The organism is Streptomyces arenae, from assembly GCF_022343545.1.
Lineage (GTDB): Bacteria > Actinomycetota > Actinomycetes > Streptomycetales > Streptomycetaceae > Streptomyces > Streptomyces humi.
This window is the reverse complement of the sequence record NZ_JAKQYH010000072.1, coordinates 1-56,982: the sequence shown is the minus strand read 5'-3', so window position 1 is coordinate 56,982 and position 56,982 is coordinate 1. Positions and strand designations below refer to the sequence as shown.

General features: G+C 71.6%; 48 protein-coding genes and 4 pseudogenes (1 of these 52 only partly in view). 30 read left to right on the top strand and 22 right to left on the bottom strand.

The window, feature by feature from the left end:
• Positions 1–596, top strand: partial view of a hypothetical protein gene (locus tag MB828_RS34480; protein WP_133023166.1) — the 3' portion only. 316 nt of this gene lie to the left of the window's left edge; the window shows 596 of its 912 coding nt (coding positions 317–912); the start codon falls outside the window, past its left edge; it ends in the stop codon at positions 594–596.
• An 87-nt stretch (positions 597–683) separates the two neighbouring features.
• On the opposite strand, the gene MB828_RS34475 is transcribed toward MB828_RS34480, so the two are convergent.
• The 3 genes from MB828_RS34475 to MB828_RS34465 all read right to left on the bottom strand — a co-directional run bounded on the left by MB828_RS34475 (position 684) and on the right by MB828_RS34465 (position 2,579).
• A complete protein-coding gene (locus MB828_RS34475) occupies positions 684–1,436 on the bottom strand; it encodes a hypothetical protein (RefSeq protein WP_301651790.1) in 753 nt (250 codons plus the stop codon).
• Positions 1,437–1,655: 219 nt separating this feature from the next.
• Positions 1,656–2,420 carry a DUF4239 domain-containing protein gene (locus MB828_RS34470; protein ID WP_301651607.1) on the bottom strand — a complete coding sequence of 255 codons (765 nt, stop codon included), beginning with the start codon at positions 2,418–2,420 and terminating at the stop codon, positions 1,656–1,658.
• A 30-nt stretch (positions 2,421–2,450) separates the two neighbouring features.
• The gene (locus MB828_RS34465; protein ID WP_301651606.1) at positions 2,451–2,579 is read right to left on the bottom strand and encodes a hypothetical protein; all 129 of its coding nucleotides are present in this window, start codon (positions 2,577–2,579) and stop codon (positions 2,451–2,453) included.
• A 40-nt stretch (positions 2,580–2,619) separates the two neighbouring features.
• Here MB828_RS34465 and MB828_RS34460 point away from each other — a divergent pair, with 40 nt between their 5' ends.
• The 4 genes from MB828_RS34460 (at position 2,620) to MB828_RS34445 (ending at position 7,610) form a co-directional block, all read left to right on the top strand.
• Positions 2,620–2,970: a hypothetical protein gene (locus tag MB828_RS34460; protein WP_301651605.1), complete on the top strand. Its 351-nt coding sequence runs from the start codon at positions 2,620–2,622 to the stop codon at positions 2,968–2,970.
• A 384-nt stretch (positions 2,971–3,354) separates the two neighbouring features.
• On the top strand, positions 3,355–4,323 hold the full coding sequence (locus MB828_RS34455; RefSeq protein ID WP_301651604.1) for an SCO0930 family lipoprotein: 969 nt from the start codon (positions 3,355–3,357) through the stop codon (positions 4,321–4,323).
• A 333-nt stretch (positions 4,324–4,656) separates the two neighbouring features.
• Positions 4,657–5,469 carry an SAM-dependent methyltransferase gene (locus MB828_RS34450; RefSeq protein WP_301651603.1) on the top strand — a complete coding sequence of 271 codons (813 nt, stop codon included), beginning with the start codon at positions 4,657–4,659 and terminating at the stop codon, positions 5,467–5,469.
• Positions 5,466–7,610, top strand: coding sequence for a putative bifunctional diguanylate cyclase/phosphodiesterase (locus tag MB828_RS34445; protein ID WP_301651602.1), 2,145 nt, complete (start codon positions 5,466–5,468; stop codon positions 7,608–7,610). The genes MB828_RS34450 and MB828_RS34445 overlap by 4 nt, the downstream gene beginning before the upstream one ends.
• A gap of 180 nt (positions 7,611–7,790) precedes the next feature.
• Here MB828_RS34445 and MB828_RS34440 read toward each other — a convergent pair whose 3' ends face one another.
• Entirely contained in the window at positions 7,791–8,675 is an 885-nt protein-coding gene (locus MB828_RS34440) for a LysR family transcriptional regulator (RefSeq protein WP_133022602.1), read from the bottom strand.
• Positions 8,676–8,794: 119 nt separating this feature from the next.
• On the opposite strand from MB828_RS34440, the gene MB828_RS34435 reads away from it, so the two are divergent.
• The 5 genes from MB828_RS34435 to MB828_RS34415 all read left to right on the top strand — a co-directional run bounded on the left by MB828_RS34435 (position 8,795) and on the right by MB828_RS34415 (position 14,143).
• Positions 8,795–9,466: a succinate dehydrogenase gene (locus tag MB828_RS34435; protein WP_301651780.1), complete on the top strand. Its 672-nt coding sequence runs from the start codon at positions 8,795–8,797 to the stop codon at positions 9,464–9,466.
• Between the two features lie 2 nt (positions 9,467–9,468).
• Entirely contained in the window at positions 9,469–11,418 is a 1,950-nt protein-coding gene (locus tag MB828_RS34430) for a fumarate reductase/succinate dehydrogenase flavoprotein subunit (RefSeq protein ID WP_301651601.1), read from the top strand.
• Entirely contained in the window at positions 11,415–12,164 is a 750-nt protein-coding gene (locus MB828_RS34425; RefSeq protein WP_301651600.1) for a succinate dehydrogenase/fumarate reductase iron-sulfur subunit, read from the top strand. Before MB828_RS34430 ends, MB828_RS34425 begins: the two co-directional genes overlap by 4 nt.
• Before the next feature lie 342 nt (positions 12,165–12,506).
• On the top strand, positions 12,507–13,280 hold the full coding sequence (locus MB828_RS34420) for a GNAT family N-acetyltransferase (protein ID WP_430381473.1): 774 nt from the start codon (positions 12,507–12,509) through the stop codon (positions 13,278–13,280).
• Complete coding sequence (locus tag MB828_RS34415) at positions 13,280–14,143, top strand: lysophospholipid acyltransferase family protein (RefSeq protein WP_301651599.1); 864 nt, start codon at positions 13,280–13,282, stop codon at positions 14,141–14,143. Before MB828_RS34420 ends, MB828_RS34415 begins: the two co-directional genes overlap by 1 nt.
• A 55-nt stretch (positions 14,144–14,198) precedes the next feature.
• Here MB828_RS34415 and MB828_RS34410 read toward each other — a convergent pair whose 3' ends face one another.
• Complete coding sequence (locus MB828_RS34410; RefSeq protein WP_301651598.1) at positions 14,199–16,538, bottom strand: excinuclease ABC subunit UvrA; 2,340 nt, start codon at positions 16,536–16,538, stop codon at positions 14,199–14,201.
• 59 nt (positions 16,539–16,597) lie between these two features.
• Positions 16,598–16,792, bottom strand: a complete 195-nt coding sequence (locus MB828_RS34405) for an antitoxin (RefSeq protein WP_046734254.1) — start codon at positions 16,790–16,792, stop codon at positions 16,598–16,600.
• A 197-nt stretch (positions 16,793–16,989) separates the two neighbouring features.
• On the opposite strand from MB828_RS34405, the gene MB828_RS34400 reads away from it, so the two are divergent.
• Complete coding sequence (locus MB828_RS34400) at positions 16,990–19,461, top strand: ATP-dependent Clp protease ATP-binding subunit (protein ID WP_301651597.1); 2,472 nt, start codon at positions 16,990–16,992, stop codon at positions 19,459–19,461.
• Here MB828_RS34400 and MB828_RS34395 read toward each other — a convergent pair.
• A pseudogene (locus MB828_RS34395) lies at positions 19,458–19,673 on the bottom strand (LLM class flavin-dependent oxidoreductase); the annotation flags it as partial. The gene MB828_RS34400 and the pseudogene MB828_RS34395 sit on opposite strands and share 4 nt — an antisense overlap.
• A 164-nt stretch (positions 19,674–19,837) precedes the next feature.
• Here MB828_RS34395 and MB828_RS34390 point away from each other — a divergent pair.
• The 4 genes from MB828_RS34390 (at position 19,838) to fumC (ending at position 24,731) form a co-directional block, all read left to right on the top strand.
• The gene (locus tag MB828_RS34390; protein ID WP_301651596.1) at positions 19,838–20,236 is read left to right on the top strand and encodes a nuclear transport factor 2 family protein; all 399 of its coding nucleotides are present in this window, start codon (positions 19,838–19,840) and stop codon (positions 20,234–20,236) included.
• 152 nt (positions 20,237–20,388) lie between these two features.
• A complete protein-coding gene (locus MB828_RS34385; protein ID WP_301651595.1) occupies positions 20,389–21,255 on the top strand; it encodes an alpha/beta fold hydrolase in 867 nt (288 codons plus the stop codon).
• Positions 21,256–21,585: 330 nt separating this feature from the next.
• Positions 21,586–23,256: an NAD-dependent malic enzyme gene (locus MB828_RS34380; RefSeq protein ID WP_301651594.1), complete on the top strand. Its 1,671-nt coding sequence runs from the start codon at positions 21,586–21,588 to the stop codon at positions 23,254–23,256.
• Positions 23,253–24,731, top strand: coding sequence for a class II fumarate hydratase (fumC, locus tag MB828_RS34375; RefSeq protein WP_301651593.1), 1,479 nt, complete (start codon positions 23,253–23,255; stop codon positions 24,729–24,731). The genes MB828_RS34380 and fumC overlap by 4 nt, the downstream gene beginning before the upstream one ends.
• 104 nt (positions 24,732–24,835) lie before the next feature.
• Here fumC and MB828_RS34370 read toward each other — a convergent pair whose 3' ends face one another.
• Positions 24,836–25,528, bottom strand: coding sequence for a TetR/AcrR family transcriptional regulator (locus tag MB828_RS34370; protein ID WP_301651592.1), 693 nt, complete (start codon positions 25,526–25,528; stop codon positions 24,836–24,838).
• 129 nt (positions 25,529–25,657) lie between these two features.
• On the opposite strand from MB828_RS34370, the gene MB828_RS34365 reads away from it, so the two are divergent.
• The 7 genes and pseudogenes from MB828_RS34365 (at position 25,658) to MB828_RS34335 (ending at position 34,731) form a co-directional block, all read left to right on the top strand.
• Positions 25,658–26,278 (top strand): NAD(P)-dependent oxidoreductase, encoded by a 621-nt coding sequence (locus MB828_RS34365; protein ID WP_301651591.1) that lies wholly within the window; start codon positions 25,658–25,660, stop codon positions 26,276–26,278.
• A 184-nt stretch (positions 26,279–26,462) separates the two neighbouring features.
• A pseudogene (locus tag MB828_RS34360) lies at positions 26,463–27,052 on the top strand (SDR family NAD(P)-dependent oxidoreductase); the annotation flags it as partial.
• A 299-nt stretch (positions 27,053–27,351) separates the two neighbouring features.
• Complete coding sequence (locus tag MB828_RS34355; RefSeq protein WP_301651590.1) at positions 27,352–29,547, top strand: MMPL family transporter; 2,196 nt, start codon at positions 27,352–27,354, stop codon at positions 29,545–29,547.
• A gap of 56 nt (positions 29,548–29,603) precedes the next feature.
• A complete protein-coding gene (locus tag MB828_RS34350) occupies positions 29,604–30,335 on the top strand; it encodes a response regulator transcription factor (protein ID WP_301651589.1) in 732 nt (243 codons plus the stop codon).
• Positions 30,332–31,777, top strand: a complete 1,446-nt coding sequence (locus MB828_RS34345; RefSeq protein WP_301651588.1) for a sensor histidine kinase — start codon at positions 30,332–30,334, stop codon at positions 31,775–31,777. The genes MB828_RS34350 and MB828_RS34345 overlap by 4 nt, the downstream gene beginning before the upstream one ends.
• A gap of 316 nt (positions 31,778–32,093) precedes the next feature.
• Complete coding sequence (locus MB828_RS34340; protein ID WP_301651587.1) at positions 32,094–32,924, top strand: COG4705 family protein; 831 nt, start codon at positions 32,094–32,096, stop codon at positions 32,922–32,924.
• A gap of 466 nt (positions 32,925–33,390) precedes the next feature.
• Complete coding sequence (locus MB828_RS34335; protein WP_430381472.1) at positions 33,391–34,731, top strand: FG-GAP repeat domain-containing protein; 1,341 nt, start codon at positions 33,391–33,393, stop codon at positions 34,729–34,731.
• Between the two features lie 320 nt (positions 34,732–35,051).
• Here the strand turns inward: MB828_RS34335 and MB828_RS34330 are convergent, their stop codons facing one another.
• A complete protein-coding gene (locus MB828_RS34330) occupies positions 35,052–35,978 on the bottom strand; it encodes an MBL fold metallo-hydrolase (protein ID WP_301651585.1) in 927 nt (308 codons plus the stop codon).
• A gap of 24 nt (positions 35,979–36,002) precedes the next feature.
• The gene (locus MB828_RS34325; protein ID WP_301651789.1) at positions 36,003–36,386 is read right to left on the bottom strand and encodes a hypothetical protein; all 384 of its coding nucleotides are present in this window, start codon (positions 36,384–36,386) and stop codon (positions 36,003–36,005) included.
• On the opposite strand from MB828_RS34325, the pseudogene MB828_RS34320 reads away from it, so the two are divergent.
• Both MB828_RS34320 and MB828_RS34315 read left to right on the top strand, forming a co-directional pair.
• Positions 36,361–36,465 (top strand): annotated as a pseudogene (locus MB828_RS34320) (TetR family transcriptional regulator); the annotation flags it as partial. The gene MB828_RS34325 and the pseudogene MB828_RS34320 sit on opposite strands and share 26 nt — an antisense overlap.
• Before the next feature lie 219 nt (positions 36,466–36,684).
• A complete protein-coding gene (locus tag MB828_RS34315) occupies positions 36,685–37,176 on the top strand; it encodes an LNS2 domain-containing protein (protein ID WP_301651584.1) in 492 nt (163 codons plus the stop codon).
• A gap of 10 nt (positions 37,177–37,186) precedes the next feature.
• On the opposite strand, the gene MB828_RS34310 is transcribed toward MB828_RS34315, so the two are convergent.
• Positions 37,187–37,402, bottom strand: coding sequence for a dodecin (locus MB828_RS34310; RefSeq protein ID WP_046734258.1), 216 nt, complete (start codon positions 37,400–37,402; stop codon positions 37,187–37,189).
• Between the two features lie 195 nt (positions 37,403–37,597).
• Here MB828_RS34310 and MB828_RS34305 point away from each other — a divergent pair, with 195 nt between their 5' ends.
• Complete coding sequence (locus MB828_RS34305) at positions 37,598–38,860, top strand: extracellular solute-binding protein (protein WP_301651583.1); 1,263 nt, start codon at positions 37,598–37,600, stop codon at positions 38,858–38,860.
• Positions 38,861–38,993: 133 nt separating this feature from the next.
• Here MB828_RS34305 and egtD read toward each other — a convergent pair whose 3' ends face one another.
• From egtD to egtA, 4 genes are read right to left on the bottom strand one after another with little or no spacing between them, the layout of a single operon-like run.
• A complete protein-coding gene (gene egtD / locus MB828_RS34300; RefSeq protein WP_301651582.1) occupies positions 38,994–39,956 on the bottom strand; it encodes an L-histidine N(alpha)-methyltransferase in 963 nt (320 codons plus the stop codon).
• Positions 39,953–40,747, bottom strand: coding sequence for an ergothioneine biosynthesis protein EgtC (egtC, locus tag MB828_RS34295; protein WP_301651581.1), 795 nt, complete (start codon positions 40,745–40,747; stop codon positions 39,953–39,955). Before egtC ends, egtD begins: the two co-directional genes overlap by 4 nt.
• Complete coding sequence (egtB, locus tag MB828_RS34290; protein WP_301651580.1) at positions 40,747–42,078, bottom strand: ergothioneine biosynthesis protein EgtB; 1,332 nt, start codon at positions 42,076–42,078, stop codon at positions 40,747–40,749. The genes egtC and egtB overlap by 1 nt, the downstream gene beginning before the upstream one ends.
• On the bottom strand, positions 42,075–43,403 hold the full coding sequence (gene egtA / locus MB828_RS34285) for an ergothioneine biosynthesis glutamate--cysteine ligase EgtA (protein ID WP_133022615.1): 1,329 nt from the start codon (positions 43,401–43,403) through the stop codon (positions 42,075–42,077). The genes egtB and egtA overlap by 4 nt, the downstream gene beginning before the upstream one ends.
• A 287-nt stretch (positions 43,404–43,690) precedes the next feature.
• Between egtA and MB828_RS34280 the strand changes: the two genes are divergently transcribed.
• Complete coding sequence (locus MB828_RS34280) at positions 43,691–44,512, top strand: TIGR02452 family protein (RefSeq protein ID WP_301651579.1); 822 nt, start codon at positions 43,691–43,693, stop codon at positions 44,510–44,512.
• 104 nt (positions 44,513–44,616) lie between these two features.
• Here MB828_RS34280 and MB828_RS34275 read toward each other — a convergent pair whose 3' ends face one another.
• Entirely contained in the window at positions 44,617–45,066 is a 450-nt protein-coding gene (locus tag MB828_RS34275; protein ID WP_301651578.1) for a type II toxin-antitoxin system PemK/MazF family toxin, read from the bottom strand.
• Positions 45,067–45,085: 19 nt separating this feature from the next.
• Positions 45,086–45,886 carry an alpha/beta fold hydrolase gene (locus MB828_RS34270; RefSeq protein ID WP_301651577.1) on the bottom strand — a complete coding sequence of 267 codons (801 nt, stop codon included), beginning with the start codon at positions 45,884–45,886 and terminating at the stop codon, positions 45,086–45,088.
• 61 nt (positions 45,887–45,947) lie between these two features.
• Between MB828_RS34270 and MB828_RS34265 the strand changes: the two genes are divergently transcribed.
• Entirely contained in the window at positions 45,948–46,361 is a 414-nt protein-coding gene (locus tag MB828_RS34265) for a MarR family winged helix-turn-helix transcriptional regulator (RefSeq protein WP_133022619.1), read from the top strand.
• Positions 46,362–46,675: 314 nt separating this feature from the next.
• Here MB828_RS34265 and MB828_RS34260 read toward each other — a convergent pair whose 3' ends face one another.
• From MB828_RS34260 to MB828_RS34250, 3 genes are all read right to left on the bottom strand, one after another.
• Complete coding sequence (locus tag MB828_RS34260; RefSeq protein ID WP_301651576.1) at positions 46,676–48,169, bottom strand: flotillin family protein; 1,494 nt, start codon at positions 48,167–48,169, stop codon at positions 46,676–46,678.
• A 133-nt stretch (positions 48,170–48,302) separates the two neighbouring features.
• Positions 48,303–48,521 carry a hypothetical protein gene (locus tag MB828_RS34255; protein WP_206306337.1) on the bottom strand — a complete coding sequence of 73 codons (219 nt, stop codon included), beginning with the start codon at positions 48,519–48,521 and terminating at the stop codon, positions 48,303–48,305.
• A gap of 46 nt (positions 48,522–48,567) precedes the next feature.
• The gene (locus tag MB828_RS34250; protein WP_301651575.1) at positions 48,568–49,992 is read right to left on the bottom strand and encodes an amidase; all 1,425 of its coding nucleotides are present in this window, start codon (positions 49,990–49,992) and stop codon (positions 48,568–48,570) included.
• Positions 49,993–50,221: 229 nt separating this feature from the next.
• Here MB828_RS34250 and MB828_RS34245 point away from each other — a divergent pair, with 229 nt between their 5' ends.
• On the top strand, positions 50,222–51,601 hold the full coding sequence (locus MB828_RS34245) for a glycoside hydrolase family 43 protein (protein WP_301651574.1): 1,380 nt from the start codon (positions 50,222–50,224) through the stop codon (positions 51,599–51,601).
• Positions 51,602–51,626: 25 nt separating this feature from the next.
• Here MB828_RS34245 and MB828_RS34240 read toward each other — a convergent pair whose 3' ends face one another.
• Both MB828_RS34240 and MB828_RS34235 read right to left on the bottom strand, forming a co-directional pair.
• The gene (locus MB828_RS34240) at positions 51,627–52,985 is read right to left on the bottom strand and encodes a phosphatase PAP2 family protein (protein ID WP_301651573.1); all 1,359 of its coding nucleotides are present in this window, start codon (positions 52,983–52,985) and stop codon (positions 51,627–51,629) included.
• Between the two features lie 249 nt (positions 52,986–53,234).
• Positions 53,235–54,380, bottom strand: coding sequence for a PP2C family protein-serine/threonine phosphatase (locus MB828_RS34235; protein WP_301651572.1), 1,146 nt, complete (start codon positions 54,378–54,380; stop codon positions 53,235–53,237).
• Positions 54,381–54,713: 333 nt separating this feature from the next.
• On the opposite strand from MB828_RS34235, the gene MB828_RS34230 reads away from it, so the two are divergent.
• Complete coding sequence (locus tag MB828_RS34230; protein WP_301651571.1) at positions 54,714–55,646, top strand: cyclase family protein; 933 nt, start codon at positions 54,714–54,716, stop codon at positions 55,644–55,646.
• Positions 55,647–55,832: 186 nt separating this feature from the next.
• A pseudogene (locus tag MB828_RS34225) lies at positions 55,833–56,982 on the top strand (SpoIIE family protein phosphatase); the annotation flags it as partial.

Below are 56,982 nucleotides of genomic sequence, written 5' to 3'. Positions count from 1 at the left end.
GTCGGGACGACTTCAACGGACGGGGTCGGGACGACTTCAACGGGCGAGGCCGGGACGACTTCAACGGGCGGGGCCGGGACCGCTTCGACTGCCGGGACGAGGAGCGATTCGAGGGCGGGCGCGGCGACGACGGACTCGGCGACGACTTCGGCGGCCCGGGCGACGACGGGCTGGAGAACGACTTCCGGTGCCGGGGCGGCGAGGGCGCCCGCGACATCGTCGCCCAGCCCAGGGCGATCGCGAGCGGCGCCCAGCTCACCGTCACCGTCAACGGCTGCCGCGAGGGCGTCATGAGTTCGCGGGCCTTCCGGACGACCCGGTTGTTCCCGTTCGGCGGGAACATGGCGCGCGGTGTCGCCACCATCGAACGGGGCACCCGCCCCGGCCCGTACAACCTCACGGTCCGCTGCGACAACCGGACCCTGACCAGGCCGAACGCGTTCACCGTGCTGGGCGGGGTGCGCGGCGGTCTCGGCGGCAGCGTCTCCAGCGGCGCCACCCAGGCCGACATGGCGATCGGCGGCGGGCTGGTGGGCGCGTCCGTGCTGGCCGGTTGCGGGTTCTGGCTGCGCCGCAAGCACGAGAAGCGGTTCTGACGCTCGCGGGCGGGCCCCTGCTCCGGTCTCCCAGGAGGCCGGGGCGCGGGTCCGCGCGGCCGCGGTGCGCCGGGCGCCGGGGGCGGGTCAGGCGCCGTCCTCGCCGGTGCGTGCGCGGGCGCGGCGGTACGCGGTGCCGACCGAGCCCGCCACGAGCGCCGCGCCGAGCCCGATCTGCTTCAGGTCGAACCCTTCGAGGCTGCCGCCCTCGCCGGCCCGCACACCCCGTGAGGGCGGCAGCGGCTGCGGGTTCAGCTCCTCGTCCCGGCCGGTGCCGCCGCCGTCGTCGGAGCGTCCGTCGGCACGACCGCCGGTGTCCTCGTCGGGACGACCGTCCGGCGTACGGCCGCCGGTCTCGCCGGCGGCGTGGCTGTCCGCGTGTCCGTCGGTCTGTCCGTCGGTTCGTCCGTCGGCGCGGCCGCCGGTCTGGTCGTCGGCTTGTCCGTCGCCGTGGCCGTCCGGGGCGCCGCCCGTGACGGCCAGTTCGGCCGACCCGCTGGTCCCGTCGCAGTCGAACGTCACCCGGTACGAGGACTGCGACCGCGCGTCCCGGCCCACGGTGGCCGTCCCCGAGTCCTGACCCGCCGGGATCCGGATCGTGTCGAACACGCTGGAGGCGACGGTCGCGATGCCGCGGCAACCGTCGTCGCGGTCGAGATGGAAGTTCACCCGCCCGCCCGCCGCCACGGTGGTCGGTGTGACCCGGAACCCGAAGGGCGCGGCGTCCCGGCCGCCGTCCCCGGACCCGTCGCCGCTGTCGTTCGCGAGGATGGCCGGAGCGGACAGGGCGAGGGCGCCGACGCCCAGCAGGGCGACGGAAGCGACGCGTATCGCGCGCATGATGGTTCCTCCGGTCCCCGGGGAGCGGCATGCGGACCTGTTCCGCCGGCGCCGGAAACGCGCCCCGGTGATCGGAACGCTAGGAACGTCCGCACACGCGCGCGAACGCAGTAGCGCGAACGGGGGAGGCCGGTCGGCCGTCCGGAGGACGTCGCTACGGCGACCGGGGGACACCGGCGGCGCGCCGCCGCTGCCCCCCGTGATCCGGCCTCGCGGGCCCTACCCCTTGATCCCCGGGAAGAGGTTCAGGAAGGGCTGTACCGACGCGGTGATGCCCCGGCTGTACGGTTCGTCGAAGTCCCAGATCAGGAACAGCATGAAGGCGATGGTCGCGGAGAACAGGCCGGCCAGGAGCAGCTCCCGCCTGGTACGCCGGATCTGCAGCGCGAAGACCATGCCGACGGTGATCACCGCCCCGGTCAGCAGTCCGCCCCAGACCACGTTCGGCATCGTCGCCCCGGTCGCGTCGGCCCGGGCGCTGCGGGCCTGGTCGAGCGCGGCCACCTGGTCCACCAGCGGCTGGTAGGCCTGCGCCTGGAAATCGGTCTTCGGCTGGTAGTCGGTGACGTCCTGACGGATCTGCGCGAGCAGGTCGGCACCGCGCGGGGTGAGACGACCGTGGTCGGTCATCTCCTTCCACTCCTTGCCGACGACCTGCCGGGCATAGGCGTCGACGTCCGCGCGGATGCGGTCGCGGGCATCGGGCGGATACACCCGCACCCGCTCATAGATCTCGTGCAACGCCTGTGCCTCCGACTGCACGTGGTCCTGGGCGGCGCTGCGGGCCTCCCACACGCCGGCCACGGCCAGGCCCAGCACGATCGCGTAGATGACGCCGATCCACATTGTCATGTACTCGATGACGTCCGGCGTCTCGGAGGGATCCTCGTCCTCCGACGCCCTCTTGTCCCGGACGAGGGTGATGACGACCACCACGGCGCAGGCCGCGAGGATCGCGAGGACGAGAACAAGCCAATCCGGCAACGGATTCCTCCAGGTATCGGTGACCGCTCGTCAGCGCGCGCGGAACGCGGCGACGGCGACGATCGCGGGTACGGCGATGAGCAGGACGTAGGTGACCGGAGAGTTCCGGTGCGGGGCCTTCGAGGCGGTCGCCTGGACGTGGTACGGCGGGTAGGCCACCGGCGTGGGTGACGGCCGCGGAGTGGGTTTCGGTGTCGGCGTGGGGGTTGGCCTGGGCCTGGGCTTCGGCGTGGGCGCCGGTGGCGGGACGAAGGCCGGGGCCGGCTTCGCTGCCGGGGCCCGCCGGGGCGGTGGTGGTGCCGGACGCGGCGGTGGTGGTGCGGGGCGCGGCGGCTCGGGCTTCGGTGTGGGTCTGGGTGCGGGGGTGGGCTTCGGCGGTGGTGGTGGCGGTGGTGGCGGTGTGGGTGTCGGGGTGGGTGGGGGGCAGGGCGGCGGTGGCGGCGCCGGGCACGGCGGGGGAGTGGGCCAGGAGTCTCCGACGCCGGCCACGGCGACGGCGTCGCCCGCGACGGCCACCGCGTGGACGCCGTCGGGGCCCGCCGAGGCGTAGGCGCAGGCGTCGGCCGAGGCCGTGCCGACCGGGCAGCCCACGAGGGTCCACGTCAAGGTCAGCAGGGCCAACACCCTTGAGGCGGGCGCACGTCGGATCGCTTCGGGTGCATGCACGACCGAGATCATGAGGTGTCGCGAGCCGTCGCACGCCGTAGTACCGGTGGATTGATCCGAACGGGGGACATGTGACGTAAACCGGTTTGAATCATGCCGGTCGGCAGATGGCTCGAAGCGTACGCCCGTGCGGAGCGCGTCCCGAGCGCACAGTGCTCGGAAAGAAATTTGTGCGCCGGTTGAACACTCCGGCCCCCCAGATCCGTACCTGGTGTCGTGCGGCGGCGCAGAGGCGCTGCAATATCCAGGCGATTATGGGGAGTTGACGATGAAGACCTCGTGGAGGAGCGCCTCTCTGGTGGCCACGGCCGCGGGGGTGATGGTGTTCGCGACGGCGTGCGGTCAGGACAATCCGACCACTCCGTCCTCGGCGGCCCAGAACGTCGGAGCCACGGCTCCGGCAGGCATCGGCAGCATCACCAGCCCCACCGCCTCGAGCGGCGCCGGCAACGGCTACGGCGCCGACGGCAGCCAGGCCTCCAGCTCCCCGGCCGCGGTGCAGCCCGCCGGCAAGCTGACCGTCGCCAGCAACCCCGACCTGGGCAATGTGCTGACCGACGGGAGCGGGCTCACCCTCTACCGGTTCGACGCCGACACCGCCAATCCCCCGAAGTCGAACTGCGACGGCGACTGCGCCACCGCCTGGCCGCCGGTGCCCGCCGACGACGCCACGGCCGGTGCGGGCATCGACAAGGCGCTGCTCGGCGAGGTCACCCGCACCGACGGCAGCAAGCAGCTGACCGTCGGCGGCTGGCCGGTGTACCGCTACGCCAAGGACGTCAACGCCGGTGACGTCAACGGCCAAGGCGTGGGCGGAAAGTGGTACGCGCTCGCCCCCGACGGCAAGAAGGCCACCCTGGCCTCCCTGCCCGGCCTGTCCGTCCGCAAGGACGCCAAGCTCGGTGACATCGTGGTCGACAAGAACGGCCACACCGTCTACCGCTTCATCAAGGACAAGGCGTGGCCCAAGGTCGTCTCGAACTGCACCGGGGCCTGCCTGGAGAAGTGGCCGGCCGTCGCGGAGGTCGCGTCGAGCGACACCAAGGGCATCGTGAAGAAGGGCCTGATGGGCTTCTCCCGGCCGGACAACGGCCAGAAGCAGCAGACGGTCAACTGCTGGCCGATCTACACCTTCTCCGGTGACGCGAAGGCCGGGGACACCAACGGTCAGGGCGTGGGCGGCACCTGGTACGCCGTCTCGCCCGAAGGAAAGCTGGTCGGCGCGCCGAGCAAGTAGGGATCACCTCCCCAGGGTTGATCGCCCCGCCCAGGTCCACATTCGCGCATCGCGGAAGGGAGGGCAGAGGCCAGCGAGAGTCCCGGACGACGAGACACAACGGCGCACGACCGCCCGCCCCCTCCACACCGCACGGAGGGGGCGGGCTCCTTCGCGTCCCGTCACGAACCACCCGCACCAGACCGAACGAACCGAACGCGCCCCAAACCCCGCACCTCGATTCCCAGGCAGTGACCAGGAACGGATGGTCAATTTCCGGTTCGGCTACCCCCGTTCGCAGGCGATCAGTAGCCTCAGCTCGAACACCGGATCGCCTGAGCCTTGGAGAGATACATGGAGCGTCCCGCCTGGGCCCCACGGAGCATCGACATCTCGGTGCCGAGCGTTTCGCGTATCTACGACTACTACCTGGGCGGTTCGCACAACTTCGAGGTCGACCGGGAGGCGGCCCGCAAGGCGATGACGCACATGCCCGGCCTGCCGAAGATCATGCAGGCCAACCGGGCCTTCATGCGCCGCGCCGTCCGGCACGCGGTGGCCGCCGGCATCGAGCAGTTCCTGGACATCGGCTCCGGCATCCCCACCTTCGGCAACGTCCACGAGGTGGCGCAGCAGGCGCACCCCGGCGCACGCGTGGTGTACGTCGACCACGACCCGGTGGCCGTCGCGCACAGCGAGGCCGTGCTGGAGGGCAACGAGCACGCGGACGTGGTCGCCGCCGACCTCCGCAAGCCGCAGGAGATCCTGTCGAGTCCTCAGGTGGAGCGTCTCATCGACCTGAATCAGCCAGTGGCATTGCTTCTCGTTGCCATACTGCACTTCGTGGAAGACGCGGACGACCCGTACGGGGCAGTGGCACAGCTGCGCGACGCACTCGCGCCCGGCAGCCTGCTTGTTCTCACGCATGCCTCGTACGAGGGAATCCCGCTGCCCGCGGAGCGGGCCGAGGGCGCGGTGGACGTATACAAGGACATTCGCAACCCGCTGATCATGCGCTCGCGCGACGAGATCGCGCGGTTCTTCGAGGGGTACGACATGGTGGAACCGGGACTGGTGCCGATGCCGCACTGGCGGCCGGAGTCGGCGCCGGAGGACGAGGATCCGTATGCCTTCTCCGGATTCGCCGGCGTGGGGATCGCCGCGTGATCGCGGAGCCGGACGGGCCGGAGGACAGACTGCGCCGGTTCGCGACGATCTGGAGCCGTACGGTCTTCCCGGTGACCTCGACGTCCCTGACCCGGCCGGAGTTCGAGGAGCAACTGCTGCCGCTGGCACGCCGGTTGAGCGAGATCTTGCGGGCGCACGGCTTCGACGCCGACGAGGCCAGGCAGGTGGGCGCCGCGCTGATCGACGCGCACTGCACCGATCCCGAGGCGCTCACCCGCACCCTCGACTGCGTCGACGCGTACCTGGTGCTGTACTGCGGCGAGGACGGTCCGCAGGACGAGCTGCGGATGCGTTCCTCGCGGATCCAGCACGCGATGGCCGCCGGGTTCGCCCAGGCGCTGCGCGAGCGCACGCTGGCCGAGCAGGAGGCCATCGCCCAGGCCGCGTTGCGCGCCCAGGGCGTGGTCGCGCAGGCGCTGCACGCGAGCGAGGCCCGGTTCCGCGCGGTCTTCGAGGGCGCGGCGATAGGGATCGGCATCGCCGACCTCGAAGGCAACGTCCTCCAGGTGAACGGCGCGCTGCTGCGCATGTTCGGCGGTTCCGAGCAGGCCCTGCGCAGCCGCAACGTCCTGGAGTGGGCGCACCCCGAGGACGCGCCGCAGACCTGGCGGCTCTACGAGGAGCTGGTGCGCGGCGAACGCGAGCACTACCACGTGGAGAAGGCGTTCAACCGCTCCGACGGCACGGTCCTGTGGACCAACCTGACGGTGTCCCTGCTGCGGGACGCGGACGGCGAGCCGCAGTACCAGCTGGCCCTCATGGAGGACACCACCGAGCGGCGGCTGCTCAACCTCCGGCTGCGCTACGAGGCCACCCACGACGCGCTCACGGGCCTGCCCAACCGCACACTGTTCTTCGAGCGCCTGGAGAAGGCCCTCGCCGCGGGTGAGGGACAGCGCTTCGGGCTGTGCTACCTCGACCTGGACGGCTTCAAGACCATCAACGACAGCCTCGGCCACTCGGCCGGCGACCGGCTCCTCGTGGAGGTCGCCGACCGGTTGCAGTCCTGCGCGACCGCGCCCGGCGAGATGGTCGCCCGGCTCGGCGGCGACGAGTTCGTGGCGCTGACCACCGGCGCCGCCACCCAGCGCGAGGTCGACGACCTGGCCGACCGGATCATGAACGCCCTGGTCACCCCGATCAGCATCGACGGCCGTGAACTCCTGGTGCGCGGCTCCATCGGCATCGTCGAGGGCCCGGCCGGCGAGCGCACCCCGGCCGAGGTGCTGCGCAGCGCCGACATCACGATGTACCGGGCCAAGTCGGCGGGCGGCAACCGCTCCGAGCTGGCCGACCCGGAGGCGGACGCCCGCGCGATCACCCGCCACGGCCTGACCACGGCACTGCCGGCCGCCCTGGACCGGGGCGAGTTCTTCATCGAGTACCAGCCGCTGGTGCACCTCGGCGACGGCAGCGTCCGCGGCGCCGAGGCGCTGGTCCGCTGGCTGCATCCGCAGCACGGGGTGCTCGGCCCCGACCGCTTCATCCCGCTCGCTGAACACACCGGCCTCATCGTCCCGTTGGGCCGCTGGGTGCTGGAGCAGTCGATCCGCCAGGCCCGCGAGTGGCGAGAACGCTACGGCGAGGACACCGCCGGGGGTCCGCTGCGCATCAACGTCAACCTGTCCCCGTGCCAGCTCACCCATCCCGGTCTGGTCCAGGACACGGTGGACATCCTGGAACGCACCGGGGTGGCCCCCGACGCGCTGTGCCTGGAGGTCACCGAGTCGGCCCTCATCGGCGCCGACGACGATCTCCTCAAACCGCTGCGGCGGCTCGCCGAGATGGGTGTCGACATCGCCCTGGACGACTTCGGCACGGGCTACTCGAACCTCGCGAACCTCCGCCGGCTCCCGGTCAGCATCCTCAAACTGGACCGCTCGTTCACCCAGAGCATGCAGCAGTTCCCGGCCGACCCGGTGGACCTCAAGATCGTGGAGGGCATCGTCACCCTGGCCCACAGCCTCGACCTCGCGGTCACGGTGGAAGGCGTGGAGACGGGCGCCCAGGCGGAACAACTCCGCATACTCGGCTGCGACACGGCCCAGGGCTGGTACTACGCCCGCCCGGGCCCACCGGAGAGGCTGCACGACCTCGCGTTGGTGGATGCGACAGGCTGATCTGCCAGGGCGCGGGCCGGTGTGTACGGCGCGGGCTGTCGGTGGTCGCTCGCGCAGTTCCCCGCGCCCCTTTCAGGGGCGTCCAGTGCACGCCCCTGAAAGGGGCGCGGGGAACTGCGCGATCAGCCCCCACGCGCCCGCACCCGACCGCGCTCCGTCACCTCTCCCCGCCTCTCCGCGTCACCTCTCCAACAACATCCTCTGCAACTCCCTGGCGGCCCGCGGCGGAGCCACGTCGCTCCGGTGCGCCAACGCGATGGTCCGATGCAGCCCCGGCTTCGCCAACGGAGTGACCCGCAGCCCCCGCCCCGACCGAGCGGCGACCATCCGAGGTACGACGGCCACCCCCAGCCCCGCCCGCACGAACCCCAGCACCGCGTCCATCTCGCCCCCCTCCACCGCGAAACCCGGCTCGAACCCCGCGGAGCGGCACGCCGCGACGGTCAGTTCCCGCAGGTCGTAGCCGTGCCGGAACATCACAAGACGCTCGCCCTCCAGATCGGCGATCCGCACACCGCCGCGCCCCCGCCCGGGCACCGTCGCCTCGGGCGCGGACACCACCACCAGGTCCTCCCGCAACAGCTCCACCGTGGTCAGCGCGGGCGACGCCGGCGGCAGCGGCAGCACGATCAGCGCCAGGTCCAGTGCCCCGCGGGCCAGCTCCCGTACGAGATCGTGCGACCCGCTCTCCTCGATCAGCAGCTGGATCCCCGGGTACCGGTCGTGGAAGGCCCGCAGCACGTCCGGCAGCAGCCCGGTGCACAGACTCGGTGTCGCCCCCAGCCGCACCCGCCCGCTGCGCAGCTGCACCAGCTCCTGCACCTCGTGCCGGGCCGTGTCCGCGTCCGCGAGGATCCGCCGGGCCAGCGGCAGCAGCGCCTCGCCCGCGTCGGTGAGGGTGATGTTCCCGCGGGCCCGCAGGAACAGGTCCGCTCCCAGCTCCCGCTCCAACGCCTTGATCTGCTGGGACAGCGACGGCTGGGCGACGTGCACCAGCTCGGCGGCCCGGGTGAAGTGCCGGGTCTCGGCGACGGCGACGAAGTACTGAAGCTGCTGGAACTGCATGGTGACACGATAGCTCTTGGCTATCGAATCAAGCCGGACCATGTCTTGGACCGATGGCTTCCTCGCGGCCTACCGTCATCGGCATGGCTCTGGCAACGCGGACGGACCGACGGCCGTCCATGGCGCGCACGATGTGGGACAGCTCCGTCGGCAAGAAGACGGTGATGGCCGTCAGCGGCCTGATCATGCTGCTCTACCTGGTCGTCCACATGATCGGGAACCTGAAGATCTTCTTCGGGGCCGGCGAGTACAACCACTACGCCCACTGGCTGCGCACCATCGGCGAACCGTTCATGCACTACGAGTGGACGCTCTGGCTCATCCGGGTCGTCCTGGTCGTCGCGGTGGTCGCCCACGCCACGTCCGCCTACCAGCTCAGCCGCCGCGACCTCAGGGCACGCCCCAGCAAGTACGTGCACAAGAAGGCCCGGGCGTCCTACGCGACCCGGACCATGCGCTGGGGCGGGATCATCCTCGGCCTGTTCATCGTCTGGCACATCCTCGACCTGACCACCGGCACCGTGCACTCCGGCGGCTTCCAGGAGGGCCACCCGTACCAGAACGTCGTGGACACCTTCTCCACCTGGTACGGCGACGTCGTCTACATCGTCGCGATGCTCGCGCTCGGCCTCCATGTGCGGCACGGCTTCTGGAGCGCCGCCCAGACCCTCGGCGTCGGCAGCCGCACCCGCGACCGCGCCCTCAAGGCCACGGCCGACGTCCTCGCCCTGCTGCTCACGGCCGGCTTCATCGCCGTACCCGTGGGTGTCATGACCGGAGTGGTGAGCTGAACATGACCGAATACGTGAACTACACGACCGGTGAGCCCGTCGCCGACGGCAAGGCTCCCGCCGGGCCGGTCGAGGAGCGCTGGGACAAGCGCCGTTTCGAGGCCAAGCTGGTCAACCCCGCCAACCGGCGCAAGCACACCGTGATCGTCGTCGGCACCGGCCTGGCCGGCGGCTCCGCCGGCGCCACCCTCGCCGAACAGGGCTACCACGTCGTCCAGTTCTGCTACCAGGACTCCCCGCGCCGCGCCCACTCGATCGCCGCGCAGGGCGGTATCAACGCGGCGAAGAACTACCGCAACGACGGCGACTCCGTGCACCGGCTGTTCTACGACACCGTCAAGGGCGGCGACTTCCGGGCCCGCGAGTCCAACGTCCACCGGCTCGCCCAGATCTCCGTCGAGATCATCGACCAGTGCGTGGCGCAGGGCGTGCCGTTCGCCCGGGAGTACGGCGGACTGCTCGACACCCGGTCGTTCGGCGGTGTCCAGGTGTCCCGGACCTTCTACGCCCGCGGCCAGACGGGCCAGCAGCTGCTGCTCGGCGCCTACCAGGCGCTGAGCCGGCAGATCGCCGCCGGGAACGTGGAGATGCACCCGCGCACCGAGATGCTCGACGTGATCGTCGTCGACGGACGGGCCCGCGGGATCGTGGCCCGGGACCTGGTCACCGGGAAGATCGACACCTACTTCGCGGACGCCGTCGTCCTGGCGAGTGGTGGTTACGGCAACGTCTTCTACCTGTCGACGAACGCCATGAACTCCAACGCCACCGCCATCTGGCGGGCGCACCGACGCGGCGCGTATTTCGCCAACCCGTGCTTCACCCAGATCCACCCCACCTGCATCCCGCGCACCGGCGACCACCAGTCCAAGCTCACCCTGATGAGCGAGTCGCTGCGCAACGACGGCCGGATCTGGGTGCCGAAGGCCAAGGGCGACACCCGCCCGCCGAACCGGATCCCCGAGGACGAGCGCGACTACTACCTGGAGCGCATCTACCCGTCCTTCGGCAACCTGGTCCCGCGTGACATCGCCTCCCGCGCCGCTAAGAACGTCTGCGACGAGGGCCGGGGCGTCGGCCCCGGCGGGCAGGGTGTCTATCTCGACTTCGCCGACGCCATCGAGCGGATGGGACGGAAAGCCGTCGAGGCCAAGTACGGCAACCTCTTCGACATGTACCAGCGGATCACCGACGAGGATCCGTACCAGGTGCCGATGCGGATCTACCCCGCCGTGCACTACACGATGGGCGGGCTCTGGGTCGACTACGACCTCCAGACCACCGTGCCGGGCCTGTTCGCGATCGGTGAGGCCAACTTCTCCGACCACGGGGCGAACCGGCTCGGCGCGAGCGCGCTGATGCAGGGCCTCGCCGACGGCTACTTCGTGCTCCCGGCCACCATCAACGACTACCTCGCCCGCCACCCCCACCAGGACCCGGTGACGGACGAACACCCCGTCGTACAGGAGGTGCTGGCGGAGACCGAGGACCGGCTGAACCTGCTGCTGTCCGTCGACGGCGACCGTACGCCCGACTCCTTCCATCGCGAACTCGGCGAGCTGATGTGGGAGTTCTGCGGCATGGCCCGCACGGACGCCGGACTGCGCAAGGCACTCGAGCGCATTCCGCAGATCCGTGAGGAGTTCTGGCGGCGGATCAAGGTGCCGGGGACCGGCGAGGAGTTCAACCAGTCCCTGGAGAAGGCCAACCGCATCGTCGACTACCTGGAACTGGCCGAGCTGATGTGCCTCGACGCGCTGCACCGCGCCGAGTCCTGCGGCGGCCACTTCCGCGAGGAGTCGCAGACGCCCGACGGCGAGGCCGCCCGCCGGGACGACGAGTTCGCCTACGCGGCCGCCTGGGAGTTCACCGTGACCGGGGACGCCCCGGTACTGCACAAGGAAGACCTGGTCTTCGAGTACGTCCACCCCACCCAGCGGAGCTACGCATGAAGCTCACCCTGCGCGTCTGGCGGCAGAAGAACGCCGACGCCGACGGCGCGATGTCCACGTACGAGGTGGACGGCATCTCCTCCGACATGTCCTTCCTGGAGATGCTCGACACCCTCAACGAGGAACTCATCCTGCGCGGCGAGGACCCGGTCGCCTTCGACCACGACTGCCGCGAGGGGATCTGCGGCGCGTGTTCCCTGGTGATCAACGGGGACGCGCACGGGCCGGAGCGGACCACCACCTGTCAGCTGCACATGCGGTCCTTCGCGGACGGCGACACGATCGACATCGAGCCGTGGCGGGCGTCCGCGTTCCCGGTGATCAAGGACCTGGTGGTGGACCGGTCGGCGTTCGACCGGATCATCCAGGCCGGCGGGTACATCACCGCGCCGACCGGGGCGGCGCCGGAGGCGCACGCGACGGCGGTGCCGAAGGCCGACGCCGACTTCGCGTTCGAGCACGCCGAGTGCATCGGCTGCGGGGCGTGTGTCGCCGCCTGTCCGAACGGGGCGGCGATGCTGTTCACCTCCGCCAAGGTCAACCACCTCAACGTGCTGCCGCAGGGGGCGCCCGAGCGGGAGACGCGGGTGCTGGACATGGTGGGGCAGATGGACGCGGAGGGGTTCGGGGGGTGCACGCTGGCGGGGGAGTGCGCGACGGCCTGCCCGAAGGGGATTCCGCTGGTGTCCATCACGAGTATGAACCGCGAGTGGTTGCGGGCTGCACGGAAGGTGGGGAAGCGGTAGCGCCGTCGCGGGGGTGCGGGTGCGTGGGGGCTGGTCGCGCAGTTCCCCGCGCCCCTTACGGGGCGCTGTAGTGAGGGGCGCTGAAAAGTGAAAGACGTTCGCCGAAAGGTGCGGACGGGCGGGGTCGGTGTGGTGCTCGCCGGCCCCGTCTCGCGTTCTTTACGGCCGTTTGATCATGGTGGCGTTACTCTCAGGCGTCCGTGAGTCACCGGAAAGGACCCGACTCCCGGCATTCAGCAGTCGCACATCCACGGGTCCCGCGCCTGTCACGCCGAGTCCAGCCTGCCGCGGAAGAAAGCAGGTGCAGATTTCCTCAGCTTCCGCTCGGCGCAGGAGACCTCCATGACCGCCATGCCCGCCTCACCCCCCGCTCTCGCCGCCCCGACCGGGGACTCCGGCTATCTGGTGCAGCTCGCCCGTGACGAGGACGACGTCCGGGCCGCGCAGCGGCTGCGACACCTGGTCTTCGCCGGAGAGATGGGCGCCCGGCTCGACGGGCCGGAGCCGGGTCTGGACGTGGACGCCTTCGACGCGTACTGCGACCACCTGCTCATCCGCGAAGCCCGCACCGGCGAGGTCGTCGGCACCTACCGGCTGCTGCCGCCGGAGCGCGCCACGCTCGCCGGACGCCTGTACTCCGACGGCGAGTTCGACCTGTCCCGGCTCGACGGCATCCGCTCCGGCCTGGTCGAGGTCGGCCGCTCCTGCGTGCACCCCGCGCACCGCGACGGCGCCGTCATCGGCCTCATCTGGGCCGGCATAGCCCGCTACATGGTGGACCGCGGCCACGAGTGGCTGGCCGGCTGCTGCTCCGTCCCGCTCGCCGACGGGGGCGCCCTCGCCGCCGCCACCTGGGACCGGGTCCAGGCCAGGCACCTCGCCCCGGAGGAGTTCCGGGTACGGCCGCTCAACCCCTGGATCCCCGGCGGGCCGGCCCCCGAGGGCCGTACCGAACTGCCCGCCCTCCTGCGCGGTTACGTCCGCCTCGGCGCCTGGGTGTGCGGGGAGCCCGCCCACGACCCGGACTTCGGGGTCGCCGACCTGTACGTGCTGCTGTCGATGCGCCGGGTCAACGCACGCTACCTGCGGCACTTCCTCTCGCTCGTCCCGGCCTGATGAGTGTCTGGCTGCCCAGCGCGCCCTGCACCCCGGGCGCGTGCGTGGAACGAGCGGGGTCCCTCGCGGCCGTACCCCGGGCGGTGCTGCGGTTCGCCGCGGTCGTGGCCCTGATGCTGACCGCGGTCGCGCTGCTCCCGCTCGGCAAGAGGGTCCCCGCCGAGTGGGTGCGGCGGTTCTGCCGGCTGCTCGTGCGGGCCGCCGGGGTCCGGGTCCGGATCACCGGCAGCGCGCCGGGCACGGGCGGGGTGCTCCTGGTCGCCAACCACATCTCCTGGCTGGACATCCCGCTGCTGGCCTCCGTACGGCCCGCGCGGATGCTCGCCAAGCAGGAGATCCGCGCATGGCCGGTGGCCGGGGCACTGGTGGCCGGGGCCGGGGTGCTGTTCATCGACCGGGACCGGCTGCGCGCGCTGCCGGACACCGTCGCCCGGATCGCGGGGGCCCTGCGGGAGGGCGCCGCGGTGGTCGCCTTCCCGGAGGGCAGCACCTGGTGCGGCCGGGCCCAGGGACGGTTCCACCGGGCCGTGTTCCAGGCCGCGCTGGACGCCGGCGCGCCCGTGCAGCCGGTGCGGCTGCGGTACCGGCAGTCGGCTGGCGGGGCCAGTACCGTGCCCGCGTACGTCGGCGAGGACACCCTGCTGGCCTCCCTGTGGCGCGTGGTGTCGACCCGTGGACTGGTCGCCGAGGTGGACGTCCGGCCGCTGATCCCGGCCGGCAGCCACCCGGACCGCCGTGGCCTCGCCCGTGCCGCCCAGCCGGTGACCCACGAACCCGCCTGGACGCACACGGCCCTGGTGGGCTCAGGACGGGGTGCCCCGTGGCCGGCCGCCGAGTGGCGCCCGCGCAGGGCGGCGCCGTAGCCGTCGCCGGGCGCACCGGCGGCGGGTGCGCGGCGGCCCGGAGCGTTCCCGGGGATCAGTGGGGGAGGACGCGGGACAGATAGGGCGCCGTGACACTGTCCCGTGCCCGCGCGACCTCGGCCGGCGGCCCCGCCGCGACGATCCGGCCGCCCCGGTCGCCGCCGCCGGGCCCCAGGTCGATCACCCAGTCGGCGCCCGCCACCACCGTCATGTCGTGCTCCACCACCACGACCGTGTGCCCGGCGTCGACCAGCCCGTGCAGCTGCCGCATCAGCACCTCGACGTCGGCCGGGTGCAGCCCCGTCGTCGGCTCGTCCAGCAGATACAGGGTGTGGCCGCGCCGGCCGCGCTGCAACTCACTGGCCAGCTTGATGCGCTGGGCCTCGCCGCCGGACAGCTCGGTGGCCGGCTGCCCGAGCCGCAGATAGCCGAGACCGACGTCCAGCAGCGTGCCCAGACTGCGTGCCACGGCCGGGGTGTCCGCGAAGAACCCCGCGGCCGCCTCCACGGTCAGCTCCAGCACCTCGGCGATGTTCCGTCCCCGGTAGGGCACTTGGAGCGTCTCGGGGTTGTAGCGGGCCCCGCCGCAGTCCGGGCAGGGCGCGTAGGTGCTCGGCAGGAACAGCAGCTCCACGCTGACGAACCCCTCGCCCTGGCAGGTCTCGCACCGCCCGCCGGACACGTTGAACGAGAACCGCCCGACGCCGTAGCCGCGCTCCCGGGCCTGTTCGGTGCCCGCGAACACCTTCCGGACGACGTCGAACAGCCCCGTGTAGGTGGCCAGGTTGGACCTCGGGGTACGGCCGATCGGCCGCTGGTCCACCGACACCAGCCGGCCCACCCCGGCCTGTTCCCCGGTGATCTCGCCGATCAGTGTCGACTTGCCGGACCCGGACACGCCCGTCACCGCGGTGAGGACACCGAGCGGGAACTCCGCGGTGACCCCGCGCAGGTTGTGCCGGTCGACCGGGCCGACCGGCAGCCAGCCCCTGGCGGTACGGGGGTCGCGTGACGGCACGGGAGAGTCGTCGAACAGGTAGCGGGCGGTGGCCGACCCGGTGACCCCCGCCAGCCGCGCGACCGGTCCGCTGTACACCACCTCCCCGCCGTGCTCACCGGCGAGCGGGCCCACGTCGACGAGCCAGTCCGCGCCGCGCATCACGTCCAGGTGGTGCTCCACCACGAACACCGAGTTCCCGGCCGCCTTGAGCCGTTCGAGGACCGTGAGCAGCGCCTCGGTGTCCGCCGGGTGCAGCCCGGCCGACGGCTCGTCCAGGACGTAGACGACGCCGAACAGCCCGGAGCGCAGCTGGGTGGCCAGCCGGAGGCGCTGGAGCTCACCGGCCGAGAGGGTGGGCGTGGCACGGTCCAGGCTGAGATAGCCGAGGCCCAGCTCGACCACCGGGGCGATCCGGGAGGTGAGGTCCCCGGTGAGGACCCGCACGGTCTCCGAACCGCCCTCACCGTCGAGGAGTTCGGCCAGCGCGGTCAGTGGCAGCGCGACGAGTTCGGCGATCGTACGGCCCCCGAAGGTCACCGCGAGTGCCTCCGGACGCAGTCTGCTGCCCCCGCACACCGGACAGGGCGCACTGGTCAGGAACCCCTCCGCCCGCGCCCGCAGAGCCGGGCTCCTGGAGTCCGCGAAGGTCTTCATCACATACCGGCGGGCGCTCATGTACGTGCCCTGGTAGGGGCGTTGGATGCGATCGGCGTCCCGGACCGGGTGCACGGTGACCACCGGCTGCTCGTCCGTGAAGAGGATCCACGCCCGCTCCTCGGCGGGCAGCTCGCGCCAGGGCCGGTCCACGTCGTGGCCGAGGGCGTCCAGGATGTCCCGCAGGTTCTTGCCCTGCCACGCGCCGGGCCAGGCGGCGATCGCCCCCTCGCGGATCGACAGCGCGGGGTCGGGGACCAGGGACTCCTCGGTCGTACCGTGCACCCGGCCCAGGCCGTGGCACTCCGGGCAGGCGCCGGCCGCCGTGTTGGGGGAGAACGCGTCGGAGTCGAGCCGTTCGGCGCCCGGCGGGTAGTCACCGGCGCGGGAGAACAGCATGCGCAGGGAGTTGGAGAGGTTGGTGACCGTGCCGACCGAGGAACGGGAGGTGGGGGCCGACCGGCGCTGCTGGAGCGAGACCGCCGGCGGCAGCCCGCTGATCTCCGCGACCTTCGGCGCCCCGACCTGGTGGATCAACCGGCGCGCGTACGGCGCGACCGACTCGAAGTAGCGCCGCTGGGCCTCGGCGTAGATCGTGCCGAAGGCCAGGGACGACTTCCCCGAGCCGGACACACCGGTGAAGACGGCCAGCACGTCCCGGGGGACGTCCACGTCGACACCCTTGAGGTTGTGCTCCCGGGCACCACGGACGCGGACGTAGGGATCGTGGGCGCTGTGCATCGGGCGGGAACTCCGTGTCGGGGCGGCGGCAAACCCGGCGATCGTAGCCCGTGCGCCGTCTACTGCGGAGGCGGGTTGCCCTGGTTCCGGCTCCGGTCGATGTAGTCGTCGGCCTGCTTCTGGGCCGCGTCGACCTGCGACTGGTACTTGTTCCCGGTCCGCTGGTCGATCATGTCACCGCCCTTGCCGACACCCCGTTTGGCCTGGTCCTCGTGGCCCTTGAGCATCCCCTTGAGCTTGTCCAGCATGGACATGGCAGCCCTCCTCGCTCGTTGTGGCTTTCTCCCCAGCGTCACCGGCCCGGGCCGGGTCCGCATCTCGGCGGGTGTCCCCGTGCGGGCCCGGCATGCCTGTGCCAGCTTGGAAGACGCGGAATTCCGCCGATCGCGCAGCAGAGCGCTGAGCACGTCGCCGTGCGGACCGCAGATCCGTCCGCAGAAAGGCCCGGCCCATGAACACTCCCGGTTTCGGATTCGGACGCAGTCCCTTCGAGGAGTTCGACGAGCTGATGTCCCGTTTCTTCGGCGGATCCGGACCGGGCACCCCGGCCCGCCGCCCCCAGCGGGTCGACATCGGCAGCCTGCTTTCCGAACGGGCCCGGGAACTGGTCGCCGAGGCCCGTGACCTGGCCGCCGTCGAGGGCAGCGAGGAACTGGACGCCCGGCACCTGCTGGCCGCCGCCACCACCCATGACTCCACCCGCCGGCTGCTCACCGAGGCCGGCGCCGACCCGGACCAGCTCCGTGAACGGCTCACCACCGGTCAGGGCGGCGGCGAGAAGAGCGAGCCCGGCACCCTCACCCCGGCCGCCAAGCGCGCCCTGCTCGACGCCTACCAGATCTCCCGCGCCGAGGGCGCCTCCTACATCGGCCCCGAGCACCTGCTGCGCGCGCTCGCCGCGAACCCCGAGTCGGCGGCCGGCCGGGCGCTCGGCGAGACCGGCTGGGAGCCCGCCCGGATGCCCGCCGAGGGCGCGGCGGAGCGGAGGAAGCCCAGCAGCACGCCGACCGTCGACGAGTACGGCCGTGATCTCACCGAGGACGCCAGGGCCGGCCGGCTCGACCCGGTGATCGGCCGGGACGAGGAGGTCGAGCAGACCATCGAGGTGCTCTCCCGGCGCAGCAAGAACAACCCGGTGCTCATCGGCGACCCCGGCGTGGGCAAGACCGCCATCGTCGAGGGCATCGCCCAGCGGATCGTCTCCGGCGACGTGCCCCGGACCCTCGAAGGCAAGCGGCTGGTCTCCCTGGACCTGGCCGCGATGGTGGCGGGCACCAAGTACCGGGGCGAGTTCGAGGAGCGGCTGAAGAAGCTGCTGGACGAGGTCCGCGAGCACGGCCACGAACTGGTGCTGTTCCTCGACGAGTTGCACACCGTGGTGGGTGCGGGCGGGGGTGGCGACGGGGCGCTGGACGCGGGCAACATCCTCAAGCCCGCGCTCGCGCGCGGTGAGTTGCACCTGATCGGCGCGACCACCGTCGACGAGTACCGCAGGCACATCGAGAAGGACGCGGCGCTGGAACGCCGGTTCGCGCCCATCCTGGTCGGCGAGCCCGCCGTCGACGACACCATCGAGATCCTGCGCGGTCTGCGTGACCGCTACGAGGCCCACCACCAGGTCCGCATCACCGACGAGGCGGTGGTCGCGGCGGCCGAGCTGTCCGACCGGTACATCACCTCCCGGTTCCTGCCCGACAAGGCGATCGACCTCATGGACCAGGCGGCGGCCCGGGTGCGGCTGCGCGCCAAGACCCCGCCCACCGACACCCGGGACATCGAGGACCGGATCGCCGCCCTCAACCGGGAGAAGGACCAGGCCGTCGCCGACGAGGAGTACGAGCGGGCCAAGGAACTCCGCGACCGGATCAGGGAGACCGAGGCCGAGCTGGACCGGGCGGGCACCGCCGAGGAGCACGCGCCCAAGGTCACCGCTGAGGACATCGCCGAGGTCGTCTCCCGCACCACCGGCATCCCGGTCGCCCAGCTCACCGAGGAGGAGCGGGAGCGGCTGATGAAGCTGGAGGAGCACCTGCACGAGCGGGTCGTCGGCCAGGACGAGGCGATCACCGCCGTCGCCCGCGCGGTCCGCCGCGCCCGGGCCGGCATGAGCGACCCCGGCCGTCCCGTCGGCAGCTTCCTGTTCCTCGGTCCGACCGGCGTCGGCAAGACCGAACTGGCCCGTGCCCTGGCCGCGGCCCTGTTCGGCGACGAGACCCGCATGATCCGCCTCGACATGAGCGAGTTCCAGGAGCGTCACACCGTCTCCCGGCTGGTCGGCGCCCCGCCCGGATACGTCGGCCACGAGGAGGCCGGTCAGCTCACCGAGGCGGTCCGCAGGCAGCCGTACGCGGTGCTCCTGCTGGACGAGGTGGAGAAGGCGCACCCGGACGTCTTCAACACCCTGCTCCAGCTCCTGGACGACGGCCGCCTCACCGACTCCCAGGGCCGCACCGTCGACTTCAAGAACACCGTCGTCATCATGACGTCGAACATCGGTGCCGACCGCATCCTGGCCGCCGGGACCGAGGACTACGCCAAGGTCCGCGAGGCGGTCATGCCCGCCCTGCAGCAGCACTTCCGGCCGGAGTTCCTCAACCGCGTCGACGAGATCATCGTCTTCCGCGGCCTGGACCGCACCCAACTGCGGCAGATCGTGGACCTGTTGCTGGAACACACCCGGCGCCGGCTGCACGCCCAGGACGTCACCCTCGAGGTCACCGACGAGGCGGCCGGGTTGCTCGCCAACCTCGGCCACGAACCGGACTTCGGCGCCCGGCCCCTGCGGCGCACCATCCAACGCGAGGTCGACGACCGCCTCGCCGACCTCCTCCTGTCGGGCCAGCTCGTCGCGGGCGACCGGGCGGTGGTGGACGCGGCCGACGGCCGGATCGAGATCCGCTCGGCCAAGCCGGCGACGCTCTAAAACGTCCGGGACGTAAGGGAGTTCACGAGCGGGGCCAGCCGACGGTAGGAGTCGAGCATGGCCGTACGGTCGTAGGTGCTGGTGGTGACCAGCACCTCGTCCGCCCCGGTCTCCTTGAGGACCGCCGCCGGCTCGTCCGCCACCTGGTCCTCCGTCCCGGCGATGTGACCGGCGAGCCCGGACTCGTAGAAGCCGCGTTCCCTCGCGGTCAGCGATCGTCCCCTGTCTGGCCGGCGGTGGCCGTCTTGTTCTCTTCCCTCGTCGCAGCGACGGCCTTTTGAGGTCCCCGCCGGACGGCGGCGTTCAGATCGCCGGGAGTGGGGAAGGCGCCGTTGGCAAGGGTCGTGCGCCGCAGTCCGATCAGGAAGTCCGCACCATGGCTCACCACGCACAAGCGACAGCCGTCCCCGGCTGGGTCCTGAATTTCATGGACGCCATCGACACCCTGGAGTTCGGCAGGGGCTTCGCGCCACTGACCGACGACACCGACATGTACTTCGGCGCCGCGCACATCCACGGCGTCGAGGCCATCAAGGAGTTCTTCGTCAAGATCGACGCGCCGCTGGTCATCAGCCATGAGGTACTGGAGTTCTGGACCGCGGGCGACGGTGTCCGTCTGCTGCGCGGTGAGGCGGTCATGGCCAAGAAGAGCGAACCGGAGCGGGTGGTGCGCGCCCCCTTCATGCACATCTTCTACCTCGACCAGGATGAGCCGGTGCGCATCCGGACGCTCCGGGTCACCGCGGGCCCACTGCAGACCGACGCCGTGATGTGACCCGGCTCAGGGCATGGCCTCCGCGAGGTCACGGCTTGCCGGTTACCGCGCAGAGTTCGCGGGTGCGGCCCGCGTCCGCGGGGTCGGGACGCCGACGCGTGAGGGGAACGATGCCGGTTTCGAGCAGTCCCGACCGTTCAAAGGGGTTAGATATGAACTCGGTGCACCACCGGACCGCCACTGTCGACGGTCATGAGATCTTCTACCGGGAAGCCGGCCACTCCGACGCCCCCGTGATCGTCCTGCTGCACGGCTACCCGACCAGCTCGTTCATGTTCCGCGAACTCATCCCGCTGCTGGCCGACGACTACCACGTCATCGCGCCGGACCATCTCGGCTTCGGCCACTCCGACGCCCCCCTCGTAAAGGAGTTCACCTACACCTTCGACGCCCTCGCCGAACTCACCTCCGGACTTCTCGACCAGCTGGGCCTGGACCGCTACGCCCTCTACGTCCAGGACTACGGCGCTCCCATCGGATGGCGCCTGGTGCTCCAGCACCCCGAACGGATCTCCGCCCTCGTCACCCAGAACGGCAACGGCTACGAGGACGGTTTCGTCGAGTCGTTCTGGACCGACGTGTGGGCCTACGGGGCGAACCCCGGCCCCGACACCGAACCCGCCGTCCGTGCCGCGCTGAGTATCGACGCCATCCGCTGGCAGTACCTGCACGGCGTGCCCGATCCGAGCCTGGTCAGCCCGGACACCTGGGAACACGACTTCGCCCTCGTCTCCCGCGAGGGCAACGACGAGGTCCAGCTGGCACTGTTCCGCGACTACCAGAACAACCGCCCGCTCTACCCGCTGCTGCAGGAATACCTGCGCACCAGCGAGGTCCCGGTGCTCGCCGTGTGGGGCCGCAACGACGAGATCTTCGGCCCGGCGGGCGCGCTGGCCTTCGCCCGCGACGCCAAAGACGCGGAGGTGCACCTGATCAACGGCGGTCACTTCCTGCTGGAGAGCCACCTGGACATCGTCGCGGGTTACCTGCGCGGCTTCCTCGGGCGGGTGCTGGGATGAGCAGGCTCGGGGGCCAGGCATATGGGCAACGTTGTTCGGGGCCCGGCTTCTCGCCCGCGCGCTTGGGGCCGCAGTCGCGATCCTTGTCGTGGGCGTTGAAGGATCCCCGATGGTCTTGAGGCCAAGCATGTGTCAGCAGGCTCGGCGGGGATACCCGCGCAATTGTCCCGGCCGTGGCCGCAATCCCGGCTGATCCGGCGAACCGGCTCGATATCGACGAGCGGCGGGGACAGGTGCCTCGCGTACGGAAGTGACGGACCTGGTTGATGCTCCCGGTCCAGGCCCACGGGGCGGTAATCAGAATGCACGCGCCCCCTAGGGAGGGCAGTGATGACCAAGCACACCGCGCGGACTCCGGCCACTCCAGGCGTCCTGACTGATCCACTCCGCAACCGGGGGGTGGGGTTCACGCAAGCGGACCGGGACGAGCTGGGCCTGACCGGGCGCCTGCCGTCCGCGGTACTGACGCTGGAGCAGCAGGCGCAGCGCGCATACCAGCAGCTGCAGGCTCAGGACGGTGACCTGGCCAAGAACGTGTATCTGGAGCAGCTGCACGACCGCAACCAGACTCTGTACTACAAGGTGCTCACCGATCACCTGGTGGAGTTGTTGCCGGTCGTGTACGACCCCACGGTGGGCGAGGCGATCGAGAAGTACTCCCATGAGTACCGCCGCCCGCGTGGCGTCTTCTTGTCCATCGACCGGCCCGAGGACATCGAGAAGGCCTTCGCCACGCTCCAACTCGGGCCCGAGGACGTGGACCTGATCGTGTGCAGCGACGCGGAGCAGATCCTGGGCATCGGAGACTGGGGCGTGGGCGGCATTCAGATCGCGGCCGGCAAGCTGGCGGTCTACTCCGCGGCAGCCGGCATCGACCCGGCCCGCGTCATCCCCGTGTCACTGGATGTGGGAACGGACCGCGAGGCGCTGCTGAAGGACCCGCTGTACCTGGGCAACCGGCACCCCAGGGTCCGGGGCGCCGACTACGACGCGTTCATCGAGACGTACCTGCGGACGGTCTCGGCGCTGTTCCCGCGTGCGCTGCTGCACTTCGAGGACTTCGGCCCCAGCAACGCCCGGCGGATCCTGGAGACCTACGGCGGCTACCGAATCTTCAACGACGACATGCAGGGCACCGGTGCGATCACCCTGGCCGCGGTCCTGTCGGCCATCAAGGTCAGCGATGTGCCGATGCGAGAGCAGAAGCTGGTGGTCTTCGGCGCGGGCACCGCCGGGGTGGGCATCGCCGACCAGCTGCGCGATGCCATGGTTCGTGACGGTGCGAGCCGCCAGCAGGCCACGGCCCAGGTCTGGCTGATCGACAAGCCGGGCCTGCTCACCCGCGACACAAGTGACCTGCGTGACTTCCAGCAGCCCTACGCGCGCGATCCGTCGGAGGTCGCCGACTGGCCGAAGGACGACGGCGGGATCTCCCTGCTGGAAACCGTCAAGCAGGTCAAGCCGACGATCCTGCTGGGCACCTCCACCGTGGACGGGGCGTTCACCCGTGAGGTCGTCGAGGCCATGGCCGAGGGCACCGAGCGTCCGATCATCCTCCCGCTGTCCAACCCGACCTCGCGCATCGAGGCCATGCCGGCCGACGTCATCGCCTGGTCGAAGGGCAAGGCCCTGGTCGCCGTCGGAATCCCCGTCCCACCCGTCGAGCACGACGGGGTGACCTACGAGATCGCGCAGGCCAACAACGCGCTGCTGTATCCCGGTCTGGGCCTGGGTACGGTCGTTTCCGGCGCATCGAAGGTGACCGATGGGATGCTGCTCGCAGCTGCCCGGGCGGTGGCCGACCAGGTCGACGTAAGCGCACCGGGCGCCTCCCTGCTGCCGCCGGTGGAGGACCTGCGCAAGTCCTCCGCGATCACCGCAGCGGCGGTGGTCGAAGCGGCGGTCAGCGACAGCGTCGCCACCAGCGCGCCGGCCGATCCCGGCCAGGCCGTCCGCCAAGCCATGTGGGAGCCCGTCTACGGCAACGGAGCGACGGCATGAGCGCGCGGCAGTCGGGCGCGGGCAAGGACGAGGACACCCCGGAGGTTCTCGACGTGCCCATTGGTCTGGACGCGACCGGAACCCGGCGGGAGACGGACTCGATGGGCGCGATCGACGTACCGGCGGACCGGTACTGGGGTGCCCAGACACAGCGGTCCCTGATCCACTTCTCCATCGGGGACGACCGGATGCCCAAGGCGGTCTACCACGCCTACGGCCACGTCAAGAAGGCGGCCGCGATCCTCAACGGGCGGGCCGGGCGGCTCCCTGCCTGGAAGGCCGACCTGATCGAAAAGGTCGCCGACGAGGTCATCGCGGGCAAGCTCGACGACCACTTCCCGCTGTATGTGTGGCAGACCGGGTCCGGGACGCAGTCCAACATGAACACCAACGAGGTGATCAGCAACCGGGCGATCCAGCTGGTCGGCGGCGAGCTGGGCAGCAAGTCCCCGATCCACCCCAACGACCACGTCAACATGGGGCAGTCCTCCAACGACACCTTCCCCACGGCCATGCACGTCGCCGCGGTCAAGGCGGTCCACGAGCACCTGCTGCCCAGCGTGCAGGCGCTTCAGCGGGCGATCGAGGCCAAGGCGGAGCAGTGGCGCGACGTGGTGAAGATCGGCCGCACCCATCTGGAGGATGCGGTCCCGCTCACCGTCGGACAGGAGTGGTCCGGCTACGCCCACCAACTGACACAAGCGGTCGACCGAGTCACCGCCTCCGCCGAGGGCCTGTACGAGCTCGCCGCGGGCGGCACCGCAGTCGGCACCGGGCTGAACGCCCCACCCGGCTTCGGGGAGCAGATCGCCGGCGAGATCGCCGCCGCGACCGGCTACCCCTTCCGCACCGCGGAGAACAAGTTCGCCGCCCAGGGGGGCCTGGATGCCATGGCCGGCGCCTCCTCCGGCCTGCGTGCCCTCGCCGTGCCGCTGATGAAGATCGCCAATGACATCCGGTGGCTGGCCTCAGGACCCCGCTGCGGCCTGGGCGAACTGATCCTCCCCGCCAACGAGCCGGGATCCTCGATCATGCCGGGCAAGGTCAATCCGACCCAGTGCGAGGCGATGGTCATGGTCTGCCTCCAGGTTCTCTCCGAAGACGCTGCCGTCGCCTTCGCCGCCTCGCAGGGCAACTTCGAGCTCAACGCCATGCGCCCGGTCATCGTCAACAACTTCCTGCACGCGGCCACCATCCTCACCGACGCCTGCGCCAACTTGCGCCAGTACTGCATCGAGGGCGCCCAGCTCCACCGCGACCAAATCGACTCCTACGTCGACCGGTCCCTCATGCTGGTCACCGCGCTCTCCCCAGTCATCGGCTACGACAAGGCCTCGGCCATCGCGCACAAGGCCGACGAGGAAGGCACCACCCTGCGTGAGGCCGCACTGGACTCCGGCTCCATCAGCGCCGAGGATTTCGACCGCATCGCCAACCCAGCGGCCATGGCCCGCCCACCTCATCGATCGCAGTAGGGCCCAGATTTTGAGCACCACGCTGACCGCGTCGTCTGCACCGCGATCTGGCGGCGCCGGCCGCTCGCCGTCGGGTCGACGGCGAGGTGGCGTGTGATCAGCTGTCAGAGGGAGTCCGGGGCCGAGTCCGGGTCATCCCCGCGCTGGGGCAGGAGGGCCGCGATCTCGTCTGCTGGGCGGGCTGTGTGCAGGCTGAGCAGGTCGGCGATCAGGTCGTCCAGGGGTGGCCAGGGAAGGTTCCCGTGGTCGTTGTAGAGGCTGACCAGGCCGTGCAGCGCGGTCCAGAGCATGAGGCCGGCCTGCCACTGCTGCTCCGCCGAGGGCTGCCTGCGCTCCCCCTGGGCGGCGGCCGCCAGGGAGGTCACGACGGCCTCGAGCGGTTCGGCCCCGGCGCCGTGCGCTGATCCGGGGACAAGGTCCTCCGGCATCCGTCCGCCGAAGAGAGTGCGGTAATGGCCGGGCTGGTCGACTCCCCAGCGCACGTAGGCCGCGCACCGGGCGACGAGGTCGGCCAGTGGATCCGGGGCCGACTGCGCGGCCTGGTCCATCAGACGGGCCAGTTCTTCGTAGCGCAGCCGCAGCACGTGCTGGATCAATGCGCTCAGGTCGGGGAAGTGGCTGTAGATGCTGGCAGGTGCCACCCCGACCTCACGCGCCACCTGCCGCAGCGTCAGCGTCTCCGGCTGATCAAGGGTGGCCAGCAGCCTCGCCGCGGCGTCCACGAGCTGGGCCTTGAGAACCTGCCCCTGCCCCCGTGGATTGCGGCGACGGGGAGCGGAGCGCTCCTGAGACGACATCTTCGCCCTTTTCTGACCGGTGCGAACAGTTGAGCAACAGATGTTCACCGTACAGGCAGCTCGCGCCTTGACATCACTAACCAACGGTTGTTTACTCAAGTAACCAACAGTTGTTCAGTTAAAGGGTGAATGATCATGCGCATAGCCGTACTCGGAGCGTCAGGGCGGACCGGCAGCGCGCTCGTCGACAAAGCGCTGGAACGGGGACACGAGGTCGTGGCCCTGGTTCGGGCGCCGGCCAAGGTCACCGTGCCCGCGTCGCGGCAGGTCGAGGTCCGGAAGGCGGATGTCACCGTCCCGCAGAGCTTCCCCGACCTGACCGACGTCGACGTGGCCGTCTCTGCCATCGGTATCGGTAAGGGTGACGGCCCGGGCGCACTGGTCGCCGGGGCCAGGGTGCTCGCGGCGGCGAACGTTCGCACGACGGTATGGCTCGGCGCACTGGGCTCGGGCGTGTCGAGTCGATCGGGTGGGCTGATCTATGCGGGGGTGATGCGGATGTTCGTCGGCTCGGAGCTGGCCGAGAAGGCCGAGGCCGACCAGATCGCCCTGGATGCCGGCGCTACGGTCTTCCACGCCCCGGACGTCACCGATGGCCCGCTCAGTCCTACCCGCCACATCGTGCCGCTGGCGGACCTGCGGCGTCCGCTGCTGCCGCCCCGAATCTCCCGGGTCACGCTGGCCTCCTTGTTGCTGGACGAGGCCGAGACGGGCCGGCACGGTGCCGGAATCGTCGTCCCACTGAGTTAGTCATCGGTTGACGCGGCAACCCCCGTTGTCCCCAGGGCGGGAGCGAACCACCATCGGCAACCGCGATCGCGGTTGTGTGGACGGCCGTGCCCGGCACCGGCGCGTGACAGGGGGTTGCCCCTCACAAGGTCACCTGGGCGAATCAGGCATCGCCTGGTGCGAGTAACTGCATCGGAAGGTCATCATGAGCAACTTCTCAGGAAAAATCGGACTCGTGACGGGCGCTGGAAGCGGAATCGGCCGCGCGACGGCGATCGAGCTGGCCCAGCAGGGCGCCACCGTCACCGTCACCGACATCAATACGCGGTGCGGACGGCCGTCGAACGCACGGTCGAGACGTACGGCGGCCTCGACTTCGCCGTGAACAACGCCGGCCTGGACTCGCACCACCGGCAGCTCGACCAGATGCCGCTGGAGGAGTTCGAGCGCGTGACCCACGTCAACCTGGGCGGGACCTTCCTCTGCATGAAGCACGAGCTGCCCGCCCTGCGCGGCCGCGGCGGCGGCGCGATCGTCAACGTCGCCTCCAACGGCGGCCTGTACGCGATCCCGACCGCCCCCGCCTATGTGGCCGCCAAGCACGGCATCGTCGGGCTCACCAAGGTCGCCGCCGTGGACTACGCGCCGCACAACATCCGCGTCAACGCCGTCTGCCCCGGCCCGACCCGTACACCCGGCTTCGAAAGGGTGGCGGCCGGCACCGACTTGATCTCGATGCAGGAGGCGATCACCCCACTCGGCCGGATGGCCACATCGGAAGAGGCCGCCGAAGCCCTCAGCCTGCCCCGGCCGCGGAACATCCGCACCACACAAGGACGGAGTCGTCAGCGACCCGACGACGCCTCATGGTGTGCTGACGGCGAGGCTGGGTGCAGGCATCAGGCGCTGAGGGCGGCAGCGGTCGGCCGACCGCGCTCATACTCCTTCCCCGGCGCGTTCGCAGGCGTCGGCGAACGCGCCGCGCCGCCTCGCCCGAACCGTCAAGGAACCGTCAGGCACAGGGTGCGTCGGCCGTCAAGTGTCCCGACCAGCATCAGTCATGTCGCTTCCACCACTTGATGAGAGATTTGTTCATGGCTACGTTCCTGTACCGGCTGGGCGCTTTCGGTGCCCGCCGGTGGCGCACGATGCTGATCGGATGGCTGGTCGCCCTGGCCGCCATCGTCGGCCTGGGACTGCTGTTCCCCGGCTCGTTCCAGAACACCGATTCCATCCCCGGTTCCCCGGCGCAGACCGCGCTGACGAAGATGGAGCAGCACTGGCCGGACCCGGACAAGCAGTCCGCGCAGGTCGTCTTCCAGGCGCCGCCCGGTCACAGGCTGACCGAGCCAGCGCTGCGGCAACCGTTGCAGAGCGGCCTCACGGCGGCCGGTCACGTCAGCGGTGTGACCTCGGTCGGCGATCCCTTCAAGGCCGGTCCGGTCTCGGCGGACGGCCGGACCGCGGTCGCCGACGTGACCTTCACGACGGCCAAGGACAGCGACGTCCCGGCCGGCACGCTGGACGCTCTGAAGGCCACCGGAGCCTCCGCGGAGAAGGCCGGTCTGACGGTGGTGTACGGCGGTGACGCCTTCGCGCCGTCGACGTCCCCGGCGACCGAGCTGATCGGCATTCTCGTCGCCCTGGCGATCCTGTTCATCACCTTCGGTTCGATGCTGGCGGCCGGGATGCCGCTGCTCACCGCTGTCTTCGGCGTGGTCGGCAGCATGATGGCGATCTCGGGTCTGTCCTCAGTGGTCGGAATCTCCAAGAACGCCCCCACCCTGGCGATCATGCTCGGTCTTGCGGTCGGCATCGACTACGCGCTGTTCATCGTCTCGCGTCACCGGTCGCAGCTCGCAGTGGGCACGCCCGTCAGGGAATCGGTGGCGAGGGCCACCGCGACCGCGGGCAGCGCGGTCGTGTTCGCAGGGGCGACCGTGCTCGTCGCCCTGGCCGGGCTGTCGGTCGCCGGTGTGCCGATGCTGACCTCCATGGGCCTGGCCTCGGCGGGCGCCGTCGCGATGGCCGTGATCATGGCGCTGACACTGCTGCCCGCCCTGCTGGCCGCCTTCGGGCGCAGGCTCATTCCCAAGCCGGGCTCTCGGGCGGCCCGTACCGCCCACCCGGACAAGGCGACCATGGGCACGAGGTGGGTGGGCGGTGTTCTGCGGCACCCGGTGCGCAACCTGATCGTCGTGACCGTCGGGCTCCTGGCGATCGCCGCGCCCGCTCTGCAACTGGAGACGGCCCTGACCGACGACGGGTCGTGGTCGAAGTCGACGTCCACCCGCCAGGCGTACGACATGATCAGCGGTGCCTTCGGCCCCGGCGCCAACGGCCCGCTGATTGTCCTGGTCGAGGGCGACAACGCCACGGCCACAGCCACGGCGGTGGAGAAGAAACTCCATGACGTACACGGCATCGCGGACATCAGCGGGATCGACATCGCGAAGGACCGGGCGGCCGCGCGTATCCGGGTCACCCCGACCACCGGCCCGCGCAGTCAGGCCACCAGCGAGCTGGTCTCCCGTCTGGACACGGCCACCGCACCAATCGCCCGGCAGGGCGGCGGCTATGTTGCCGTCACCGGCCAGACCGCCGTCAGTATCGATGTCTCCACCAAGCTCAGCGGCGCGCTGATCCCGTTCGCAGTCGTCGTCGTGGGCCTGTCCCTGCTGCTGTTGATGATCGCCTTCCGGTCCATCGCCATCCCCGTCAAGGCCACCGTCGGATTCCTGCTCTCGGTCGGCGCGGCCTTCGGCGCGACCGTCGCCGTCTTCCAGTGGGGGTGGCTGTCCGGACTGCTGGGCGTGCCCAGTCTCGGCCCGGTCGCCAGCTTCGCCCCCATCATCGTCATGGCAGTGCTCTTCGGCCTGGCCATGGACTACGAGGTGTTCCTCGTTTCCGCGATGCGCGAGGACTACGGCCGTCGCAAGGACGCCCTCCGTGCGATCGCCGTCGGAGCACGCAACGCCTCACGGGTTGTCACCTCCGCCGCCCTGATCATGATCACGGTCTTCGTCGCCTTCTTGTTCGGCGAGGACCCCGACGTCATGCCGATCGCCTTCGCACTCGCTTTCGGTGTCCTGGTCGACGCGTTCCTGGTCCGGATGACCCTCGTGCCCGCGGTCCTCGCTCTGCTCGGCGACCGCGCCTGGCGGATCCCGCGCCGCCTGGACCGCATCCTGCCGCGCCTGGATGTCGAAGGCGACAACGTCAAGCTCGACGAGGTGCCCGCGACAGCACTCGGCGGGTCCCGTCGGGAGAGCGAGTCCGTGGCACGGTGAACAATTCCGCCGATATGGGGGAGCGGGAGGCCGCCGTCCCCACTCAAGGAGCGCAGATGAGTGTCAGGGATGTCCCTGTCGACGCCGGCCAAGGACCCGACAGCGTCCTGGTCATCGACGACGACCCCGGTATCCGGCAGTTGCTGATCTCCGCGCTCACTTTCGCCGGATTCACCGTGGACGTGGCGGGCGACCTGACCGAGGCGCTGGCCCAGGTCGCCCGCCGCTCGCCCGACGTCATCGTCCTGGACGTCATGCTCCCCGGGGCGGACGGCTTCGAAATCCTTCAGCTTCTGCGGGAACAGGGCATCACGGTCCCCGTGCTGTTCCTCACCGCACGTGACGCGGTGGAGGACCGGGTTCGCGGCCTGCGCCTGGGCGGCGACGACTACGTCACCAAGCCGTTCAGCGTCGTCGAGGTCGGCGCCCGCCTCCAGGCCCTGCTCCGCCGGGCCCGAGGCGGCCCGCCCACCGCGGAGGAGTCGACACTGTGCTGCGCCGACCTGCTGATCGACGACCTGCGCCACGAGGTGCGCCGCGGCGGCGACGTCATCGACCTGTCGCCCACCGAGTACCGGCTCCTGCACCACCTCATGTCCCACCAGAACCAGGTGCTGTCCCGATCGCAGATTCTCGAAGCCGTCTGGCAGTACGACTTCGGCGGCGACTCGGTCGTCGTCGAACGCTTCGTCTCCAACCTCCGCCGCAAGATCGACCACGGCCGCACCCCGCTGCTGCACACCGTGCGCGGCGTCGGCTACACCCTCCGACAGCAGGCCGCCCGATGAACCTTGCCGGCCTCCACGGCCGCCTGCACTTGTCCCGCGCCAGCGTCCGACTGCGCATCCTGGCCGGACTCGCCATCCTGCTCGTGGCCGGGCTGACGGCCAGCTCGGTGACCAGCGCGCTGCTGCTGGAGGACTTCCTCCACAAACGCTACGCCCGCACCCTGCAGGACACCGCCGCCCGTATGCGGGCCGTCATCGCGCAGGGTCCCCAGGTCGCCAACGGCGACCAGCTCTCCGCCCTGGTGGGCCCGCCGCTGGGCAGCATCGCCGTCGACGGGCACGACCGGATCCTGCTGTCCACCGGAGCGGCCGACCTGGCCCCCCAAGCGCTGGTACGCGTCACCGCCGCCGTCCCCGTGGGTCGCGTCGTCGCTTACGACAACGTCGAGGGCCTGGACGACCTCAGCGCCATCCGCATCCCCAGCCCCGGCATCACCCTGGAGAAGGCGGGCGAATCCGTGAAGCCGGCCGCGTTCATCCTGGCCATCGACACCTCCGTCGACGACTCCACCACCGACGCCCTGATCGCCCGCCAACTGGCCATCGTCGCCGGCGCTCTGGTCCTGCTGCTCGCCCTCGCCGTCCTCGTGCTACGGCTGGGCATGCGGCCGCTGGCCAAGATGGCCGACAGCGCCGACGCCATCGCCGAAGGACACCTGACCGAACGCCTTCCCACTCGGGGAAACCGCAGCGAGACCGACCAGTTGGCCGAAGCCGTCAACCGGGCCTTCGACGCACAGGCCCGCGCAGAGGCCACCGTCCGCTCGCTGGCCGCGGACACCTCGCACGAACTCCGCACTCCGCTGTCCACCATCTCCGGCTGGCTCGACCTGCACCGCCAGGGCGGACTCACCGGGCCGCGGCTGGAGACCGCCCTCGGCCACATCGAGAACGAGGTCGGCCGCATGCGGTTGCTGGTCGAGGACCTCTCGCTGCTCGCCCGCCTCGACGCCGGCAGGCCTATCGAGCAGGACCCTCTCGATCTGACCGCGCTTGCCGCCAGTGTGGTGGAGGACGCGCAGGTCATCTACCCCGACCGCAGCATCACGCTGACCGCCGGTGGACCCGCCCAGGTGACCGGCGATACCGCCCGCCTTCAGCAGGTGCTGCGCAACCTCGTCGGCAACGCTGTCCAGCACACCCCGGCACAGACCGCCGTGCAGGTCGCCGTCACCACCACCCCCGGACGCGTCCAGGTCGAGGTGGCCGACGACGGCCCCGGCATCGCACCTCAGGACCTGCCGCGCGTCTTCGAGCGCTTCTGGCGTGCCGAGGCCAGCCGCAGCCGCGCCTACGGCGGTTCCGGCCTGGGCCTGGCCATCGTGGAGGCGATCATCCATGCCCACCACGGTCAGGTTTCGGTGGAGTCCACCGTGGGCGTCGGCACCACCGTCACCGTCCGACTCGACGCGCGGTGCACCGGTACCGCGTCGCGGGACTGACCATCGACCCTCGCCTGGCGGTGCGTCCATCAGTGGGTTTCCGCTGCACTGCGTCGTGCTCGTCTCCGAGTGGGCGCCGGCCACGAAAGTCTGCTGACGGGCGATCACCCAGTCGAACACCGAAGCACCCTCTGGGCGCGGGTCCGCCTTCCAGCGGATCTCGTCCGTTGCCCGACGGCCGACCGCCGTGATCCGCCACCGCACGGCCGAGCGCGTCTTCGGTATCGGCCAGGCCACACCACCATCGTCCCCTGTGGACGTCACCGCTCGCTGTGTGCCCTTCTTGCCAGCGACTGTGCAGAGAGAACGGATCATCATGCGTAGTGCAGCGCCCGGCGCTCGGACATCTGCCGCCGCGTCCGGGGGACGGCTCGCCGTCAAGGTCCCGGAAATCACGGCCCTGTTCTGGGTCGTCAAGATCCTCACCACCGGGATGGGCGAGACCTTCTCGGATTTCCTTGTCGGCCACCTGAATCCGGGACTCGCCCTGGGCTCGGGCGCGACCGCGTTGGCGATCGCGTTGATCGTCCAGTTCCGCAGCGACCGCTACCACCTCTGGATCTACTGGCCGGCCGTGACCATGGTGGCCGTCTTCGGCACCATGGTGGCCGATGCCCTCACCTTCCTGGTCGGCCTTCCGTACCCGGTGACGACGGTGGGGTTCTCGATCGTGCTGGCCGTCATCTTCGTCCTGTGGTACGCCCGGGAGAAGACCCTGGATGTGCACAGCATCACCACGCCGCGCCGGGAACGCTTCTACTGGTCGATGGTGACGACCACCTTCGTCCTCGGCACTGTCGCCGGCGATCTGACAGCCGACATGCTGCACCTGGGGTACCTGGGTTCGATCGTGGTGTTCGCCATCGCCATCGCAGTCCCGGCCGCCGCGCACCGCTGGGCGGGGCTGGGCACCGTTACCGCGTTCTGGTCGGCCTACGTCATCACCCGCCCGCTCGGCGCGTCGATCACCGACTGGCTGTCCTCGTCCCGTCAGGACGGCCTGGGCCTGGGGTTCGGCTGGGTCAGCCTCGGCGCGACGATCGTCATCGTCGCGCTGCTCGGACTGCTGACGACGCGCGGCGACCGCCCGGCCGCCGGCCTGCGCTCCGACGCCGTCCGCCCCGGAGAGGCGGACGCCTCGCTGTAGGTGTCCATCGTGGTGGTGACGACGTGCCGTCGCGGTCGCTCGCGCGCCGGAAGGGACTCGGCATGGAGATGGCCGCGCCGCAGGAGCCGATCAGGCCGGGCGGCCGGGCACGGGCCGACGCCTCGGTGGCTGGTGGAGGTTGGTGGAGCCGACATCGCACGACGTCGCCGCCAGCACCCGTCATACGGTGGCGGCTGGCAGGGGCGGCGGGGCGGGCGCCGGGGCGGGAGTCAGGCTCATGTCGGCGCCCTGGCGGCTCACCGGGGGAGACCGTCGCCTGGCGTGTCTCTCCCTCCGCTCCGCCTGTACGCTTCGAACAGCGGTGGCGTGCTGAAGTCGACGTGCCGGCTGAGTGCCGCGACGGCACCCGGTACCCCGGGCGATGGCAGGACCGTCGCGCATCACCCCCGTAACGAAATGATCTGCTTCCTTGTGCGGGCCGCGTCCACGCCCGTGAAGTGGGCTGATGCACTTTCCGACAGCAGGCGGTCCGTTCTTCCGCCACTTGCGCATGTCGCACGCCGTGGCGGCCTCCCTCGTAGTGGTGGCGGTGCTGGCGTTCCTCGTCATTCGGCCGTCCGGCGGCGCGCTTACGGTCCCCAACAGCCCCTGCCGGGCCGTCGGTTCGGCGCGCGAGGCCACGCCCGCGACCCCCGACCTCGACGGGGACGGCTTCGTCGACCTGGTGCACGAGATCTCCGAGACGGAGAACTTCGACCTGTTCGTGGTGCCCGGTTCCGAGCACGGTCCTGACCCCGACCACACGACCGTCTTCGCCCACGACGACCTCGGTGTGCCGCACGACGTCCAGACGGGTGACGACCCGTTGCAGCCCACGGTCGCCGACCTGGATGAGGACGGCCACGCCGACCTCGTCGTGAGCGGCGCCGCCCAGGTCCTGTGGGGAGGCCCCAAGGGACCGCGGGTCGGCGGAGCGCACGGGCGTGTGCCGCTACCGGGCAGCGGATACAGCACCGCGCCGGTCGCCGGCGACTTCGACGGGGACAGCCACACCGACCTCGCGGTGTTCAGGGACTCGAACGAGGCTCGGGAACTGGTTGTCCTCAAGGGACCGTTCAAGCGCTCCGGTGTCCCGGTCCGGACCGTGGAGATCCCCAGCCCGGTCCACGAGGGTGCGTCACCCGTGCTGGTCGCCGGGGACGCGAACGACGACCGCGCCACCGATCTCGCGCTCTACGGCTCTCCGTGGGATCCGCCCCTGCTGTTCACAGGGGGCGCCCGTACCGCCGACGGCCTGAGCAAGGAACCCGAGCGGCTGCCGGAGGGCGAGAACGTCGTCTTCGGCGACTTCGACGGTGACGGGCGCCAGGACATCGCCATGGGGCGGAGCTTCGTCGACAGCTACGACGAGGTCGACACACCCCACCGGCGTGGCCAGGTCAGCGTCCGCTACGGGAAGGAGCCGGGGAAGTGGGTCACCATGGAGGGCGGCGACTTCAAGGAGGGCTTCGGCGCCAGGCTCGCGGTCGGGGACTTCAACGGCGATGGCTGCGACGACCTGGCCGTACAGCTCACCAAGAAGAAGGAGGCGGGGGACGCGCGGATCGAGGTGCTGCGGGGCGGCTCCGAGCACGGGCTCGGATCGAAGCCCTGGCGCTCCACCGAGCGGTCCGTGCCGGGTGACGAAGGCCCCGACGGCGGCACGCTCTTCGCCGTCCATGACTGGGACGGCGACGGCCGCGCGGAACTGGCCCTTCTCGGCGAGGACAGGTGGTGGATCACCGACGGCACGGGCCGCGACGAGGCATCCTTTCCGGTCGCCCCCAGCAAGGATCAAGGTTCGTAGGCGCATGCTTGCTGTCCCGGGCACGTAGTTCTGGGCCCCGTGACGGGTGCCGCTGGGCCGCATCGGCGATCACGCCCTCCAGCAGCGCCTCGACGACTCCGGCGTCCCGCCACTGCACGGTGGACCATGTGCCGCACTGGTCCGGCATCTCCCGCCGCTGGGCTCCCGAGCGGAACTTCCAGGTCACTCCGCCTTCGCAGCGAGGGCGAATCCAGCAACCTGCTCGGCGCCTGCCCGGCCGAGCCGAGGCACCGCGAAGACGCGCCACTCGACAAGCGGATAACGCTCCCCTGATGGACACCGCCCGGACCTCCGCCGGGTCAGTGCGAGCCGGCGGGGACGGGCGAGAGTCGGTAGCCGCCCTCATGGGAGACGACGCGGCCGGCCGTGGGCGGTGCGAAGTGGGTGCCCAGGACGAGGGTGTCCGTGTCGGCGAGTGAGGCGATCAGCTGTAGGCGTGAGGTCTCGGACTGCTCTGGGTCGATGTCGACGCAGGCACCGATGGCCGGGTGGGCGAGCTGGACGGGGTGGTGGATGCAGTCGCCGGTGATCAGAGCCGTCCGGCCGTGGCTGGTCAGCTCGACGGCGACGTGGCCGGGGGTGTGGCCGGGGGTGGGGAGCAGGCGCAGGCCGGGGGTTACGTCGATGCCCTCGGCGGGGACGTCGACGAGGTCGAGCAGTCCCGCCTCCTCGACCGGGATCACGGAGTCGCGGAACATCTGCTCGCGTGCCTCGTCCATGTCGTACCCGGCCCAGAACTCCCGCTCGGTGCGGGAGGTCAGGTAACGGGCGTGGGGGAAGGTGGGCACCCAGTCGCCGTCCACCTCCCGTGTGTTCCAGCCGACGTGGTCGGCGTGCAGGTGGGTGAGGATCACCAGGTCGACCGAGTCCGGGGGGAATCCGGCGGCGGTGAGGTCCCGAAGGTAGTCGGTGTCCAGCCCATGCCAGGCGGGATTGGCCCGCTCCTTGCCGTTGCCGATGCCGGTGTCGACCAGGATGCGCAGGCCGCCGAGGGTGAACGCGAAGCTGTGGCTGTCGATGCGGAGGGTGCCCTCGTCGTCGGCGAAGTGGGGACGCAGCCAGTCCTGCGCGGCGACGAGGTCCGGGGTGGCGTCGGGCAGCAACCACGGTCCGGTGGCGGGCGGCAGGAGAACCTCGTCGATGCGGTGGACGGTGACGTCGCCCACGGTCCAGGAGGGGGCGGCGGTCAGGTCGGTGGCCGGGCGGTTGTGGTGGGCAGTGCTCATGATCGTTCTGTCCTCTGGGTCTCGTCACGGAAAGTCGTTGTGCGCGTGGTGGACTGTCCTGCCCCTTGACACGGTGAGTGCGGCCAGGGCCGCGACGGCGAGCAGGGCGGCGGCGATGGCATAGGCATGGGCGGCGATGCGCAGCCCGTAGTGCTCGGTGGCGGCGCCCGCGGCGATGGCGGGCAGGCCGGCGCCGTGCAGACCGCTCAGCGTCAGGGCCGCGGCGGGAACGACGGCCAGGCTCCCGCCGGTGGCGGCGGCGTACGGCGCCGTGCGCCGCAGAATCCACACGGTGAGCGTGGCCACGGCGGTCAGCGTGAAGAAGACCATGCCGCCGGCCTCCTGCGGGGCACCGGGGGCCACCAGGCGTACGAGCGCCGGCGTCGTCGCCCCGCTGATGTACCGCATCCTCTTCCGCCCGGACGGACTCGACGCCGCGTACGCGCGTCGGCTCGTGACAGCGGTCCTCGGCCCGACAGGCCGATAACCCGGCGCTCTCCTCGGGTGGTGTGGCCGGTCCGGAAGCCGGATCGCGTCAGTCGTCCGCTGCGGCGTCGGCCTCCTCGGGACTGGCAGAGAGCCGGTAGAAAGCGGCGGCGTTGTCCCAGAGCACGGTTCAACACCCGGGCGGCCCCAGGTTTCCCGGCGCCGCTCGCACCACCCGCTCGCCGGGGACGGGCCCGGCACTCCGTTCTAGGCTTGCCGGGTGACAGAGAACAGCAAGCGTCCGGTCGCCGTGTTCGACATCGACAACACCCTCGCCGACACCGCGCACCGGCAGCGGTTCCTGGAGCGCGCGCCCCGGGACTGGGACGCGTTCTTCTCCGCCGCGCCGCTCGATCCGCCGCTCGCCGAGGGGATCGCGCTGGCCGTGGCGAGCGCGGCGGAGTGCGAGATCGTCTACCTGACCGGCCGTCCCGAGCGCTGCCGCCGGGACACGCTGGACTGGCTCGCCGCCCACGGGCTGCCCGAGGGCCGCGTGCACATGCGGCGCGACTCCGACCGCAGGCCCGCCCGGCGCACCAAGCTGGAGATCCTGCGCCGGCTCGCCGCACGGCGCGCGGTCCAGGTCCTGGTCGACGACGACGAGCTGGTGTGCGACGACGCCGAACGGGCCGGGTTCACCGTCGTACGGGCCCGCTGGGCCGACCGGTCGGCCACGCTGGAGCAGGCCCAGGAGGGGGAGGGGCGGACCTGAGCCGACGCCCTCACTCCCCGTCATCGATGCGGAAGCCCACCTTCAGGCCCACCTGGTAGTGCTCGATCTGCCCGTTCTCGATCTGGCCCCTGACCTGCGTCACCTCGAACCAGTCCAGGTTGCGCAGGGTCTGGCCGGCACGGGCGACACCGTTGCGGATGGCCTGGTCGATGCCCTCGTGCGAGGTGCCGACGATCTCGGTGACCCGGTAGGTGTGGTTCGTCATCTAAAAGCTCCTCTCGTGGTCCCTCCACCGTGCCGCATCAGGAAGCGGAGCGCGAGCCATCGGTTCCCGACCGCCGACAGCCCTTGACCCTCCGCATTGGTCCATACCAAAATCCTCCGTACACCCGTACGGGCACCCCTGCTCGTTCCCCCACGCCGGGCCCCTTCGCTGTCCGCAAGACAGAACAGGATCCCCGTGAGACGTCGTCGCCCCCTCGCCCTCGCCTGTGTGTCCGCCGCCCTGCTGAGCGCCTGTGGAGTGCTGCCGGGCGGCGGGGAGGGGCGGCACACCGTCACGGTGTGGCTCATGCAGAACAGCGCCTCGAAGGACTTCCTGGACCGGTTCACCGCGGACTTCGAACGCACCCACAAGGACATCCGCCTCGACATCCGCATCCAGCAGTGGACCGGGATCGTGGACAAGGTCCAGGCCGCGCTGAAGGACGGCTCCGGTGCCGGACCCGACGTCATCGAGGTCGGCAACACCCAGGTCCCGGAGTACGTCGAGGACGGCCGGCTCACCGACCTCACGCTGGAGTCGATGCGCGACTGGGGCAAGGAGCACTGGCTGCCCGGACTCGCCGAACCCGGCCGGGACGACTCCCGCCAGTACGGCATCCCCTGGTACGCCGCCAACCGGGTCGTCATCTACCGCAAGGACCTCTTCGCCAAGGCCGGGATCACCTCCCCGCCGAAGACCCGCGCGCAGTGGCTGGCCGACACCGAGCGGCTCGACTCCGGCACGAACCAGGGGATCTACCTCGCCGGACAGGACTGGTACACCCTCTCCGGGTTCGTCTGGGACGAGGGCGGCGACCTCGCCGCGGAGACCGACGGCGAATGGAAGGGCACCCTGGACAGCCCGGCCGCGCTGCGCGGGATGGACTTCTACCGGCGGCTCCAGGCCCTCGGCCGGGGACCCGCCGACGCCGACGAGGAACACCCGCCGCAGGCTCAGGTGTTCGCCGGCGGCAAGGTCGCGCAGATCATCGCGGTCCCGGGTCTCGCCCAGTCCGTCGTGCAGGAGAACCCCGAACTCAAGGACAAGATCGGCTACTTCCCGGTCCCCGGCATCACCGCCGACCACCCCGGCGCCGTCTTCACCGGCGGCTCCGACCTCGTGGTGCCGCAGAACACCGACCGGCCCTACGACGCCACCGCCGTGGTCGGTGCGCTGACCGGCGCCACATGGGACACCGACCTGGCCCGCACCATGAACTACGTGCCCAACAAGACCACGCTGGCCGGCGCGGTCGCCGGGGAGCAGGGGGTCGCCGCGATGGCGGCGGGGGCCGCGCGGGGACGCGCGACCCCCCACACCCCGGACTGGCCGGCGGTCGAGGCCGACAACCCGATCAAGGGCTACATGACGAAGGTGCTAGGCGGTGCGGACCCCGCGACCGAGGCCCGCCGCGCCTCCCGACGGATCACCGAACTGCTCGCACCGAACCTCGGCTGACTGCCCCGTAGGGGCGCTGGGGGCACCCCCGGCCGAAGGCTGGGGGAGGAACTGCGCGACGAGCCACCAAGGCGCCGCGGACGGCCGACGACGTGGTGCGGCACTCACAGCGGAGCCAGGGCGGACAGCCGACTCAGCGGGCGACGCTCAGCGACAGCGCGAAGCGCCCCTCCGAGTCGGTCCACCAGTGCGTCAGCTCCAGCTCGGCCGCCGCCAGTTCCGCGGTCACCCCGTCCCGCCGGAACTTCGCCGACACCTCAGTGCGCAACTCCTCGCCCGCCGCGAAGTCCACGGCGAGATCGAGCGCCGGCACCTTCACGGTCTGCGCGACCCGCGAGCGCAGCCGCATCTCGATCCACTCCTGCTCCGCGTCCCACAGGGCGACGTGGTCGAAGGCGTCCGGGTCGAAGTCGGCGTCCAGCTCCCGGTCCACGACGGCCAGCACGTTCTTGTTGAACGCGGCCGTCACGCCCGCCGCGTCGTCGTACGCCCGGACCAGCACGTCCTCGTCCTTGACCAGGTCGGTGCCGAGCAGCAGCGCGTCGCCCGGCGCGAGCAGCCGGCGGATGCGGGCCAGGAACACGGCCCGCTCGGCGGGCAGCAGATTGCCGATCGTGCCACCGAGGAAGGCCAGCAGCCGGGGCCCGGGAGTCTCCGGCAGCGCCAGCTGCCCGGTGAAGTCGGCGATCAGGGCGTGCACGGTCAGCCCCGGCCGCTCCGCGACGAGCGCCTGCCCGGCCTGTGTCAGCGCGCTCTCGCTGACGTCGACCGGGACGTACACCTCCAGGGCGGTGAGCGCGTCGATGAGCAGCCGCGTCTTCTCGGAGGAACCCGAGCCCAGCTCCACCAGCGTGCGGGCACCGCTCGCGGCGGCGATCTCACCGGACCGGTCGGTCAGGATCTCCCGCTCGGCCCGGGTCGGGTAGTACTCCGGCAACTCGGTGATCTCTTCGAACAGTTCGCTGCCCCGGGCGTCGTAGAACCACTTGGGCGGCAGCGTCTTGGGGGTGGCGGTGAGGCCGTTCAGGACGTCGGCGCGCAGCGCGGCGTCCGTCGCGTCCTCGGGAAGGGTGCGGGTGACACGGAGGGGACTCACGTACAGGGCTCCTTAGGGGATACGGAGGCCGGGTCCTCGGCCCGGGCGTGCTCGACCGGAGCGAGCTCGACGCCCGCGCGGCTCGCGAGGAGCAGCGTGCGGTCGGGGACCTCCCGCCAGAGCGGGTCGTCGTCGTACGGCTCGGAGGCGACGACGGTGCGGTGGCCGGGTTCCGAGAGGTAGAAGAGGCTGTCGCCCCAGGCGGTGGCGGCGATCGTCGAGCCGTCGGTGAGCAGCAGGTTGAGCCGGGCGGCGGGGGCGGCCTCGGCCACCTGGAGAACCGTTTCGGCAAGGGCGGGGCCCGGCGCCGTGCCGGACCGCAGCCGGTGCAGGACCAGCGCCCAGACGAACGCCGAGTCGGTGCGGGCCTCCATCGCCAGCAGGTCGGCCGGGGGCAGCAGGGGCGCCAGGGGCGCCACGGACCGCGGCCAGTCGGGGACCGCCCCGTTGTGGCTGAAGAGCCAGCGGCCGGCGGCGAACGGCGCCGCCGCGGCCTCCGCGTCCGCGCCGGCCAGCGTCGCGTCCCGGACGGCGGCCAGCAGCGCGCCGGCGCGCACCACCCGCGCCAGGTCGGCGAAGGACTGGTCGGCCCAGATCGGCCCGGCCCGCCGGTAGCGGGCCGGCTGCGGATCCTCCGGGGCGTACCAGCCCACCCCGAAACCGTCGGCGTTGACCGTCCCGTACCGCTGCCGCCGCGGGGCCCACGACTGCCGGTACAGGGAGTGCGCGGGATCCACGAGGAGCCGGCCGAGCGGCTCCTCGGGTCCCAGACAGGCCAGGTGGCGGCACATCAGTCGGTCTCCGCGGTCCGGGCGGTGCGGAAGCCGGAGAAGATCTGCCGCCGGATCGGGTAGTCCCAGTTGCGGAAGGTGCCCCGGCAGGCCACCGGGTCCACGGCGAACGAACCTCCGCGCAGCACCTTGTACTCGGGCCCGAAGAACACCTCCGAGTACTCCTTGTACGGGAAGGCGCTGAAACCGGGGTAGGGGAGCAGGTCGCTCGACGTCCACTCCCACACGTCGCCGATCAACTGCCGTACGCCCAGCGCCGACTCGCCCTCGGGGTAGCTGCCCGCCGGAGCCGGCCGCAGATGGCGCTGGCCCAGGTTGGCGTGGGCCGGGCCCGGGTCGGCGTCGCCCCACGGGTAGCGGCGTGAGCGGTTCTCCACCGGGTCGTGCCGGGCGGCCTTCTCCCACTCGGCCTCGGTGGGCAGCCGGCGCCCGGCCCAGCGGGCGTAGGCGTCCGCCTCGTACCAGGACACGTGCAGCACCGGCTCCTCGGGCGGTACGACCTCCGTCACGCCGAACCGGCGCCGTAGCCACTGGCCATTGTCGCGTTGCCAGAACAGCGGGGCGTGGATGGCGTGTTCGCGGATGTGCGCCCAGCCGGCGGGCGTCCACCAGCGCTCCTGCTCGTAGCCGCCGTCCTCGATGAACGCCAGGTACCGGGCGTTGGTGACCGGGGTCGTGTCGATCCAGAAGGACGCCACCTCCCGCCGGTGCGCGGGGCGTTCGTTGTCGAGCGCCCAGGGCTCGGTGGAGGTGCCCATGGTGAACGGCCCGCCGGGGACCAGGACTTCGGCCGGACCGGTGAACGGCGGGACCGGGTCCGGGTCGGGGGCGGTGAGGGCCTGGGGGCCCTTGCGGAGCTGATGGGTGATCAGCATCGTCTCGTCGTGCTGCTGTTCGTGTTGCGCGATCATCCCGAACGCGAAGCCCGCCTCGGTGAGCCGGCTGCCGGTGAACGCGGTGCCCTCCAGCAGGTCGAGCGCCCGGCCGCGCACCTCCGCCGCGTACTGCCGGGCCTCGTCGGGCGCCAGCAGCGGCAGCGAGGGCCGCTCGGACCGCGGGTGCTCGAAGGCGTCGTAGAGGCTGTCGATCTCGGGGCGCATCGGCTCCCGGCCGCCCACGTTGCGCAGCAGCCAGAGCTCCTCCTGGTTGCCGATGTGCGCGAGGTCCCAGACCAGCGGGGACATCAGCGGGGAGTGCTGCGCGGTGAGGTCGGGCCCCTCGACGCAGTCGGTGAGGAGCGCGGTGCGGGCGCGGGCGGTGGTCAGGGACCTAAGCGCCCGGTCCCGCAGGGTCTCGATATCGATGTCGGTCTCGGTCTCGGTCTCGGTCATGCGCTGAGTTCCCTCTCCTGGGCGCGGCCCGCCGTGCCGCGCACTCGGTCCAGCAGGTCGTCGGCCGGGCTGCGGCCGCGCAGGACGTACCGCTCCAGGTACCCGTGTACGGCGTCCACGACCTCGGGGGTCGCGCCGAGCCGCGGGAGGGCCTGCGACGCCGCCGTGAAACAGGTGACGGCCGCCTCCCGGAGCTCCGGGTCGCCGAGCCCGGTACGGGCCGCGTCGAGCCACAGCGGGTTGTGCGGGGCGGGCCGCGACTCCGCCCGTTCGGCCAGCGGTTTCACCGCCCGGTACGCGGTCTCGGCGGCCTGCGGGTCGTCGAACAGCGCCGCCGTCACCGCCAGCGGCACGATCCACCCGTCGTCGCCGGGCTGCGCGTCGATCATCCGCAGCTCCAGGTGCCCGCGCGGTCTGACCGGCGGGAACAGCGTGGTCAGGTGGTACGCGAGATCCTCCGTGGTGGGCGAACCGGAACGGGTCCACTCCCGGAAGGTGAGTCCGTCGGGCACCTCCCACGGGCCGCGGTCCCGTCGTACGCACATCACCGGTGCGTCGAGCACGTGCCGGGCCCAGGCCGCCCGGGGATCGCCGTCCAGCGGGGGCGCGCCGGCGCGGCCCGCGTCGATCTCCATCCACAGCAGCTGCCGGGTGGAGACCCAGCCGGTGGGCCGCCGCTCGACCAGCGGGCTGTTGGCGAACGCGGCCACCAGCACCGGGCCCAGCTGGTGGGCCAGCCACCAGCGGCGCGTGTGCCCGAGCGGGCCGGGCTCCTCGTGGCCGGCGTCCAGGCAGACCTGTACGGAGGCCGAGGCGCACATCATGTGGCGGCCCGCGGTGCCGGTGCGGTCCAGGCAGGCCTCCATGGCGTCGTAGCGCGGTTCGCGCAGGAAGCGACGGGGCGTGTGCCAGGGGTCGTGACCGGCGCCCACGAGGCCGAGGCCCCGCTGGGCCAGGACCCCACGGACGGCGTCCAGGTCGGCGGAGACGGTGCCTATGCACTCCATCAGGGAGGCGGCGGGCGGCGAGCTGAGCTCCAGCTGGCCGCCGGGTTCGACGGTGAGCGCCGACCCCAGGGGCACCGTGCGCAGTGCGGCGTAGGCCGCTTCGAGTCGTTCGGGTGTCACCGGGAGCTGCGGTCGCCGCAGCTCGTGGACCAGCCATTCCACTTCGACACCGAGGGTGCGGGGCGGACCGGTCTTGAAGCAGATGCCCTTGACCAGGGCCTCCACCTCGGCCTCGGTGACGGCGGTGCGGTCGTCCGAGAAGTCGGTTCTCACCGACCCGTCGGTACAGTCGCCGTCGGCGGATATTGAGTCGGACATGTCGGGATCCTCCTGAGATTCCACCATGCCACCGTCCCGGCCGCGGGTGGCTCGGGACGGCATCGTCCATCCCACCCAAGACCCCTACGCGGATTCGCACAAGGGTGCCAAACGGCACGTCCGTGATCGGTAATCTCCGTTTCCTCCAGTGTTTCCGGCCGTTACCGGCGGTTTCGGGCCTGGGAAACCCCGTTGCACGGCATCACCAGCATCACCCAGGATGCTGATATGAGCACGACGGGGGAGGCCGCGCGAGCCGCGGTCATGGCGTCCACGGGGGTGGCGCCATGAGCGCGCGCCTGCGCGGCATCGCGCAGGGGACCGAGCAGATCGTGGCGGCGGGGGCGTACCGGGCGCCGGACGGCCGGGAGGTCCTGCTCGCGGCCGACATCGCGGCCGCACAGGCCGGGACGCGGCTGTACGGCCCGGAACCGGTGCCGGCCGTCGCCGGCGGCGACACGGACACCGTCTTCGAGGTCACCGGCGAGAGCAGCCTGGAGGCCGCCCGCCGGCTGGCCGACGCCCCGGTGGCGGTCCTGAACTTCGCCTCGGCCCGCAATCCGGGCGGCGGCTACCTGAACGGCGCGCAGGCGCAGGAGGAGGCCCTGTGCCGTGCCTCCGCGCTCTACGCCTGCCAGTTGCACGCCCGCGCCTTCTACGACCACCACCGCGCCCACCGGGACCCGTTCTACTCGGACCGGGTGATCCACTCCCCGGCCGTCCCGGTCTTCCGCGACGACCGTGGCGCGCTGCTCACCGAGCCCTACCGGGCGGGCTTCCTCACGGCCGCCGCGCCCAACGCGGGTGTCATCCGCCGGACGGCCCCGGAACGCGCCGGCGAGGTGCCCGGCGCCCTCGCCGTCCGGGCCGAGCGGGTTCTGGAGGTGGCCGCCGCGCACGAGTACCGGCGACTGGTCCTCGGCGCGTGGGGCTGCGGGGTCTTCCAGAACGACCCGGTGCAGGTCGCGGCGGCCTTCCGAGGGCTGCTCGGCCCCGGCGGACGGTTCGCCGGAACCTTCGCGCACGTGGTATTCGGCATCCTCGACCGCACGCCGAAGTCCCCGGCCCGGGTCGCCTTCGCCCAGGCGTTCGGAACCACCGAGCGCTGAGCGGACCCGGCGCGGCCGGCTGCGGGCCGGCGCCCCGCGAGGGGCGCGGGAACCGCGAGACCGGCCCGCAGGGAGGGAAGCGCGTGCCCGGCGGGGTGTCCGGCTCAGTTCCAGCCGTAGCGTTCGTGCAGCCGGTTGCGTACGAGGTTGAAGCGGCCCCGGTCCAGGGCGCAGGCCTCCCGGCGCATCCCCTCCTCGTGCAGCCGCAGCACGCGGTCCACGTCCACCCAGGAGTCGCGTCCGGAGCGGTCCCAGGGGCCGCTGCCGATCGCCACCCACTCACGGTCGTCGTCGTGCCGCTTGCTGGACAGCTGCACGGCGAGCACGGTGCCGGCCGCCTCACGGGCGACGACCAGCACCGGCCGGTCCTTGCCCCGCCCGTCGTTCTCCTCGAAGGGCACCCAGGTCCACACGATCTCGCCCGGGTCGGGGTCGCCGTCGTGGACGGGGGAGTACTCGGTGCGCACCCTGCCGACCTCGCGCGGATCGGCCTCGGTGGTCGCGGTGCGGCCGTAACGGCCGGGGATGTTCTCGTCGTCGATGTACGCAGTCACGAGGGCACCCTAAGGTGCCTCAGCCTGCGAGAACAGGCGGGGTCCCGGTACGGCGCAGCTCGCCTTCGATCAACTCGGCGGTGACGTCGGGCCGTTCCAGGTGCGGAAGGTGCCCGGCCGCCGGGACGGGCTCGAACCGGCCCTGCGGGAAGGCCTTCGCGTAGGCGGCTCCGTACGCGGGTGTGACGATGCGGTCGCTCTCGCCCCAGATCACCAGCGCGGGCTGCCGCACCCGTCCCAGCCGGGGCAGCAGCTTCGGGTCGGTCATCCGGCCGCCGTCCGTGAGCAGCCGCATGGTGGCCATGTTGGCCTGGCGGCGGGCGAGTTCGGCGGCGGGGAGGGTGGCCGGGTCGACGTAGAAGCGGTCCGGGTCGTGCCAGGAGTGCTCTGCCTGGGCGCGCGGGTCCAGTGCGAAGAAGTCGGTGACCTCTTCGCCGTCGATGTCCGCGCCGACCGCGTTGACGAGGACCAGACCGGTGATCAGCCCGGCCGTGTCGAGTATCGCCATCTCGGCGGCGAGCCGGCCGCCCAGGGAGGAGCCGATGACCATGACGTCGCTCAACTCGCTGTCCTGGAGCAGGTGGAGGTAGGCGACGGCGAGGTCGTCGACGCCGGTCAGCCAGTCGGGGCGGGGGGTGCCGTCCCAGCCGGGGTGGACCGGGGCGATGGTGTGGGCCGACCCGGCGAGGCGGGCGGCGAGGCCGGCGACCGTGGCGGGGCCGCCGCCTCCGTGCAGTACGAGCACCGGGCGGCCGGACCCGGCCTCGGTGAGGGAGACGGGGAGATCGGGGTACACCTGGGCGATGCGGTTCGTCGTCATGCCGTCAATCTAACTAAGGATGTTTATATAAACAAGCTTAGTCGTCGGGTAAAGTGAAGTCATGCAAGACGACCTGCAAGTTCTCGGACGAGCGGTGAAACAGGCCCAGTACCGGCAGCACCGGGCGATGGACAGCGCGCTGTCGGCCGTCGGCACCACCCTCGCGCAGTGGGACGCGCTGCGCGCCATCGACCGGTCACCGGGCGCCTCGGCGCGCGAGCTGGCCGCGGCCACCTTCCAGAGCGAGCAGGCCTTCGGCACGCTGGTGGGCCGGCTGGCCGCGCAGGGGCTGGTGGAACGGCGGCCGGGCCACGGGCGGCGGATCCAGCACCGCCTCACTCCCGACGGGGAGCGGATGCTGGCGGCCGGGCACGGGGTGGCCGGCGAGGTGCTCGCCGACTGCTTCGCCGGGCTGTCGGCGGCGGACCGGGCGACGCTGCTCGGCCTGCTGGAGCGCCTCAACGCGCGGGAGTGAGCGGGCCGGTGGCGCGAGGCCGTGGCGCGAGGTCGTGCCGCGGTGTCGTGCCGTGCCGTGCCGTGCCGTGCCGCGGTGCGCGGCCGGGGCGGAGCCGACACGACGGTGCGCCCCCCGAACCGCTCGGAGGGCGCACCGTCACGCCGCCGCCACGGCCGACCCGTCAGTCGACCCCTTTGCTGTCGGCCGACCCGTCAGTCGACCCCTTTGCTGTCGGCCGATCCGTCAGCCGACCCCTTAGCAGTCGGCCGATCCGTCAGTAGTCCGGCCGGCCCCTCAGCAGTCGGTTGACCCCTTTGCCGGCGGTCGACCCGTCAGCCGGCGTCCGGCTCCAGCGGTACCTTCTGGGTCTTCGGGGCCGCCGGTACTCCGTTGAGCACGGGTGAGGTCCCGTTCGCCGGCTGCCCGTTCGGGTTCATCGAGGCGAGCAGCTGGCGGGCGAGACCGAGTCCGGTGCCGCCCATGGTGAGGGCCTTGGCGAACAACTCGGCCATGCCGTCGGCGCCGTTGAGGAGCACCATGTTGTCCACGTTGCCGAAGGCGGACGCCCCGGCCTTGACGATCTCCGGCCAGTTCTCGGCGAGTTGCTGGGCGACCACCGCCTCCTGGTTCTCGGCGAGGGCGGCGGCACGGGCCTTGATGGCCTCCGCCTCGGCGAGCCCCTTGGCCTTGGTCGCCTCGGCGTCCGCGAGACCCCTGGCCTGCGCGGCCGCCGCCTCGGCCTCACCGGTGGCCCGGGTCGCCGCAGCGGTGGCCGTACCCCGGGACCTGGTCGCCTCGGCCTCGGCGCCCGCGGCCGCCTTGACCCGGGTGGCCTCGGCCGCCGCCGCCAGTTCCGTCTCCTTCGCCTTGGCCTGGGCTGCCGAGATACGCGCGTCACGCTCGGCCTCGGCCAGTGTCCGCTTCTCGTAGGCCTTGGCGTCGGCCGGCTTGCGGACGTCCGCCTGGAGCTGCTGCTCCCGCCGGTGCGCCTCGAGTTCGGCCACCCGGGTCTCCTGGACCACGACCTCCTGCCGGGCGGCCGCGTCGGCGAGCGGACCGGCCTGGCGCGCCTGGGCCGCCGCCTTGTCCCGCTCGGCCTGGTAGCCGGCCTGGAGGATCTCGCTGTCCCGGGTGGCCTCCGCCATCCGGGCGAACGACTGCTGCTCGGCCTCGGTGGCGAGACGGTTCGCCTCCGCCTGCGCGATCCGCGCGTCCCGCTGCACGGCCGCAGCGTGCGGCATCGCCAGGTTCCGGATGTAGCCGGTCGGGTCCTCGATCTCGTGGATCTGCAGGGAGTCCACGATGAGCCCCAGCTTCTCCATCTCCGTGCCGCAGGCGGCCCGGGTCTGCCCGGTGAGCTTGTCCCGGTCGCGGATCATGTCCTCGACCGTCAACCCGCCCACGATGGACCGCAGATGACCGGCGAACACGTTGTGCACCCGCTCGGACATCATCTTCTGCTGGTCCAGGAAACGGCGGCCCGCGTTGGCGATCGACACGAAGTCGTCGCCCACCTTGAAGATGACCACACCGCGCACCTTCAGCGGAATGCCCTGCTGGGTCACGCAGTCCACCGACAACTCGGTCTCGTTCAGGTCCAGCGAGAGCTTGCGCACCGCCTGCACGCCCGGCAGCACCAGCGTGCCGCGCCCCGTGACGATCCGGAACCCCATGCCCTCTTCGAGACCCTCGGTCCGGTGCTTCGAACCGGAGATGATGAGCGCCTCGTTCGGCTCGGCCACCCGCCACATCATCTTGAACAGACCGATCAGCACGAGCACGGCGAGAACCGCCGCCCCCGCAACGACGCCGACAACCATCGGCATACGCCCCCTTTGGATGGTGCCCTTTCGGCACCGAACGAAGGGAGTGTGCGCCTGCCGGAGCGCGGGGTGAAGACACCGGCGAATCCTTGTTGCAATCTTGACGCATACGCCCCTCACCTGGGGCTACACCCGCTCAACTGTCGTATGCGGGCGTGACGTAGACCGTCCTCGGCGGCAGGTACTCGACCACCATCACCACGGTGCCCCGCTCGAACCGGCCGGTGCCGTCGGCGGCGTACGCGAGGAAGTGCTCGGCACCCCCGCGGACCCGCACGATCACCTCGCCCACGAGTCCGGGCCCGACCGTGCCGGTGACCCGCCCCATCAGCCCCACCATCGACGCATCGTCCATGGTCAGAGGGTACGGGCAGGTCAGGCGACGGGAAAGCGGCGGGCCGTCACGGCGCGGGGGAGTCCGTGACCAGGGCCCGCGGCGGCCACCGCTCGTGCCAGCGCGACTCGGACTCCAGTTGGGCCGCGACCGAGACGAGCAGCGGCTCGCTGTTCGCCGGACCCAGCAACTGCGCGCCCACCGGCAGCCCGTCACCGACGAACCCGGCCGGCACGTTCACGCCCGGCCAGCCCAGCACGTTCCACGGCCAGGCGTAGGGGCAGGCGGCGATCATCGCCCGGTCGGTGGCGAACTGCCCCAGGCCCAGCATCGCGCCCACCCGGGGCGGGGGAGCGGCGGTGGTCGGCGCGAGGATCACGTCGTACGACGTGAAGAAGCCGCCGATGCGCCCTCGCAGGCCCGCCTCCGCACGCCGGGCGGCCCGCAGCGGGGCCCCGCCGAGCAGCCGGCCCAGGCGGGCGGCCTCCAGCGTGCGCCTGTCGAGCAGGGCGGGATGCGGTGCCTCGCGGACGCGTTCGGCTATCCCCGCCGTGGCGCGCGGCACGAAGGTGAGCCCGATCCGGCCGTAGGGCGGGTCGGCCTCCTCCACGGTGTGGCCCAACGCCTCCAGCCGCTCGGCGAGTTCGACGACACGGGCGCGGACGTCCGGGTGCAGGCGGGCGGGCAGCGCGGTGAACGGCGGCTTCAGGGAGAGCGCGATGCGCAGCCGCCCGGGATCGCGGCCGACCGCGTCCGAGACGGCCGACTCCGGTGGCCGATGCGGGTCCCGAGGGTGGTTTCCGCTCGCCGCGTCCAGCAGCAGGGCGGCGTCGGCGACCGTACGGGCCAGGGTGCCGTTGACCGTGATGCCCTGGAAGGACTCGCCGCGCGGCCAGGTGGAGATACGGCCGCGCTGCGGTTTGATGCCGACGAGGTGGGTCCAGGCGGCCGGGATGCGCACCGAGCCGGCCCCGTCCGAGCCGAGCGCGGCCGGCACCAGTCCGGCCGCGACGGCCGCCGCCGATCCGCCGGAGGAACCGCCCGGGGTGTGCTCCGGGTGCCACGGGTTGCGGGTGACGCCGAAGGCCGGACCCTCGGTGAACGGCCACTGTCCCAGCTCGCAGGCGTTGGTCTTGCCGATGATCACGGCACCGGCCGCGCGCAGCCGGCGTACTGCCTCGGCGTCCCGCGGCGCGGGCGGGAAGTCGCCGCGGCAGCCGAAGGCGGTCGGCTCGCCGGCCACCTCCATGTCGTCCTTGACCGCGACCGGCACCCCGAGCAGGGGGCGCCGTACGCCCGCCGCCAACTCCCGGTCGGCGGCTTCGGCTTCGGCGAGCGCTGCCGAACCCCGCACGATCCGGAAGGCGTTGAGGGAGCCCTGGGTGGCCTCGATCCGCGCCAGACACTCCTCGACCAGCCGCCGGGAGGACAACTCGCCTGCGGCCAGGGCGCGTACGGACTCGGCGAGCCCGGCGGAGCGGTCGTACGGCATGGCTTGCCCACCTCCGGCGGCACGATGTCTACCGGAGAGTAACCCCGATCCGCGGCATGGGGGACAGGTTTCGCACAGCCGGCGTCCAGCCGTGCCCCAGTCCCGCCCAAAGCATTGACGTGAACCTGTCGCCACTCTTACTTTCTGCGCGACTTGTCGAACTCAGTTCGAAATACCGGACGCAGTCTGTCCGCGATCCGGATCTGCACGAGCCCCCGGGAGAGCCGCCGTGACCGTACGTCCCCCCGCCCCGTCCCGTCGCACCCTGCTCCGCGCGCTGGCCGCGCTGCCGGTGTCGGCCCTGGTCCTGCCCGAACTGGCCGGCACGGCCGAGGCCGCCGCCCCCGCGAGCGGATACGCCACCCGCTACACCATCGTCCCGTTCCTGGACAGCGACGACGGCACGGTGAACGTCTACCAGTCCGACGACGCCAGGGACTTCCGCCTCCTCCAGGCCTCCGCCTACACCCCGCCGAGCAACCGCATCCGCGACGCCAGTGTCCTCAAGCACACGGACGGCTACTACTACCTCACCTACACCACGCACACCTGGCAGGACGAGAGCACCACCATCGGCTTCGCCCGCAGCTCCGACCGGGTCAACTGGACGTTCCTGTACGACTACACGGTCCCGATCACCGATCTCTCCCGGGCCTGGGCGCCCGAGTGGTTCGTCGACAGCGACGCCAGTGTCAACGTGATCGTGTCCTGCTCGACCACCGACGACGAGTGGATCTTCACCCCGTACGTCCTCACGGCGACCGACTCCGCGCTCACGGCCTGGACCTCACCGGTCGCCCTGTCCGGCATCGGCGCGAACCACATCGACACGTACATCGTGAAGGTGGGCTCGACCTACCACGCGTTCACGAAGAACGAGACCGCGAAGTACATCGAGTACGGCACGGCGTCGGCCCTCAAGGGCCCCTACACCCTGTCCAGGACCGGCGACTGGGCGGGCTGGGGCAGCTACCGCGAGGGCCCGTCGGTGATCCAGCTCGACAACGGCGGCTGGCGGATCTTCTTCGACGGCTACGGCGACGGCACCTACTACTACAGCGACAGCTACGACACCTTCGCCACCTGGAGCACGCCCACCGCCCTGCCCACCCTCTCGGGCACGGCCCGCCACTTCACGGTGATCAAGGAGACGGTGTCGGGTGGCGCCTCGGTGACGAAGAACGCGACCCGCTCCTTCCGGTCGGCCAACTACACCACCCGCTACTGGGAGGAGCAGTCCTCCCTCCTCAACCTGCCGGTGGTGACCGGCTCCAGCGCCACCGCGGACAAGCAGGCCGCCACCTTCACCGTCGTCGCGGGCCTCGCCGACGGCAACGGCTACTCCTTCCGCGACGCGTCCGGCAACTACCTGCGCCACTACGACTTCCGTGCCCGCTTCGACGCGAACGACGGCACGACGACCTTCGCGAAGGACGCCACGTTCATCGCCCGCACCGGCACGACGAGCGGCTCGGTCCGCTTCGAGTCGTACAACTACCCCGGCTACTACCTGCGCCACTACGACTACCAGCTCCGCGTGGACCTCTCGCCCGGCACGGACCTGTTCCGCCTGGACAGCTCCTTCGCGGCGGTGACGGCCTGGGCCTGACCGGCGGCATCGCCGCCGCCGGGGCTCAGATCAGTTCGGGCTGCGGTTCCGCGCGGGGGCGCGGGACCGGGGCGGGCGCCGGTTCCCAGCGGCCGGTGGTCCGTACGTAGCCGTAGATCACCGAGAGCATCGCCAGCACCAGGAGCGGTCCGGACAGCCACCGGTGCTCCGCCATCGGCAGCGGCAGGAAGCGGTAGGACACCAGGAGGGCGACGAAGACCGCCGTGCCGTAGCCGGTCAGGCGGAGCCCCGCCGGGTCCCAGCCACGGTCGTAGGTGCGCAGGGCCGCCTCGATGGTGAGGGTGAACACCACTCCGGCGAGGAGGTCCGCACCGTAGTGGTAGCCGAAGCCCAGGGTGGCGGTGAGCGTCGCGGCCAGCCAGAACGCGCCGGCGAACCGCAGGAACCGGGGGCCGCGGCGGGAGTGGATGAAGATCGCCGTGGCCCAGGCCGTGTGCAGGCTGGGCATGCAGTTGCGGGGGGTGATCGCGTCGTAGGCGATGCGGTGCGGCGGGCTGATCGCGGGTGTCGTCCCCGGCCACAGGTCGGGCACCGGCCAGTGCCCGTCGCCCGGCGAGTGGTCCGGCCAGAGACCGACCGTCGCCCAGTGGTCGGTTCCGGTGCCGTAGGCGAAGACCGGGCCGACCACCGGGAAGAGCATGTAGATGCCGGGTCCGAGCAGACCTATGAGCAGGAAGGTGCGCACCAGGTGGTGGCGCGGGAAGCGGCGCTCGGCGGCGACGTTGCGCAGCTGGTACAGCGCGACGAGGACCGCGGCCACGGCGAGCTGGCTGTAGACGACGTCGAGGAGGGTGAAGCCGGCCGGGCCGCTGGCCGTCACCAGCCGGCCCATCAGCCAGGACGGGTTCCCCAGCGCGTGGTCGGCGGTCGCCACGTACTGGTCGAGCACCGTCGGGCGGCTCTTCGAGGTGATGAGCAGCCAGGTGTCGCCCGTCTTGCGGCCGGCCACCAGCAGCAGGCCCAGTCCGGTGCCCTTCAGGAGCAGGGTGCGCTCGGGGCCGGTGCGGCGGGTCACGGCGACGACCGTGCAGCCGAGGATCACCCACAGCGCGCCGTTGCCGAAGGGGTGGCCCTCGCCCGTCCCGACGCCGAAGGCCCACCGGACGGTCAGGAGGACGGCGTCGATGCCGACCGCGACGCCGGCCGCGACGAGCCGCTGGCGCGGGGTGAGCACCACCATCGTCAGGGCGAGACCGGCGTACAGCAGGAAGCCGGACTTGGGCGGGAACACCAGCTCCCGTGCCTGGACGGTGAGCGGGCCGGGCACGCCGTAGTGGCGTGCCGTGCACTCCAGCGCGACGAGGAACACGAGGGCCGTGACACCTGCCGCGGCCCAGAGTCCCGCACGGGGCCGGCGCCACACGGAGAGCACGGTGCTTCGGTTGTCCTCGGCAGTGGCCCGCGGAACTGACTGCGAAGTTGAAGGTCTCAATTTCGGCCGATGTGTAGGTTTTTGGGTGATGTCGGTTGTGGGTCGGACTGGGTTCGCCTGCTCGTCATCTTCTGGTCAGGTTCACTTTCTCCCTCACTGTGAGCTTCCTGTCGAGTACCTGGCCGAAGGAAGACGCAAAGATCACAGTTCGGGTTGCGAAGACCGACGGCCGCTCGCCGTTCAGTCCCGCTGGACGACGACCATGGCCATGTCGTCGTCCAGCCGGCCGCCGGCGTACGCCCGGACGTCCGCGGCGAGCCGGTCGACGAGCGCGGCGGGCGTCCGGTCCGCCCGTGCCGTGGCGCGCTCGGCCAGCGGATAGAACTCACCGGCCGCGTTCCGGGCCTCGCTGACGCCGTCCGTGTACAGCACCAGCCGGTCGCCGTGGCCGAAGGGGAAGGCCGTCGCCACGTAGCAGCCGTCCGTGCCGTGCGCGCCGACGGGCCCGCCGCCCAGGCCGAACGGGGGCGACGGTTCGGAGACCGTCAGGGCCGACGCCGACCCGGTGCGGCCGTCCAGCAGGAGGGGCGGCGGGTGGCCGCAGCTGATCAGACGCACCACCGGCTCGTCGTCCGGGATGTCCAGGACGACGGCGGTCACGAAGCGCTCGGCGGCGTCCTCCGCCGCCTCGGAGAACTCCGCGAGACCCCACCGGACGGCGTCCTCGATGTAGGCGACCAGCTCCGGCAGCGGGATCGGGCGGTGCGCGGCGGCCCGGAAGGCGCCCAGCACGATCGCGGTGTCGCTGATGGAGGGGAGCCCCTTGCCCCGCACGTCCCCGATGAGCAGCCGCGTGGAGCCGGGGATCCGGGCGGCGGCGAACAGGTCCCCGCCGATCGTCGGATCCGCCTCGGCACTGCGGTAGTGCGAGGCGAGGGTGACGGGTCCGGCCCGCCGCGGCAGCGGCCGCAGCACGACGCGCTGCGCCGCGTCGGACACCGAGCGCGCCCGCACCAGCTCACGCTCCCGCCGGTCCCGCAGGCGGGTGAAGAGGACGAGGAAGACGCAGACGGCCAGCAGGGCGGCGAGCTCGACGAGGACGCTCTCGGTGGTCAGGGTCCCCCGTTCGACGCCCGCGAGGACCAGGGAGAGGACCGCCGCAGCCCCGGTCAGCGCGGTGGCACGCGGTCCGGAACCGACCGCGGCGACCGCCACCGCGACGACGAGGAGGTGGGCGAGGTGGATGTCCGGCGGCAGGAACGCGTCCGCCACCGGGATCGCGATGATCAGCAGGAGGGGTCCGGCCGGCCACAGCGGCCCCGGCACCGAACGCCGCCAGGTCCGCAGGGTCTCGACCACGGAAGCCGTGATCGGCGCATCGCTCATGTAGTGCTCCGGTCCTCTACCCCCTGCCGCGCCAACACACGGCGGGGTGCCTCCCATTCCCGGACGCGGAAGGCGGCGGTACGACGGAGCTGACGACGGCGTCGCGGGCGGGGATCCGGAGGGGCGTCGCGGCGGTACGACGGGGCTGACGACGGCGTCGTGGGCGGGATCCGGAGGGGAGTCGGGCAGGGGGCAGGGAACGTTCGACGGGGTCGTGGACGGGCTGGGCGGCGGTGCCGCACAGGGTGGGCAGGGTGGCGGCGGTCGTCGGAGTGGCTGGGGTGAGGGGTCGGTGTCACGCTGGGGGTTCGGGCGTGGGAGGGACACCAGCGGATGGTCTCTGACATCGCCGGTCCGGCCGTCTCCCGGGCGGAGTTCGACCGGCTGTTCGCCTCGCTCCGTACCTGGGGGCGCTGGCAGCGGGCCGACCGCGGCGCCTTCAACCGGGTCACCGCCGAACACGCCCGCCGGGCCGCCGCCCTGGTGCGGTCCGGGACGGTCGTGCCGACGGCGCTGCCCTGGAACACCCGCTCCGGCCCGGACAACCCCAAGCCCGCCCTGCACCACATGACCGACCTCGGTGACGTGGAGGGCCCGGAGCCGGCCACCCACAAGGACTTCGTCGCGGCCGACTACCACGGCAAGGGCATCTCCCACCTCGACGCCCTCAGCCACGTCGCCTACCGCGGGGAGCTGTACGACGGCCGCCCCGCCCGCGACCACGTCGACGCCGGCGGCGCCCGCTTCGGCGCGGTGTCGGCGCTCGGGCCGCTCGTCACCACGGGCGTGCTGCTCGACGTGCCCGCCGTCCTCGGCGTCGACTGGCTGGAGCCGGGACGGGCGGTACGCGCGGCGGACGTCCTCGCGGTGGAGCGGGCGCTGGGCGTCACGATCGGCGACGGCGACGCCGTACTGCTGCGCTCCGGCCACGCCCGGCGCCGCCGGGAACTCGGCGCCTGGGACTCTGCGGCGTCGAGCGCGGGCCTGCATGTGGACGCCGTACCGCTGCTGGCCGAGCGGGGCATCGCGCTGCTCGGCGGCGACGGCGACAGCGACGTACGGCCCTCACCGGTGCCCGGCGTGCACTCGCCGGTGCACGCCCTGGCCGTGGCCGGGCTGGGGGTGCCACTGCTCGACAACCTCGATCTGGAGGCGCTGTCCGGCGCGGCCGCCGAGGCGGGCAGGTACACGTTCATGCTGGTCGTGGCGCCGCTGAACATCCCGGGCGGGACCGGGTCGCCGGTCAATCCGGTGGCGGTGCTCTGACGGGCGGCCCCGGCCCGGTCGCCGGAGGAGAAGAGGCCGGCAGCCGATGACTCTCGCCGCGGATGTCCGTATTCTCGGTTATGTCGATTTCGTTACGAAAAGATGAATCTAGCGATGGTGAGCGAGGCGCGGCGTGATGGGGTGCGGTGAGCGAGGCGCGGCGTGATGGGGTCCGGCGGGCGGCCAGTGGTTGCGGGTAAGCCGGCGGGCGACTCGGGGCCCGTCCGTTTCCGCGAGCGGTTCCTCCAGGGCGAGCCGGTCGACAGCGGAGTACGGGCGCCGATCCTGGACTCCTGGCTGCGCTGCCGGTCCCTTGGTCTGTCGCCCGACCGGGCCGACCTGCCCTTCCACGCCGACTTCGACCCCGCCGGGCGGATCGCGCGGGCCGCGGTCCCGGTGCTGGACCGGCTCCAGGCCCGGTTCTCGGGCAGCCCGATCAACATCTCCCTCGCCGATGCGAACGGCATCGTGCTGCTGCGCCGCTTCGGTGACCCGGCGATGCCCCGCGCCCTGCCCGCGATCCAGGTGGAGCCGGGCTTCGTGTTCGCCGAACGGTTCGCCGGCACCAACGGCATCGGACTCGCCCTCGCCGAACGGGCCCCCGTCCGGGTCTTCGGCGCCGAGCACTTCGCGGAACGCGCCCAGGGCAACGCCTGCATCGCCTCGCCGGTCCGGGACCCGCTCAGCGGGCGCATGGAGGGCGTGCTCTGCTTCGGTTACCACCGCAGCGTCGAGGACCCGGCCCTGGCCGACATCATCCGCCGGGCCGTCCGGGCCGTGGAAGGCCGGCTGCTGCGGCAGAGCTCCGCCCGCGAACGCGTCCTGTTCAGGGCGTACGAGTCCGCCGTCGGCCTCGGCCGCGGGCTCGCCGTGGACGAACCGGCCCTGGGCCTGCGCCCCGGCGACCGGGTCATCCTCATCGAGAAGGCCGCCGAACTCATCTCCCGGGGCCGGCACGCCGCCACGGGCGTCTCCCTGTCCGACGGGCGCCGGGTCACGCTCGTCAGCCGCCTGGTGACCAGCGCGTCGGGCGTCCAGGGCCTCGCCGTCGAGATGCTGCTGCCCGGCCTGGCGGCGGGCGCGTCCCTGGACGTCTCGCGCCACCGGGTGCGGCTGGACAGGCGGGACGCGCTCCTCGGCCCGGCGGCGCGGGAGGGCGGCCCAGGGACGCCGGGACACCCGGCGGCGGCGGGCCTGCCGCACGCCGTCACCGGCCGTACGGTGGCCGCGGCAGCACCACCCGGCTCCGGCGGCGCCGACCGGCCCCCCGGCGGACGGACCCGCACTCTTGTCGTCGGCCGTAGCCCGGCTCAGCCGGGCACCCCCGCCGAACGAA

Excerpts from the sequence above, each read along its gene's own strand:
- MB828_RS34475 (WP_301651790.1), bottom strand. The coding sequence starts at position 1,436 with ATGCGCGCGATACGCGTCGCTTCCGTCGCCCTGCTGGGCGTCGGCGCC.
- MB828_RS34455 (WP_301651604.1), top strand. The coding sequence starts at position 3,355 with ATGAAGACCTCGTGGAGGAGCGCCTCTCTGGTGGCCACGGCCGCGGGG.
- MB828_RS34450 (WP_301651603.1), top strand. The coding sequence starts at position 4,657 with ATGGAGCGTCCCGCCTGGGCCCCACGGAGCATCGACATCTCGGTGCCG.
- MB828_RS34440 (WP_133022602.1), bottom strand. The coding sequence starts at position 8,675 with ATGCAGTTCCAGCAGCTTCAGTACTTCGTCGCCGTCGCCGAGACCCGG.
- MB828_RS34435 (WP_301651780.1), top strand. The coding sequence starts at position 8,795 with ATGGCGCGCACGATGTGGGACAGCTCCGTCGGCAAGAAGACGGTGATG.
- MB828_RS34430 (WP_301651601.1), top strand. The coding sequence starts at position 9,469 with ATGACCGAATACGTGAACTACACGACCGGTGAGCCCGTCGCCGACGGC.
- MB828_RS34425 (WP_301651600.1), top strand. The coding sequence starts at position 11,415 with ATGAAGCTCACCCTGCGCGTCTGGCGGCAGAAGAACGCCGACGCCGAC.
- MB828_RS34420 (WP_430381473.1), top strand. The coding sequence starts at position 12,507 with ATGACCGCCATGCCCGCCTCACCCCCCGCTCTCGCCGCCCCGACCGGG.
- MB828_RS34415 (WP_301651599.1), top strand. The coding sequence starts at position 13,280 with ATGAGTGTCTGGCTGCCCAGCGCGCCCTGCACCCCGGGCGCGTGCGTG.
- MB828_RS34410 (WP_301651598.1), bottom strand. The coding sequence starts at position 16,538 with ATGCACAGCGCCCACGATCCCTACGTCCGCGTCCGTGGTGCCCGGGAG.
- MB828_RS34405 (WP_046734254.1), bottom strand. The coding sequence starts at position 16,792 with ATGTCCATGCTGGACAAGCTCAAGGGGATGCTCAAGGGCCACGAGGAC.
- MB828_RS34400 (WP_301651597.1), top strand. The coding sequence starts at position 16,990 with ATGAACACTCCCGGTTTCGGATTCGGACGCAGTCCCTTCGAGGAGTTC.
- MB828_RS34390 (WP_301651596.1), top strand. The coding sequence starts at position 19,838 with ATGGCTCACCACGCACAAGCGACAGCCGTCCCCGGCTGGGTCCTGAAT.
- MB828_RS34385 (WP_301651595.1), top strand. The coding sequence starts at position 20,389 with ATGAACTCGGTGCACCACCGGACCGCCACTGTCGACGGTCATGAGATC.
- MB828_RS34380 (WP_301651594.1), top strand. The coding sequence starts at position 21,586 with ATGACCAAGCACACCGCGCGGACTCCGGCCACTCCAGGCGTCCTGACT.
- fumC (WP_301651593.1), top strand. The coding sequence starts at position 23,253 with ATGAGCGCGCGGCAGTCGGGCGCGGGCAAGGACGAGGACACCCCGGAG.
- MB828_RS34370 (WP_301651592.1), bottom strand. The coding sequence starts at position 25,528 with ATGTCGTCTCAGGAGCGCTCCGCTCCCCGTCGCCGCAATCCACGGGGG.
- MB828_RS34365 (WP_301651591.1), top strand. The coding sequence starts at position 25,658 with ATGATCATGCGCATAGCCGTACTCGGAGCGTCAGGGCGGACCGGCAGC.
- MB828_RS34355 (WP_301651590.1), top strand. The coding sequence starts at position 27,352 with ATGGCTACGTTCCTGTACCGGCTGGGCGCTTTCGGTGCCCGCCGGTGG.
- MB828_RS34350 (WP_301651589.1), top strand. The coding sequence starts at position 29,604 with ATGAGTGTCAGGGATGTCCCTGTCGACGCCGGCCAAGGACCCGACAGC.
- MB828_RS34345 (WP_301651588.1), top strand. The coding sequence starts at position 30,332 with ATGAACCTTGCCGGCCTCCACGGCCGCCTGCACTTGTCCCGCGCCAGC.
- MB828_RS34340 (WP_301651587.1), top strand. The coding sequence starts at position 32,094 with ATGCGTAGTGCAGCGCCCGGCGCTCGGACATCTGCCGCCGCGTCCGGG.
- MB828_RS34335 (WP_430381472.1), top strand. The coding sequence starts at position 33,391 with ATGCACTTTCCGACAGCAGGCGGTCCGTTCTTCCGCCACTTGCGCATG.
- MB828_RS34330 (WP_301651585.1), bottom strand. The coding sequence starts at position 35,978 with ATGAGCACTGCCCACCACAACCGCCCGGCCACCGACCTGACCGCCGCC.
- MB828_RS34325 (WP_301651789.1), bottom strand. The coding sequence starts at position 36,386 with ATGCGGTACATCAGCGGGGCGACGACGCCGGCGCTCGTACGCCTGGTG.
- MB828_RS34310 (WP_046734258.1), bottom strand. The coding sequence starts at position 37,402 with ATGACGAACCACACCTACCGGGTCACCGAGATCGTCGGCACCTCGCAC.
- egtC (WP_301651581.1), bottom strand. The coding sequence starts at position 40,747 with ATGTGCCGCCACCTGGCCTGTCTGGGACCCGAGGAGCCGCTCGGCCGG.
- egtB (WP_301651580.1), bottom strand. The coding sequence starts at position 42,078 with ATGACCGAGACCGAGACCGAGACCGACATCGATATCGAGACCCTGCGG.
- egtA (WP_133022615.1), bottom strand. The coding sequence starts at position 43,403 with ATGTCCGACTCAATATCCGCCGACGGCGACTGTACCGACGGGTCGGTG.
- MB828_RS34280 (WP_301651579.1), top strand. The coding sequence starts at position 43,691 with ATGAGCGCGCGCCTGCGCGGCATCGCGCAGGGGACCGAGCAGATCGTG.
- MB828_RS34270 (WP_301651577.1), bottom strand. The coding sequence starts at position 45,886 with ATGACGACGAACCGCATCGCCCAGGTGTACCCCGATCTCCCCGTCTCC.
- MB828_RS34265 (WP_133022619.1), top strand. The coding sequence starts at position 45,948 with ATGCAAGACGACCTGCAAGTTCTCGGACGAGCGGTGAAACAGGCCCAG.
- MB828_RS34260 (WP_301651576.1), bottom strand. The coding sequence starts at position 48,169 with ATGCCGATGGTTGTCGGCGTCGTTGCGGGGGCGGCGGTTCTCGCCGTG.
- MB828_RS34255 (WP_206306337.1), bottom strand. The coding sequence starts at position 48,521 with ATGGACGATGCGTCGATGGTGGGGCTGATGGGGCGGGTCACCGGCACG.
- MB828_RS34250 (WP_301651575.1), bottom strand. The coding sequence starts at position 49,992 with ATGCCGTACGACCGCTCCGCCGGGCTCGCCGAGTCCGTACGCGCCCTG.
- MB828_RS34235 (WP_301651572.1), bottom strand. The coding sequence starts at position 54,380 with ATGAGCGATGCGCCGATCACGGCTTCCGTGGTCGAGACCCTGCGGACC.
- MB828_RS34230 (WP_301651571.1), top strand. The coding sequence starts at position 54,714 with ATGGTCTCTGACATCGCCGGTCCGGCCGTCTCCCGGGCGGAGTTCGAC.